The organism is Streptomyces sp. 4N124, from assembly GCF_052245395.1.
Taxonomy (GTDB): domain Bacteria; phylum Actinomycetota; class Actinomycetes; order Streptomycetales; family Streptomycetaceae; genus Streptomyces.
In genome coordinates this window covers 57289-113494 of record NZ_JBQQBS010000020.1, presented here as the reverse complement: position 1 = coordinate 113494, position 56206 = coordinate 57289, and the positions used below count along the sequence as shown (strand labels likewise).

54 protein-coding genes and 1 pseudogene (2 of these 55 running past the window's edge) are annotated in these 56206 nt (G+C 69.1%); 13 read left to right on the top strand and 42 right to left on the bottom strand.

Annotated features, from left to right (window positions below):
• Positions 1-669: the 3' portion of a helix-turn-helix domain-containing protein gene (locus ACTWQO_RS21715; protein WP_443238989.1), read on the top strand. The gene continues 318 nt to the left of window position 1, outside the view; the window shows 669 of its 987 coding nt (coding positions 319-987); the start codon falls outside the window, past its left edge; its stop codon occupies positions 667-669.
• A gap of 423 nt (positions 670-1092) precedes the next feature.
• Here the strand turns inward: ACTWQO_RS21715 and ACTWQO_RS21710 are convergent.
• Together ACTWQO_RS21710 and ACTWQO_RS21705 are read right to left on the bottom strand one after the other, a co-directional pair.
• A protein-coding gene (locus ACTWQO_RS21710) for an IS630 family transposase (protein ID WP_443238988.1) occupies positions 1093-2156 on the bottom strand; the annotation gives its coding sequence in 2 pieces (ribosomal slippage) (positions 1093-1710 and positions 1713-2156; 1062 coding nt in all).
• A 1471-nt stretch (positions 2157-3627) separates the two neighbouring features.
• Positions 3628-5160, bottom strand: a complete 1533-nt coding sequence (locus tag ACTWQO_RS21705; RefSeq protein WP_443238987.1) for an alpha/beta hydrolase — start codon at positions 5158-5160, stop codon at positions 3628-3630.
• A 544-nt stretch (positions 5161-5704) separates the two neighbouring features.
• Between ACTWQO_RS21705 and ACTWQO_RS21700 the strand changes: the two are divergent.
• From ACTWQO_RS21700 to ACTWQO_RS21670, 7 genes and pseudogenes are all read left to right on the top strand, one after another.
• Positions 5705-6364, top strand: a pseudogene (locus tag ACTWQO_RS21700) (telomere-associated protein Tap); the annotation flags it as partial.
• A gap of 307 nt (positions 6365-6671) precedes the next feature.
• The gene (locus tag ACTWQO_RS21695) at positions 6672-7616 is read left to right on the top strand and encodes an NADP-dependent oxidoreductase (protein ID WP_443238986.1); all 945 of its coding nucleotides are present in this window, start codon (positions 6672-6674) and stop codon (positions 7614-7616) included.
• A gap of 32 nt (positions 7617-7648) precedes the next feature.
• Positions 7649-8599 (top strand): alpha/beta hydrolase, encoded by a 951-nt coding sequence (locus ACTWQO_RS21690; protein WP_443238985.1) that lies wholly within the window; start codon positions 7649-7651, stop codon positions 8597-8599.
• Between the two features lie 298 nt (positions 8600-8897).
• Positions 8898-9839 (top strand): alpha/beta hydrolase, encoded by a 942-nt coding sequence (locus tag ACTWQO_RS21685; RefSeq protein WP_443238984.1) that lies wholly within the window; start codon positions 8898-8900, stop codon positions 9837-9839.
• A 216-nt stretch (positions 9840-10055) separates the two neighbouring features.
• Entirely contained in the window at positions 10056-10631 is a 576-nt protein-coding gene (locus tag ACTWQO_RS21680; protein WP_443238983.1) for an SRPBCC family protein, read from the top strand.
• 95 nt (positions 10632-10726) lie between these two features.
• Positions 10727-11047 carry a transposase gene (locus tag ACTWQO_RS21675; protein ID WP_443238982.1) on the top strand — a complete coding sequence of 107 codons (321 nt, stop codon included), beginning with the start codon at positions 10727-10729 and terminating at the stop codon, positions 11045-11047.
• A 284-nt stretch (positions 11048-11331) separates the two neighbouring features.
• Positions 11332-12336 (top strand): ISAs1 family transposase, encoded by a 1005-nt coding sequence (locus tag ACTWQO_RS21670; RefSeq protein WP_443238981.1) that lies wholly within the window; start codon positions 11332-11334, stop codon positions 12334-12336.
• A 52-nt stretch (positions 12337-12388) separates the two neighbouring features.
• Here the strand turns inward: ACTWQO_RS21670 and ACTWQO_RS21665 are convergent, their stop codons facing one another.
• The 8 genes from ACTWQO_RS21665 to ACTWQO_RS21630 form a co-directional block, all read right to left on the bottom strand.
• Entirely contained in the window at positions 12389-12649 is a 261-nt protein-coding gene (locus ACTWQO_RS21665) for a hypothetical protein (RefSeq protein WP_443238980.1), read from the bottom strand.
• Positions 12650-13233: 584 nt separating this feature from the next.
• On the bottom strand, positions 13234-14208 hold the full coding sequence (locus tag ACTWQO_RS21660; RefSeq protein WP_443238979.1) for a serine hydrolase domain-containing protein: 975 nt from the start codon (positions 14206-14208) through the stop codon (positions 13234-13236).
• Positions 14209-14673: 465 nt separating this feature from the next.
• Positions 14674-15162 carry an alpha/beta fold hydrolase gene (locus ACTWQO_RS21655; RefSeq protein ID WP_443238978.1) on the bottom strand — a complete coding sequence of 163 codons (489 nt, stop codon included), beginning with the start codon at positions 15160-15162 and terminating at the stop codon, positions 14674-14676.
• The gene (locus tag ACTWQO_RS21650; RefSeq protein ID WP_443238977.1) at positions 15149-15340 is read right to left on the bottom strand and encodes a hypothetical protein; all 192 of its coding nucleotides are present in this window, start codon (positions 15338-15340) and stop codon (positions 15149-15151) included. Before ACTWQO_RS21650 ends, ACTWQO_RS21655 begins: the two co-directional genes overlap by 14 nt.
• 87 nt (positions 15341-15427) lie before the next feature.
• Complete coding sequence (locus ACTWQO_RS21645; RefSeq protein WP_443238976.1) at positions 15428-16306, bottom strand: LLM class flavin-dependent oxidoreductase; 879 nt, start codon at positions 16304-16306, stop codon at positions 15428-15430.
• Between the two features lie 90 nt (positions 16307-16396).
• Complete coding sequence (locus ACTWQO_RS21640; RefSeq protein ID WP_443238975.1) at positions 16397-16864, bottom strand: cupin domain-containing protein; 468 nt, start codon at positions 16862-16864, stop codon at positions 16397-16399.
• The gene (locus tag ACTWQO_RS21635; RefSeq protein WP_443238974.1) at positions 16861-17016 is read right to left on the bottom strand and encodes a hypothetical protein; all 156 of its coding nucleotides are present in this window, start codon (positions 17014-17016) and stop codon (positions 16861-16863) included. The genes ACTWQO_RS21640 and ACTWQO_RS21635 overlap by 4 nt, the downstream gene beginning before the upstream one ends.
• A 101-nt stretch (positions 17017-17117) precedes the next feature.
• Positions 17118-17942 (bottom strand): helix-turn-helix transcriptional regulator, encoded by an 825-nt coding sequence (locus ACTWQO_RS21630; RefSeq protein WP_443239015.1) that lies wholly within the window; start codon positions 17940-17942, stop codon positions 17118-17120.
• Positions 17943-18025: 83 nt separating this feature from the next.
• Here ACTWQO_RS21630 and ACTWQO_RS21625 point away from each other — a divergent pair, with 83 nt between their 5' ends.
• Positions 18026-18340, top strand: coding sequence for a hypothetical protein (locus tag ACTWQO_RS21625; protein WP_443238973.1), 315 nt, complete (start codon positions 18026-18028; stop codon positions 18338-18340).
• Between the two features lie 175 nt (positions 18341-18515).
• Here ACTWQO_RS21625 and catC read toward each other — a convergent pair whose 3' ends face one another.
• From catC to ACTWQO_RS21505, 24 genes are all read right to left on the bottom strand, one after another.
• Entirely contained in the window at positions 18516-18794 is a 279-nt protein-coding gene (gene catC, locus ACTWQO_RS21620; protein ID WP_443238972.1) for a muconolactone Delta-isomerase, read from the bottom strand.
• Between the two features lie 28 nt (positions 18795-18822).
• Complete coding sequence (catA, locus tag ACTWQO_RS21615) at positions 18823-19686, bottom strand: catechol 1,2-dioxygenase (RefSeq protein WP_443238971.1); 864 nt, start codon at positions 19684-19686, stop codon at positions 18823-18825.
• Positions 19687-19721: 35 nt separating this feature from the next.
• The gene (locus tag ACTWQO_RS21610) at positions 19722-20825 is read right to left on the bottom strand and encodes a mandelate racemase/muconate lactonizing enzyme family protein (protein ID WP_443238970.1); all 1104 of its coding nucleotides are present in this window, start codon (positions 20823-20825) and stop codon (positions 19722-19724) included.
• Complete coding sequence (locus tag ACTWQO_RS21605; RefSeq protein WP_443238969.1) at positions 20825-22054, bottom strand: amidase; 1230 nt, start codon at positions 22052-22054, stop codon at positions 20825-20827. The genes ACTWQO_RS21610 and ACTWQO_RS21605 overlap by 1 nt, the downstream gene beginning before the upstream one ends.
• Positions 22051-22608, bottom strand: coding sequence for a flavin reductase (locus ACTWQO_RS21600; protein ID WP_338145850.1), 558 nt, complete (start codon positions 22606-22608; stop codon positions 22051-22053). The genes ACTWQO_RS21605 and ACTWQO_RS21600 overlap by 4 nt, the downstream gene beginning before the upstream one ends.
• Positions 22605-23558 (bottom strand): PDR/VanB family oxidoreductase, encoded by a 954-nt coding sequence (locus ACTWQO_RS21595; RefSeq protein WP_443238968.1) that lies wholly within the window; start codon positions 23556-23558, stop codon positions 22605-22607. Before ACTWQO_RS21595 ends, ACTWQO_RS21600 begins: the two co-directional genes overlap by 4 nt.
• 73 nt (positions 23559-23631) lie before the next feature.
• A complete protein-coding gene (locus tag ACTWQO_RS21590; RefSeq protein ID WP_443238967.1) occupies positions 23632-24393 on the bottom strand; it encodes an SDR family NAD(P)-dependent oxidoreductase in 762 nt (253 codons plus the stop codon).
• The gene (locus tag ACTWQO_RS21585) at positions 24390-24914 is read right to left on the bottom strand and encodes an aromatic-ring-hydroxylating dioxygenase subunit beta (protein ID WP_443238966.1); all 525 of its coding nucleotides are present in this window, start codon (positions 24912-24914) and stop codon (positions 24390-24392) included. Before ACTWQO_RS21585 ends, ACTWQO_RS21590 begins: the two co-directional genes overlap by 4 nt.
• Positions 24904-26163 (bottom strand): aromatic ring-hydroxylating oxygenase subunit alpha, encoded by a 1260-nt coding sequence (locus ACTWQO_RS21580; protein ID WP_443238965.1) that lies wholly within the window; start codon positions 26161-26163, stop codon positions 24904-24906. The genes ACTWQO_RS21585 and ACTWQO_RS21580 overlap by 11 nt, the downstream gene beginning before the upstream one ends.
• Entirely contained in the window at positions 26160-26528 is a 369-nt protein-coding gene (locus ACTWQO_RS21575) for a hypothetical protein (RefSeq protein ID WP_443238964.1), read from the bottom strand. Before ACTWQO_RS21575 ends, ACTWQO_RS21580 begins: the two co-directional genes overlap by 4 nt.
• A gap of 35 nt (positions 26529-26563) precedes the next feature.
• The gene (locus tag ACTWQO_RS21570) at positions 26564-27673 is read right to left on the bottom strand and encodes an acyl-CoA dehydrogenase family protein (protein WP_443238963.1); all 1110 of its coding nucleotides are present in this window, start codon (positions 27671-27673) and stop codon (positions 26564-26566) included.
• A gap of 127 nt (positions 27674-27800) precedes the next feature.
• On the bottom strand, positions 27801-29018 hold the full coding sequence (locus ACTWQO_RS21565) for a metal-dependent hydrolase family protein (protein ID WP_443238962.1): 1218 nt from the start codon (positions 29016-29018) through the stop codon (positions 27801-27803).
• Positions 29015-30466, bottom strand: a complete 1452-nt coding sequence (locus ACTWQO_RS21560) for a PAS domain-containing sensor histidine kinase (RefSeq protein WP_443238961.1) — start codon at positions 30464-30466, stop codon at positions 29015-29017. Before ACTWQO_RS21560 ends, ACTWQO_RS21565 begins: the two co-directional genes overlap by 4 nt.
• A 14-nt stretch (positions 30467-30480) precedes the next feature.
• Positions 30481-31083, bottom strand: coding sequence for a response regulator transcription factor (locus ACTWQO_RS21555; RefSeq protein WP_443238960.1), 603 nt, complete (start codon positions 31081-31083; stop codon positions 30481-30483).
• 1 nt (position 31084) lies between these two features.
• A complete protein-coding gene (locus ACTWQO_RS21550) occupies positions 31085-31345 on the bottom strand; it encodes a hypothetical protein (RefSeq protein ID WP_443238959.1) in 261 nt (86 codons plus the stop codon).
• Positions 31342-31767 carry a nuclear transport factor 2 family protein gene (locus ACTWQO_RS21545; RefSeq protein WP_443238958.1) on the bottom strand — a complete coding sequence of 142 codons (426 nt, stop codon included), beginning with the start codon at positions 31765-31767 and terminating at the stop codon, positions 31342-31344. The genes ACTWQO_RS21550 and ACTWQO_RS21545 overlap by 4 nt, the downstream gene beginning before the upstream one ends.
• A gap of 8 nt (positions 31768-31775) precedes the next feature.
• Positions 31776-32603, bottom strand: a complete 828-nt coding sequence (locus ACTWQO_RS21540) for an ATP-binding cassette domain-containing protein (RefSeq protein WP_443238957.1) — start codon at positions 32601-32603, stop codon at positions 31776-31778.
• Positions 32600-34342: an ATP-binding cassette domain-containing protein gene (locus tag ACTWQO_RS21535; protein ID WP_443238956.1), complete on the bottom strand. Its 1743-nt coding sequence runs from the start codon at positions 34340-34342 to the stop codon at positions 32600-32602. Before ACTWQO_RS21535 ends, ACTWQO_RS21540 begins: the two co-directional genes overlap by 4 nt.
• Positions 34339-35280, bottom strand: a complete 942-nt coding sequence (locus ACTWQO_RS21530; RefSeq protein WP_443238955.1) for an ABC transporter permease — start codon at positions 35278-35280, stop codon at positions 34339-34341. Before ACTWQO_RS21530 ends, ACTWQO_RS21535 begins: the two co-directional genes overlap by 4 nt.
• Positions 35281-35313: 33 nt before the next feature.
• Positions 35314-36825 carry an ABC transporter substrate-binding protein gene (locus ACTWQO_RS21525; RefSeq protein ID WP_443238954.1) on the bottom strand — a complete coding sequence of 504 codons (1512 nt, stop codon included), beginning with the start codon at positions 36823-36825 and terminating at the stop codon, positions 35314-35316.
• A 108-nt stretch (positions 36826-36933) separates the two neighbouring features.
• On the bottom strand, positions 36934-37821 hold the full coding sequence (locus ACTWQO_RS21520; RefSeq protein WP_443238953.1) for a sugar phosphate isomerase/epimerase family protein: 888 nt from the start codon (positions 37819-37821) through the stop codon (positions 36934-36936).
• Positions 37822-37835: 14 nt separating this feature from the next.
• Entirely contained in the window at positions 37836-38957 is a 1122-nt protein-coding gene (locus ACTWQO_RS21515; protein ID WP_443238952.1) for a Gfo/Idh/MocA family protein, read from the bottom strand.
• Positions 38958-38991: 34 nt separating this feature from the next.
• Positions 38992-39912: a sugar phosphate isomerase/epimerase family protein gene (locus ACTWQO_RS21510; RefSeq protein WP_443238951.1), complete on the bottom strand. Its 921-nt coding sequence runs from the start codon at positions 39910-39912 to the stop codon at positions 38992-38994.
• Positions 39909-41060 carry a Gfo/Idh/MocA family protein gene (locus ACTWQO_RS21505; RefSeq protein ID WP_443238950.1) on the bottom strand — a complete coding sequence of 384 codons (1152 nt, stop codon included), beginning with the start codon at positions 41058-41060 and terminating at the stop codon, positions 39909-39911. The genes ACTWQO_RS21510 and ACTWQO_RS21505 overlap by 4 nt, the downstream gene beginning before the upstream one ends.
• A gap of 218 nt (positions 41061-41278) precedes the next feature.
• On the opposite strand from ACTWQO_RS21505, the gene ACTWQO_RS21500 reads away from it, so the two are divergent.
• On the top strand, positions 41279-42544 hold the full coding sequence (locus ACTWQO_RS21500; RefSeq protein ID WP_443238949.1) for an ROK family protein: 1266 nt from the start codon (positions 41279-41281) through the stop codon (positions 42542-42544).
• A gap of 1297 nt (positions 42545-43841) precedes the next feature.
• On the opposite strand, the gene ACTWQO_RS21495 is transcribed toward ACTWQO_RS21500, so the two are convergent.
• The 8 genes from ACTWQO_RS21495 to ACTWQO_RS21460 all read right to left on the bottom strand — a co-directional run bounded on the left by ACTWQO_RS21495 (position 43842) and on the right by ACTWQO_RS21460 (position 53413).
• On the bottom strand, positions 43842-44873 hold the full coding sequence (locus tag ACTWQO_RS21495; RefSeq protein WP_443238948.1) for a GNAT family N-acetyltransferase: 1032 nt from the start codon (positions 44871-44873) through the stop codon (positions 43842-43844).
• Positions 44870-46855, bottom strand: a complete 1986-nt coding sequence (locus ACTWQO_RS21490; protein WP_443238947.1) for a DUF4910 domain-containing protein — start codon at positions 46853-46855, stop codon at positions 44870-44872. Before ACTWQO_RS21490 ends, ACTWQO_RS21495 begins: the two co-directional genes overlap by 4 nt.
• 1 nt (position 46856) lies before the next feature.
• Complete coding sequence (locus ACTWQO_RS21485; protein WP_443238946.1) at positions 46857-48803, bottom strand: aminotransferase class I/II-fold pyridoxal phosphate-dependent enzyme; 1947 nt, start codon at positions 48801-48803, stop codon at positions 46857-46859.
• Positions 48800-50020 carry a hypothetical protein gene (locus ACTWQO_RS21480; RefSeq protein ID WP_443238945.1) on the bottom strand — a complete coding sequence of 407 codons (1221 nt, stop codon included), beginning with the start codon at positions 50018-50020 and terminating at the stop codon, positions 48800-48802. Before ACTWQO_RS21480 ends, ACTWQO_RS21485 begins: the two co-directional genes overlap by 4 nt.
• A 33-nt stretch (positions 50021-50053) precedes the next feature.
• Positions 50054-51121 (bottom strand): alkaline phosphatase family protein, encoded by a 1068-nt coding sequence (locus ACTWQO_RS21475; RefSeq protein ID WP_443238944.1) that lies wholly within the window; start codon positions 51119-51121, stop codon positions 50054-50056.
• 53 nt (positions 51122-51174) lie between these two features.
• Entirely contained in the window at positions 51175-51336 is a 162-nt protein-coding gene (locus ACTWQO_RS21470; RefSeq protein ID WP_443238943.1) for a hypothetical protein, read from the bottom strand.
• Positions 51337-51533: 197 nt separating this feature from the next.
• Positions 51534-52355 carry a metallophosphoesterase family protein gene (locus ACTWQO_RS21465; protein WP_443238942.1) on the bottom strand — a complete coding sequence of 274 codons (822 nt, stop codon included), beginning with the start codon at positions 52353-52355 and terminating at the stop codon, positions 51534-51536.
• A gap of 56 nt (positions 52356-52411) precedes the next feature.
• The gene (locus ACTWQO_RS21460) at positions 52412-53413 is read right to left on the bottom strand and encodes a hypothetical protein (RefSeq protein ID WP_443238941.1); all 1002 of its coding nucleotides are present in this window, start codon (positions 53411-53413) and stop codon (positions 52412-52414) included.
• Between the two features lie 357 nt (positions 53414-53770).
• Between ACTWQO_RS21460 and ACTWQO_RS21455 the strand changes: the two genes are divergently transcribed.
• The 3 genes in view from ACTWQO_RS21455 to ACTWQO_RS21445 are tightly spaced (each overlapping or abutting the next) and all read left to right on the top strand, a layout consistent with a single transcriptional unit that may run on beyond the window.
• On the top strand, positions 53771-55066 hold the full coding sequence (locus ACTWQO_RS21455) for a nucleotidyltransferase family protein (RefSeq protein ID WP_443238940.1): 1296 nt from the start codon (positions 53771-53773) through the stop codon (positions 55064-55066).
• Positions 55066-56052, top strand: a complete 987-nt coding sequence (locus ACTWQO_RS21450) for an ABC transporter ATP-binding protein (RefSeq protein WP_443238939.1) — start codon at positions 55066-55068, stop codon at positions 56050-56052. Before ACTWQO_RS21455 ends, ACTWQO_RS21450 begins: the two co-directional genes overlap by 1 nt.
• A protein-coding gene (locus ACTWQO_RS21445; RefSeq protein ID WP_443238938.1) for an ABC transporter permease crosses the window boundary here: on the top strand, positions 56049-56206 show its 5' end (the start). 610 nt of this gene lie beyond the right edge of the window; the window shows 158 of its 768 coding nt (coding positions 1-158); its start codon is at positions 56049-56051; its stop codon lies off the right edge, out of view. Before ACTWQO_RS21450 ends, ACTWQO_RS21445 begins: the two co-directional genes overlap by 4 nt.

Below are 56206 nucleotides of genomic sequence, written 5' to 3'. Positions count from 1 at the left end.
CGCCCGCACGATCGTGGCGAGCACACCGTATCGGCCGGGCAGTTCCTTCTCCGGCACTTCGAGCGCCATTATCCCTTCGACATGGCGCCGCACACCACGGCGCAATTCCTTTTCCTGCCCTCCGCGACGCTCAGACCCCTGCTCGGGAACCGGATCATTACCGGGTCGGCGGACTCGGCCGAGGTGCGCCTGCTGACGGCCCACACGAACATGGTCCACGCAACCATGGGTGACCTCGGTCCGGCCGGTGTGCACGCCGCCCACAGCACCCTGATCGAACTGGCCAAGGCGGTGGCGCTGCGTCGCTTCGACGACGTGGAACCACAGCTGGCCCCCGCACTCACCCGGGCCGCGAAGGACCTCGCCAACAGCCACCTCGCCGATCCCGAGCTGTCCTCGACGATGCTGGCGCGCGAGCTCAACGTCTCTGTACGCACCCTGCAGCGGGCATTCGCCACGGTAGGAGAGTCGGTGACCGCCTACATCCGCCACCGGCGGCTGGAAGAAGCCCGACTCGCCCTCACCGCCCCGTCCGGCCGGTGGAGCATCTCCGAACTCGCCGCCCACTGGCACTTCACCGACAGCAGCCACTTCATCCGCGCCTTCAAGAAGCACTACGGCCAAACGCCGACCGAATACGCCCGCTCGACCGGATCGGCCGCACGCTGAACCGACCTGAAGCAGGGTCCGACGCATGAACTGGCTGATGACGCGGGGAAGTTGACCGTAGGACCAGTTCGAGCCGGTCATGTTCTGGTTCCGCACCGGCCGCCCGTGGCGAGACCTGCCTGAGCAGGACGGGCCCTGGCAGACCGTTTGCTACCACATCTGTGGTGGGGCGCGCGGCACTGGGTTCACCCCTCGCGAAAGCCCGAGGCTAGAGGATGGGCCACAGGTGAGTGGCCGGTCCCCGCTACCGGCGGGGTCTGGTAGCGGGGACCTGGGGAACCTCGCCGACCGAGGGGGGTCGGTGGCGGGGATTTAGCGAAGTCGCTCCCGCGCCAGTGACGAGCACAGTGCGGGTAGCGGACCTGGGATTAGGGCATGCAAAAGGCGCCAATTATTGTTACCGACCTTGAATGCGTGATGTCGTCATGGCGGGGTGGGGCGAAGTCCGGTGCCGGTGAGGCAGCCGTCGAGTGCGTCGCTGCGGTACTGGAGTAGGCGTAGGCCCTGCCGGACAGCCGCGATGAGGTCCTCCGGGTCGGCGAACGCGCGGTTGGCCAGTGTCGTCCGGCGGAGGATGGACCAGATTCCTTCGACTGGGTTGAGGTCAGGCGCGTAGGCAGGCAGCTGGTAGACGGTGAGCCAGTCGCGCTCGGCAATGTAGCGGCGCATTCCCGCTGTCAGGTGCGTGTTGAGGTTGTCCCACACCAGCACGATCGGGCCACCGAGCTGGTGGTGAGCGGCCTGGACGAGATCGCGGTAGTCGGTCCAGGCGAAGCTCTTGCGTCCGTCCGGCCGGGTGTCGGGGCGGGGCCGGTAGATCAGCCGGGACGGCCGCCCGGGTTTGTAGCAGGCCAGGGCGGCGACCGATAAGCGGCGGCGGGAACGGCCACGGACCCGCACGATCGGCGTGTGCCCGCGTCGGGACCAGGTGCGGGTGGTGGGCGGCGTCATCGAGAAGCCGGCCTCGTCCTCGAACACGAGCCAGGCGTCGAGCGCCGCCGCGGTCATTCCACGCGCGGCCAGGTCTCTTTCACCCAGCCGACCACCGCTTCCTCGTCCCGCTCAAGCGCCCGGCGGGCGGGGACCTGGCAGGTCCAGCCGTGCCGCTTGAGCAGGGCCGCGACGCCCTGGACCGTGTAGCTCTTGTGGAACCGGCGCCCGATCAGGGTCTTGATGCGCGACAGAGTCCAGGTCTGGTCCGGCCAGCCATGCGCGACCGGTCCCTTGTCCAACTCACGTTCCAGCACCGCGAACAGTTCGTCGCTCAACAGTGGCAGCGACGCCGGGCCCTTCGACGCCAGTGCTCGCGGACCTTCTTCAGCCCACGCCTTCCGCCAGCGTTGCACCGAGCGGACGGTGACCCGCAGGTCACGGGCGACGACGGCGGTGTCGTCACCCCGGACGAAGCGCTCGGCGGCCTCTCTCCGCAACCGCTCACGAAACGCCCGACGTTCAGCGGTCAGCCCGCCACCCTGCGCGTACCTCATAAAGACGGCATACCGCTGGGATCACCAGCCGCCAGCCCTCACGACACCACACTTTGAAGGTCAGTAGGCAGGGATGGCTCCTACCTAATTGGTGGCCGAATTATCCATTCCGGAACTGAGTGCGATACTGCTGTGGTCGCAGCCGTCGAAGTGCTCAACGGGTCTCCCAACGTATCGATTCCGCTCTCGGCGTCGACACGCGCAAATATCGCGAGCTCTAGTAAATTTCATGCGTGCCGGGCCCCACAAAGTGCTTTATCTATCTTTCCCTCGGAGTTTAGGGCAGTCCGCGCAGTAAAGGATTGAACAACAGCGACACCCGGTAGAACGTCAGCGGCACAAGTTGAGGGCTGCCACACGCGAGACGAAACGTGCGCCCTGGGAGCAGCGGGAATGGGCGTCAGCCAGAGCGAGCTTGAGTGGTAGCCCGGTTCCGGCTCGGCATCCGTCGATGAGGTGGCTGCGGTTCTGGATCGTTCGGAGGCCCGTGCGGGATCTGCTGGAACAGGTAACGTATTTCCGCTGGCGGCAAGGGGGCTGGGTAGCCTCTTGGGCTGGCGTCGGTTGCCGGGCCGGTCTTGGTGATGAGTCCTTGTTCGGCCCATCTGTCGAGTCGGCGGTACATGGTGCCGTGGGTGACGTCGCCGAGGTGGCGGGTGAGGTCGCGAGTGTGCCAGTGGGGGTGCTGACGCGATTCTCGTACTCGCGGCGGTGGCGACCTGGATGCTGCTGCCGCCCGGCACACCGGCGGGCACCTGGACGGCCCTGCTCCTATGGGCCGCCGGCACCACGGCCGACGCCCTCGCGGGACCGAGGCGGTAGCCGGGCCGGGGCACGCCGCGCAGCTCGGCCAGCAGCTCGCCCAACGCCGACGTTCGCGTTCGACCCCCATCTTGAGCAGGCCCCGGAAACGCCAAGATCCCGCCCGATCAATCCGATCGGACGGGATCTCATCAACGAGTCACACCTGGCCTCGTGAACGGTTCTGGCGGTCGGCCAGGTCGGACCCAGCCGCGTTGGTTCAGTGCTCTGGTCAGGTCCCGGTTGGCCGCCCTCGCGGCATCGAGATCGGATCGGGCCTCCTCCAACGCGGAGGTGAGTTCGACGTTGTGCTGCTCCAGCCTTGTGATCTTCCGGTGGAACTCGTCGATACTTGTAGCGCCTGGCGGCTGCAGGTCAGCCGCCGCCGGGTGCCGAACTGTCGTCGCCGAGCCCTCGCCGCAGCAGCCGCAGTGCGGAAGTGGACAGATGCAGGCCGGATGGGTGGGCAAGGACTCGGGACTCTGGGCGGAGAAGGCTGCTGTTGGTCGACAACTCATCTACCTGGGGCTTCGTTGCCCCGTCACCGTGTGACCGAAGTGGACTCCGTCTACCCGGTGGCATAGAGCTGCAACAGGGCCTCCTGACAGGTGAGTTGGCGTAGACACCCTCCGAGCCACCAAGAGGCCCTGATCGAAAAGACAACAGCTTCTTACGTGCAGGACGTGTCGCCACGCGGCAGTTCACTCGAGACAAGGAAGGCGTCCAAGGCGCCTATAGCGCAGGCATTCGGCTCAGGATGAACCAGCACTCCGTGGCCCCCGGCATCGACGTCTACCAAGACTGCGTCGCCACCCATTGCCTGGCGCATGCCACGAGCGGTACTGAGCGGAGTGGCCGGGTCGCGTCGATTCTGCAGAATCAGTACATTGCGCTTTCCAATGGGTTTGACCTTCGGCTCCGGGCCGGTTGGTTGCGAGACCCAGGCCGAACAGGGCGTGATGTTGGCCGGAGCACCCGCCGTGAGTGGGAACTTCGCCCGGTCGACAGCGGTGTTGTGAGCATAAGTCCTGATATTGCGCGGCCAGGCCTTGTCCCCACAGCTGATCGCCCAGCCCGCAGAATAGAGATTGTCTTGCGGAACTCCCGCCATCGTGCCGTCGGCGACGAAGTCGTTGGTCAGTTCCGTGAGGAAGGTACGGTCGGCGTCGCTGGGATTTCCTGCTGCGACGCCGGCTGCGGCCTGCCACAGCCGGGCCAGCATGGGCACCGGCGACTCTTTCGTCGCGATCATGCTCGCGTCGTTGTACGAGAGCTGCCAGGTGAAGAACCGTATGAGATTGCCGTTGATCGGGGCTTTGGTGCCCGGCAGCGAGACGGGACGACGATCGAGCTCGGCCGCCAGGACAAGGTAGTTTCGCCGCACGTCACGGGGCGTGCTGCCGAGACCGACCGTGTCCTTGTGGGCGACCGCGAATCGGGCAAGATCGGGCCAGCGGTCCTCCATGGCTTCACTGAATGTACGGAAGTCGTCGTAGCCGCGCTTGTTGGGGTCGACCGAACTGTCGAGCACCACTCGGTCGACACTCTCGGGAAACAGCGCTCGGTAGATCGAACCCAGGTAGGTGCCCCAGGAAATGCCGTAGTAGGAAACGGAGCGCTCTTCGAGCGCGCTGCGGATCCGGTCCATGTCCCTGGCGACGTTCGCAGTGGTCAAGTGCGGCAACAGGTCAGCTGAGTTGGCTGCGCACTGGTGGGCCATCCGCTTTGCGTATGCCACGTTGGCGTTGATCGAACCGTCCGCGCCTGGGAAGGACAGTACCTCCAGCTGCTCATCGCGGACGAGTTCATCGGCGTCCCGGCCGCAGTTCATCGGAGTGCTGTGCCCGATGCCGCGAGGGTCGAAAGCGACCAGGTCGTAGCTGTCTCGCACTGCCTCAGGCAGGAGACTGCCCATGGCGGTAGGAACGTCCAGGCTGGAGCTTGGGCCCCCGCCGTTGAGCATCAGGACGCCCTTGCGCTTCTTCGGGTCGGCTGCAGGGATCCGGGACACTTCGATCGCGATCGCTTGTCCCTCCGGATCCTTGTAGTCCAGCGGCACCTTGAGCCTGGCGCATTGCTGCGGGGCCGGGGCGTCCGTGGGGCACGCGCCCCACTTGAGCGTGGATGGATGCGTGGCTGTGGCCTCGGCCGACTGGATCATGATGGTTACAGCGCCGGCACCGAGCGCGGCGGCGGCAACCAAGGCAGGCAGTGTGCGCACACGGTGGCCTCGGTGCCGACCGCTGCGAGGGGGATTGTTTGATGACACACGTCGACCATAAAAATCATGGTCAGGACAAGCTAACCCCCTGGCTACCGGGATGTGGGGCAGGCAGCGGTATGGACAACAAATCATCGTTGGTGTAGTGGCGGCAGTCATGAACCACTCCGGGTCTGATGGAGGCTCCAGACTGCCCTGACTTGGGTGGAGTCATGGCACGTCCGTCCCCCTGACCTCCCAAGCTTCGTGAGCGCGCGGTGCAGGCTGTGTGCGGCCCGGCGCTGGGCGGTCGGCGGGCGGATGTGGAGTACCGGCCGCCGTGGCGGCGGCTGTGCGCTCTGCGACCGTGGCTGCCCGCTCCGGGCAGGTCTGATCCGCGTCGGAGTGCGGGAGCAGCGCCATCAGGTTGCACACCGTCGGGGCTGGTAGGTGAACTTGCCCGACAGGGGCACCGGCGAGCGGGCTGCAGGTGGTCCGGTCGTCGTACGACGGGGTGCGTCGGGTCGCTGATGTTCTGTAGCCGTTGGCGCTCGTCGACTGGACACTGAAGGAGGCGAAGCGGGGCAGCCGAAGCTGTCCGGGCCGGGCAACGACGCCGACCCGCTGCTCGTGCTCGGAACGTGCCTGCGTCCAGCTGTGCATCCCCTCCTGGCACGCGCTTGACACCCGCCACTGGGGCGAGGCCGGGCAGCTTCCGCCGGCTGAACTCGCCCGCATCCTCGGCACGTTCGCGCCCCAGGTGATGACGCCGCGCGGCTCCACCGCCGTCACCGGCCTGGAGCTGATGACCGCCTTCCACCCGCCGACCCGCGCCCCCGAGACCGATGGGACGGGGAAGCGACACTCCGAGCCCAACCTCGGCTCACTGGGCAAGGACCCGGTCGACTGCGCGCCGTGCGAGGCCCCCGACGGGCACCCGCTGCTCAGGGACCTGCCCCGGTTCCACGTACGGGGACCTGCGGAGAAGCTGTTCGAGGAGGCGTACGACTGGGCGCGGCCGATGACGGATGCCGAGTGCACCCTGCGTCATACGGTGGGCATCGATGTGAACATGGCCTTCGCCGTCGGCGCCAACGGCCTGGTCGTCGGGCTGGGCGGGCCGACGCAGGTCAAGCAGCCGGTGTTCGACCCGAAGCTGCCCGGCCGGTGGCTGGTCGGCCTGTCCCACGTCGACCACGACGTCCGCCACTTGCCCATGACGTGGAATGAACATCTGGTGCTCTGTGACGACAAGCGGATCATCTCCCCCGCATCGCATGCTTTGCCACGGACAACTTGTCCGTGGATAAGTACGGCCTTCATCCGGGTTCTGGATCACGCGATGCTTGATCAGTCGAGCACGGTAGGACGAAGTCGGCAGTCGTAGGCGATTAAGTCCCGTCGGCTGTCAGTCAGCTCACATATCGAAGTTGCTGCATCGAAAGCGAAGCAAAGCATGGCCCGAGTGCTTCGAAAGCGAAGCACCTCGCATATGTCGAAAGACGAGGTTTCCCATGAAGGCAGTGCGTTTCCATGAGTATGGCGACCCTGGCGTCCTGCGTTACGAGGACGTCGAGCCGCCCGTCCCCGGTGCCGGACAGGTTCTGGTCCGGGTCGCCGCGACATCGTTCAACGGCGTCGACGGCAACATCCGCGGGGGCTTCATGCAGGGTCCCATCCCGGTGACGCTGCCGCACACTCCCGGCATCGACGTCTCCGGTACGGTCGAAGCGCTGGGTGAGGGCGTGGTCGACCGCCAAGTCGGCGACCGGGTCGTCGGCTTCCTGCCGATGGCAGGCGATGGCGCGGCCGCGGAGTACGTGGTGGCTCCGGCCGGAATTCTGACACCGGCGCCCACGAGCGTCCCGCTTCCCGATGCCGCCGCGCTGCCGTTGGTGGGTCTCACCGCCTGGCAGGCGCTGTTCGATCACGCCAAGCTGGCGGCGGGTCAGCGCGTGCTGATCAACGGCGCGGGCGGAGCGGTCGGCGGCTACGCCGTACAGCTGGCCAAGAACGCCGGCGCGTACGTGATTGCCACCGCCGGCCCGCACAGCAGCCAGCAGGTCAAGACGGCGGGCGCCGACGAGGTCATCGACCACACCACCGCCGAGGTGACCGAGGCCGTGATCGAGCCGGTCGACGTCGTGCTCAACCTCGCGCCGATCGACCCGGCGCAGCTGGCCGCGCTGCCCGCCTTGATCCGGTCCGGTGGGGTGCTGGTGAACACCACGGTGTGGATGCCCGCGCCCAGCGACGAACAGCGCGGCGTACGCGGCATCGACCTGTTCGTCCGCAGCGACGCCGACCAGCTGTCGCGGCTGGTGGCGCTGATCGACTCCGGCCGGCTGCGCGTCGACGTCGCGCAGCGAGTGCCGCTGGCGGAGTTGTCGGCAGTCCACGCCCAGGCCGCCGCGGGCGAGCTGCACGGCAAGGTCGTCATCGTCGCGCCCGCCGCCTGACACCGACCGACCCGCCTCGAAAGGAAACGACCATGACACTGTCCCTGGATCCCGAGATCGCCGAGGCGCTGGCCCCGATGGCCGGCGCGATGGCCGAGGTCAAGCCGCCGGCGGTGGGCGACATCGCGGGCCGCCGCGCCATGTGGGAACCGATCATCGGCGCCGCGGGTGCCGCGCAGCCGATTCCTGCCGACGTGACGACTCGCGAGCACTACGCGACCGCGGACGACGGCGCACAGATCAAAATGCGCTGGTACGTCAAGGACGGCGCGACGCCCGGCCCGGCCGTGCTGTTCTTCCACGGCGGCGGATACATCTTCGGCCACATCGACCTGTTCGACGGCCCGGTCTCCCGCTACGTGTCCTCCAGCGGCGTGCCGATGCTGTCGGTCGAGTACCGCCGCGCCCCCGAGCACCCCTTCCCGACACCGCTCGAAGACGCCTACGCCGCACTGCGCTGGTTGCACGAACACGCCGCCCAGCTGAACGTCGACGCCAACCGCATCGGTGTGATGGGCGACAGCGCCGGAGGCGGCATGGCAGCGGCCCTGACCATCCTCGTCCGCGAGCGTGGCGGCCCGCGGATAGCCCGGCAGATCCTGCTCATGCCGATGCTCGACGACCGCACCACCACGGCCGACCCGCACATCGAGCCCTACCTGCTGTGGTCCTACGACGACAGCCGCACCGCATGGCCGGCACTGCTCGGCAAGGCCGCCGGCGGCCCCGATGTCCCGCCCACGGCGGCTCCCGCCCGCCTCGAGGACGCTACCGGCCTGCCGCCGGCCTACATCGAGGTCGGCCAACTCGACGTGTTCCGCGACGAGGACACCGCCTACGCGACCAAACTCAGCCGAGCCGGCGTGCCCGTGGAGTTCCACCTTCACCCCGGCGCCCCCCACGAGTTCGACTCCATCGCCTTCGGCTCCGACGTCGCGCGACGTGCCATCGCCGATCGGGTCCGGGTCCTCAAGTCGATCTGAACCTACGCCCAGCGTGTTCACCTGTCCCGCAGGAGGCAGCGGGAGGCCCTGGCGTGCGGTGGGATCGATCTGTTCGTCAACGGGGGCGTGGCGCAATTTGTCCGAACCCCTCACCTGGATCGCCCTCGACGTCACTCAACGCGTTCCCCGGTGAACTGCCAGGGATCCACGCCGCGCAGCCGCCGGCTCATGCCAGGTCGTCGTCTTCCCAGATGTCGGCTGAACTCAGCCGCCCTCCTGCTCGACCTGGCCATCAACCCGTTCTACCACTCACACCACGCAGCGAAAGACCGAGATCATGACACTCAATTTCGACCCCGAAGTAGCCGAGGTCATAGCTCAGATGGGCGGGACCAAAGCATTCCAGCCATCGCGCGACGACGTCGAAGGTCGTCGAGCCTTCTGGGAGCCGATCCTCGCAGCCTCGGGCGCCGCCCAGCCCTTCCCTGAAGAAGTCCAGACGCGCGACAGCTACGTCATCGCAGACGACGGCACACAGATCCAGATGCGCTGGTACACCAAGAAGGGCATCACACCGGGTCCCGCAGTGGTGTACTTCCATGGCGGCGGCTATTTCTTCGGCCACATCGACCACTTCGACGGTCCCGTCGCCCGCTACGTCTCCGCCAGCGGCGTACCCATGCTCTCCGTCGAATACCGCCGCGCCCCCGAATACCCCTTTCCCACCCCGGTGGAAGACGGCTACGCAGCGCTGAACTGGCTGCACGACCACGCCGTAGAACTCGGCGTCGACCCCGGCCGGATCGGAGTCATGGGCGACAGCGCCGGCGGCGGTATGGCCGCAGCCGTGTCGATCCTCGCGCGAGAGCGAGGTGGGCCGCAGATCGCCCACCAGATCCTCATCATGCCGATGCTCGACGACCGCACCGGTGCCCCTGACCCCCACCTCGCGCCCTTCGTCAACAACTCCGGTGACCTTGTCGCGGGGTGGCAAACGTATCTCGGCGACGCCGTCGGAGGGTCCAACGTCCCCGCCGCGGCTGCGCCGGCACGGCTCGAGGATGCAACTGACCTTCCCGCGGCCTACATCGAGGTCGGCCAACTCGACCTGTTCCGCGACGAGGACACCGCCTACGCGACCAAGCTCAGCCGAGCCGGCGTGCCGGTGGAGTTCCACCTTCACCCCGGCGTCCCGCACGAGTTCGACTCCATCGCCTTCGACTCCGACGTCGCGCGGCGTGCCATCGCCGATCGGGTCCGGGTGCTCAGGTCGATCTGAGCCGTGACCAGCGACCTGCTGTCACTTACCAACCCACGTCTGGGTGATGAGGAGACGCCTCCGTTTCAGATGGCGGCGACAAGGCACGCAATCCGGAACTTGAACCGTTCGTCGAACGGTCCCTGGCTCAGCAAGGAAAGGGCCCGCCGGAATGCCGGGCTGCATGTTCGTTAATGCTTCACAGTTGATGCACATCACCATGGCAGGAGAACATCGATGTCCGACAAGAAACCGATCGCCGCGAAGAAAACGACCGAGCCCCAGGGGGCCGCAGCGGTCCAGGCGATACCCCTCCTTATCGGCTCAGCGGACAACACTGTTCCGATCACAGTTCAGCGGCGAACTTCGGTGGCGCCTGCAAGCGCGTTCCGGCTGATCGTTCCCATCGATCTGTCTAGCGTTTTCCACCGGGTAGCACCGTTTCCCGGTGTCAAAGGTGTGGCAAACCAGACCGAAGCATGGGATCACGTCGGTCCTACCAGGAACCCGCAGTTCGACGACGGGTCGCAGGCCGACGAACAGTTGATCGAGTACATGGAAGGCTCGAGTTTTGCGTATCAGCTGACGGGATTCACGAACATCCTCTCCCGACTCGCGGTCGGCGTTCGAGGCGAATGGAACTTCAATCCCGACGGCGATGGCACCCTCATTCGGTGGACCTACGAATTCAAGCCGCTTCCGGGTCGTCGCTGGATCCTCGCTGGTCCATTCGCTCCCCTCTGGCGCCGATACATGGTGGCCGCCCTCGCGAGGTGCCTGCAAGTCATCGAATCGGAAGAAAACAACTCGTAGAGCTCGTAACACGATCTTGTTGAGATGGCCTGGTCGGGCGTGACCGGCCAGGCGATTCGGCCGTTCGTCATGGCGTGAGTACTCGGCCGTGAATCGTGGACGACGACTTGTGGGTCCTGATCGAACCGCTGCTGCCACCGTGGCCAGAGCATTCGCCGGGGCCACGGCTGGTGGCAGACCGACTCTGCCTCCTGGGCATCCTGTACGTGCACTACAACGACATTGCCTGGCAACTGCTGCCGCTGGAGTTGGGGTACGGCTCCGGACAGACTTGCTGGCGTCGCCTGGAGCGATGGCAGCAGGCCAGCCGCTTCGACCAACTGCACCGAACCCTGCTCTCTGAGCTGAACGCGGCCGGCGAACTCGACTGGTCACGGGCACAGGGCGCGTGCGTTGTCATGCGGCGAGATGAGTAACTCGTGCGTGGACGTGCTCTGATGGCCTGCTTGTCCGTACTTGGATGCGACGAACGCGACCCCTGATGATCAAGGTTCTCGAAGCCTTTGATCACGAACAGGGGTCGCGTTCGCGTGCCATCCTCCCTGATCGACGTTCTCCAGCGCCACCGCAAGGACGCCGACCTGCTGCACCTGTCTGCCGAGCTGTCCGAACTCGCCGCGCTGTCGGAGGTGTTGGACCGGCTTCCCGATCCACGACGGGTGCGGGGGCGCCGCTACCGGCTGGGGTCACTGCTCGCCCTGTGCCTGCTCGCGGTGCTCGGCGGCGCCACCACGTTGCCGGCATCGCCCGCTATGCCATCGATACCTCTCCCGAGGCGCGGGCGAGGATCGGGCTGCGCCGTCCGCCACGCGCCACCACGCTCGGTCGCCTGCTGTCTCGTCTGGACGGCGACGCCCTCGATGACGCCGCGGGCGCCTGGCTGGCCCGGCACGCGAGTGACCCGGCCGACGAAGGCGCCGTGGAGCTGGTGGGTGTGGCCGTCGACGGCAAAAGCAGTACGCGGCAGCCGCACCGGCGAGAAGACGGCCGTCCACCTCCTCGCCGCCTCCTGCACGAGGGCCAGGCCGTGGTCTGCCAGCGGCAGATCGCCGCGAAGAGTACTGAAATCCCTGCCTTCGCCCCACTGTCGGAACGGCTCGACCTGCGCGGATGCGTCATCACCGCCGACGCGATGCACACCCAGATCGGCCATGCCGAGCACGTCATCGCCGGGGGGCAGTACATCCTGGTCGTCAAGGGCAACCAGAAGAAGCTCCGCCGACAGCTGCGACATCTGCCCTGGCGCGAGGTCCTGCTGCAGGACCGCGCCCGCGAACAGGGCCATGGTCGACGCGAGATCCGCCGGCTCAAGGTCTGCACCGTCCAGCCCGGCCTCCTCTTCCCTCACGCCGTGCAGGCCATCGATGTCAAGCGCCGCCGCACCAGCCGCACGACGAACCAGACCACCGTCAAGACGATCTTCGCGGTCACCAGCCCCACTCCCGAGCAGGCCACCCCGGACCGGATCGCCGAACTGATCCGCGGGCACTGGCAGGTCGAGGCCCTGCACCACGTGAGAGACGTGACATTCGCCGAGGACGCTTCCCGCGTCCGCACCGGCACCGCACCCCGCGCGATGGCAACGCTCCGCAACCTCGCCATCGGCCTCATCCGCCAGGTCGGCTGGGCGAACATCGCCGCCGCGACCGACCACTACCGGTCACGAACCGACCACGCCCTCCAACTACTCGATCTTGAAGCCTGAGAATGAATCAACCCTGCATGAGCGGGCACTTGCCGATCGCTATTGCTGGCGGCTAGGAGGAGAACAGCTTCCAGTGCCCCTCGGACACGACGTCGACGATGCCGTCGGTCACTGTGATGGCGGTCTCGTCGTCGATCGCGTACGCCGGACCCGGGATCTCGGCCGCCCATCTCTCGGCGTCGGCCATGGTGTTCTGCGGAAGGAGCTCGTGATCCAGGTGCGGGAAGATCGAGAAGTCGACGATGCCCAGTGTGCTGTCGCCACCGGTGGGCGGCTTCCACTCGACGAAGTACTCCCCGATACGGGGGGTCATCACCATGCTCCCCGCGCTCAGCCCCACCCAGACGGTCTCGCGCAGCGACGGCAGGAGATCCCGCCAGCCCGGACTGCCGCATCCAGTGGCACAGGTACAGGGCGTCGCCGCCATCCACCAGCAGGACGTCTGCCTCTCGGACCCAGGAGACCCAGCGTGCTTCGTCGATGCTGGGCAACGCGGTGAGCTCCAGCACTCCCAAGGACTTCCAACCCAGCTCACACATGGGCGTGGAGGACTGGCCGGCGATAAATCGCCATACCCCGGCAGGACTGCCCTGGGGGTGCCCGTACCCCGCAGTGGGGATACAGAGGGCGTTAGAATCGGCGATCGGTTTGCCCAGTAGGTCGACCAGCGCGTCGTGGATGCTCGCGTTCTTGATGCCGGCGGAAGTAAGTAGAAGCCGCACGCTGCCCCCAGGTGTCATTGGCGGGGCCAGACTACCTGCGACGGCCACTCTTGGAGGGCTTGCGCTCGCTCACGGTGTTCAGCCCAGCACGCCCGAGCCCGCCGACTGACTTGGATGCAGCAGTCCCATACGTTCAGGTGACGGCAAATCAGCTACCAACTCACATACTGCCTTCTCAGGCAGCGAAGCGCTCAATCGCCGCTGCGAGGTCATTTCGAGTCAGAGGCTGCTGCATGTCGCTGAGGACTCTTGCCGCCGAGGGGAGAGCCCTCTGCTGGTTGGTGACGAGAACGCTCACGTAGTCCTTGTCGGGAACCAGAACCATCGCGGCCAGGTATCCGGGCAGACGCCCATTGAGATACATCTGGCCTGAAGGACCAAGCGCCCATCCGAGGCCGTACGCCATGGGGTCGTCCGGCGTAGTGCGCGGCCGGCGGATCTCCTCCAGAAGGGCCCGATCAGCGAGCAGTCCTTCACCAAGTGCCAGGAGATCCGAGACAGACGACCACAAACCTCCGCTGGGTCGGCGCGAGCGTGGGTAACCGAGTGGTGGGAGTTCGGTCGGTCCGTCCCAACCGGTGACCGAATCGCGCGGTGTGTCGAAACTCGTTCGAGAGAGATGCCAAGGTTCGAGCAGCTTCTTCTTCAATGCCCTCTCGTACGAAACGCCGCTGAGGGCCGCGAGGATCGCACCGGCCAGGAAGTAGTTGCCGTTGTAGTAGGACCAGGTCGTCCCGGGCTCCAGATCGGACCCAGCGCGTACTACGAGTCGGGCTGCCTCGTTGAGCGCGTGACGTCCGTCGCCCAAAGCGGACACGGTGGTCAAGTCCACAGACTCGCGCAGCCCCGAGACCTGCCCGAGGATCTGCTCGATGGTGAGGCTCACATCGGCTCGCCAGTCAGGCGCGAGGCCTGGAAGCAGCTCGATGGCGGGTGTGCTCAGCGGGACATCGTTCTCCCGCAGTGTCTGCACGAGCGCAGTAGAGGTGAAGATCTTCGTCAACGACGCGATTCGAAAGCACGGATCCGAGGTCGCCCGAATCGCCCCACGCATGGCCACGCTTCTTGCCCCCGCTGCGGAAAGCCCGGCTACCACGGCCGGGGCACCGCGAAGATCGACCTGCTTGTCGAGTAACTCCTGGAGATTCACAGCAGGCACCCTACGACGTCAACGAGCTGCGATGCCTCGTCGAGAGGACCTGATGAGGCCCTGCACCACCTAGGAGATGTCACGTTCGCCGAGGATGCATCCCGCGTCCGCACCGGAAACGCGCCCCGCGTCATGGCGACCCTGCGCAACCTCGCCATCGGCCTCATGCGCCAAGCAGGCTGGGCGCACCTCGCCGCTACCACCGACCACTATCGGTCACGGCGCGAGCACGCGCTCGACCTGCTCCACCTCGCAGCCTGAGAACGCATCAGCCCTGCCCTCACACCCAACGCCGCTTTCCTCATTTGGCTCAGGCAAAGGCATCGGGACGTTCCTCGGGCACAAAGTGACCACTGCCCTCAATCACCGCACCGGTCAGGTGCGGCGCGGCCGTGTTCAGACTGTCGGCGAGTCGGGCGCCTGTGCTGTGCTCGCCGCCAACGGCGAGTACGGGCATAGGAAGAGTTACTGCGGTTCCTGCCAGGCCCGATTGACGCTGCCGTCGTCAAGGAGGGTGCGGTAGTGCGCGAAGCCGGCGCGCAGTGCCTCGCATCCGCGGTAGGAGGAGGCGATGGTGTCGACCTCTTCCGGCGGGAAGGTTCCGGGCACCGCGGACAACCAGTCGAACCACCAGGTAAGGAAGTCGCTCTCCCTGCCTTCGCGGAGCAGCTCGGGCAGTTCTTCGGTCATGAAGAAGCCGAAGTGGAACAGTCCGCCGGAGGCCACGTCCATCGCCTGCTCCAAGCCGAAGCCGGGTAGGGCGAGTTCGACGAGGACGAGGTGTTCGACCTCCTCGGGGTGGCGGCGGGCGTAGGCGAAGGCCACCATGCCCCCGATGTCGTGCCCGACGATGCGCACGCCGCCGTGGATGCCGAGCTGTGCGAGGAGTTCGCGCATGTCCTCTGCTTGTGTGTCCTTGTCGTATCCGCTCGGGGGACGGTCAGAGGCACCCATGCCGCGCAGGTCGGGTGCCGTGCGCCGTGACGGTGATGCTCTCGAATCCGGGGAGGGGTGTTTCGTCGCTCATGGGATCACCTGGGGCTGGGTCGAAGAGAAAGACCAGGAATCTCTGTACGTGAGGGCCGGCGGAGCCGGTGGCGAGCTTGGCCAGTACCTGGTCGGTGGAGGTCATGCGGGCAGCGTTGGAAGGAAGGACTCTGACGGGTACGGCCGGTGCCGTTGTGTCAGAGGTGCTGCCCGGCCCGAGGACACGGGGTGGTCAGGTCTTCCGTGCGAGCGCTTCGCGGACTGCGGGTACGACTTCGGCGGCGAACGCCCTGATCTGTCGGATGTGGTCTCGTTCGGGCCAGATGACGAAACCGTTCATGCCGCCGGTGCACACGAGCGCGACAAGGTGCTCGGCCCACTGGGCGGCGGGCCCCTGGAACGGGCCGGCCGACGCCGGTTGGATGACACCGGCGATGTTGTAGACCCGGCGGATCGTGTCCGGATCGCGGCCCGCCAGCAGGGCGGCGTCGTCGATGCGGCGGACAGCCGTGGGCAGTGCGTCGAGTCCGAGGTAGGCGTGCGAGGGAAGCCAGCCGTCCGCCTTCGCACCGGTCAGAGCCAGCATGCGGGGCCCGTACGAGCCCAGCCACAGCCCCAGACCGGGGGTCGGCGCCGGACCGGGATGGACACCGGCGAGCGCGTAGTGCTCGCCGTGCGTCCGCACACTGCGCTCGCCACTCCACATGGCCCGGATGACGGTCATCGCCTCTTCAAGTGCGTCGACGGCCTCTCTCGGCGTACGACGGGAGCCGCCCATCGCCTCGATGGCTTCCCAGAAAGCGCCGGCACCCAGGCCGAGCTGGACCCGGGAGCCGGTCAGTCTGTCCAGGGTCGCCGCAGCCTTCGCCAGCACCGCCGGCGGACGCAACGGCAGAGAACTGACCGTCGGAACGAGCGTGACGTGTCGCGTCCGCGCGGCCAGGAAGGTGAGCAGTGTCCAGGTGTCGTCGAACGCCGCCTGGTACGGGTGGTCCTGGATGGTGAGAAGGTCAAGGCCGAGGCTGTCGATGAGTAGTGCCTGCTCACTGGAGCGGCCGACGGGGAGGGCGTATGGCTCTACGTTCGCGCCGAACAGGACAGGAAGGGACATGAAACTCTCCTGAGCAACCGGCGCTTGCTTGACGTCGGCCGCGGTGGTCGGGAGCGGGAACCGGCACGGGCACTCGGGTCCGTGAGCGGTTCAGCGCGGTGGGCCGAGGATGACGCCGCCGTAGAGTTCGGATGCTTCCGCCAGGAGGGCTTGGGGGATCTCGAAGCCGTCGGGACGCGGGGTGGAGCGGTCGCGTCCGGCGTGCCGGAACATGCCCTCGATGCCACCGGGCGTGGTGATCATCAGGAGGTCGGCGCGGTCGGAGGTGATGCGGTAGGCGTGCGGGACGTTGCGGGGCAGGTACACGATCCCGCCTTCGCGCAGTTCGTGCTCCTCCTCCCCCGACCAGACCAGGGCGCTGCCCTTGATCAGCATGAACACCTCGTCCTCGCGGGTGTGCAGGTGGAACGGCGGGGCTTCGCCCTTGGCGACGTCGAAGCGGCCCACGGTCAGTTTGCCCTCGGTGGCTTCCTTGTCGAGCAGCACGGAGAACGTTCCCCCGTCGAGCCATTCGAGCTTCTGCTGCTGCTCGGGCTGCGCCAGATAGGCCATCGTCATGACTCGGCCCTGCGTACGCCGACGAGGGCGGCTTTGGGCACGATGACCTCGGGAGCTGCGCCGTCGAGAACGTGGAAGCCGTCAGGCCATTTGCGCAGTCCGGCCTGGATGCCGGCCGCAGCACCGAAAGCAGTCGGGGTCCAGAGCGTCATGTGATCATCCTCATTTCTGTTCGAAGCACTCTTAGGCCGCGCTTTGCCGCCCACGCGAAGCGTCAACTTCGGTGTGTGAACCGAACGACAACTGACGAGGCCTAATCCCCTACGGCTGCCAGGAGTTGGAGTTTTTCGTAGTTCGGTGAGCCGGGCACGGCGGAGAAGACCAGCAGTTCCTGGGCCTGGTCGGGGTCCACCAGCCGCTGGCAGTACAGCTCCATCTCGCCCAACTCCCCATGCCGGTAACGCTTGAGGTCCTGATGGTGGGTGACGTCGACCTCGTGCAACCGCCAGAGGTCGGCGAACTCGGGGCTGATCTCCAGCAGTGCTGCGACGATCTCGCCGGCCTTGCCCGTAGGGTCCGCCGTGTGCGCCGCCCGGATGTCCACGGTGAAGACCCTGCCCCGCAGGGCGTGATCCTCGACGGGATACAGATCGCGTTGCGCCGGGTCGGTGAACCAGCGATAGACCAGGTAGCGGGACAGTCCGCTGAACCGGGTGTAATCGCCCAGCAGAGCAACCGCCGGGCGGGTCTGCAGCAGCGTCTCACCGAACCGGGACATCACCAACGCGGGCGTGTCCGAAAGCCGCTCCACGATGCGCAGCATGGTCGGGCTCACGTGATCCTCACGCAGCACCCGCCGCGGCGCAGAGTGCCCGGCGAGGTCGAAAAGGAAATCCCGCTCACTCAGGCTGAGATGCAGCCCTCGGGCGAGCGCGGCGAGCACCTGCTCGGACGGCATCGGGCCACGCTGCTGCTCGATCCGACTGTAGTAATCGACCGACATACCAGCCAGCGCGGCCACCTCCTCACGCCTCAGCCCACCGGTACGACGCCGAGAACCGCGGGGAAGCCCGACATCCTCCGGCTGCAACACCTCCCGACGCGCCCGAAGAAAGTCGGCCAACAATGCCCGATCCATCTCAACCTCCCGTGTCGACTGATCGAGCATCGCGTGAACCACAACCCGGATGAAGGCCGTACTTATCCACGGACAAGGTGTCCGTGGCAAACCACGCGATGGGGAGGGCTCTTCGCGGCCTGGACGCCTCGGCCCGGCTGCAACAGGATGTCCTGTCACTCCACGGAGTCAAAGGCGTCCTCTACTACTACGACACAAACGATCTCGCGGCCGGATGCGATGCCACCCAGATCCCGCACAGCTGCGGGGGCGCCTGCGACGGCTTTCTCCCCTTCGACCACGTTCTCAAGGACCCAGTGAAACCGAACATCATGAATGCTGTGGTGCAGCGGTTCTCGCAGGTCAGAGGGCTGCCGACCGAGAGGGGGTCAGCAAAGAGTCAGCATCGGTGCCAGTGAACGCCCTGCGCCACGTGGTGAATCGGCGGCGGTCGACGGCACAGGGGGTTCAGGCGGTCGGGTCGCCGATACTGGGCCTGCAACAGCGCCCCACAGGAACAGTGGCAGACCGTCGCGATGTGATGCCGGTCAATACCGCGCCGTGCGCCGCCGTCCGACGATACGCCCCTGCGCGTCAGCCGATCGCCGAGGGGTGTCGGGTGAGTGGTGTGACGGTGATGTCCATATAGGGGAAGAGCGGTAGTCCCCAGAGGAGTTCGTTGAGGCGGTCGTTGTCGGTGACGTCGAAGATGCTGAGGTTGGCGTACTGACCGACGCACCGCCACAGGTGGAGCCACTCTCCCGTGTGCTGCAACTTCCGCGCGTACTCCTTCTCCGCCGCGAGCGTCGACGCGCGGACGTCGGGGGCCATGTCGGGCGGCAGGCTGACGGTCATACGGACTGCGAAGAACACGGTCGCTCGCCTCCTTCCGGCCGCCGGCTCAGGACGCCGGGTCGAGGACGAAGTCGTACACGACCTCGCTTCCGCCACCCGGCGCGGGCTGCGGGTCGAGGACGAGTTCGGGTTTGACCGCCGAGGCCACGTCGTCCTGGATGTGGTCGCCGCCCTTGAAGTACAGCTGCGTGGTCAGCGGCTCGTGACCGGGCGCGGACACCTTCAGGTGCAGGTGGGCGGGGCGCCAGGCGTGCCAGCCGGCTGCGGCGATGAGCCTGCCGCAGGAGCCGTCGGTGGGTATCTGGTACGGGGCGGGCTGAACGGTGGTCACAGCGAACCGGCCCTCGGCGTCGGCGACGACACTGCCGCGCAGGTTCCACTCCGGGATACCGGGCGCGAACTGCGCGTACAGGCCGTCGTCGTCGGCCTGCCACATCTCCAGCAGGGCGCCGCCGAGCGGCTCGCCCGACACGCCGGTGACCTGTCCCTGGAAGAGGAGGGGGGTGCCGGTTTCGTTCTCGCGCATGGGCAGGGTCGAGGTTGCGGGCAGTGCGGGAGCTCCCGGTGCGTAATACGGGCCTTCAATGGTGCCCTTGCTTCCGTTGCGGCCGGCGGCCGCGACCTCCTCGACGACGTGTTCGACCCACACGTCCAGGAACAGCGGCCATTCGCCGTCCTGTCCGACCGCGATGAGCCACGACTTGAGGGCGTTGTACTCGTCGTAGGTCACCTGATGGCGGCGGATCACATCGTGCACGGCAGTGAGGACTTCCGTGGCGAGGGTGTCGACACGGGCCGCGTCGGTGCCCGCTTCGGTCCGGGGGGTCTTGTCGGTGAGGAAGCGTTCGGTCGCGGAGGCGCCGGATGCGGCGGCTGTGGCGGCTGTGGCCTTGAGGGCGGCGTCGGACATGGGTGCGGCTCCTTCAGGTGCGTGAGGGCGGGGTTTCAGTGGTCCTGGCGGTATCGGGCTAGCTTGTCCTCGTCGATCGCGACGCCCAGACCGGGCCCGCCAGGGACGGCGAGCGTGCCGCCGGTGAGCGCGAGCGGCTCGGTGAGCAGGTCGTCGCTCATGTCCAGGAAGTTGGACAGTTCGCCGGCGTGCCGGGACGAGGCGGCGTGCGCGGCGCCGAAGGCCACCGTGCACACGGTGCCCAGCTGCCCGTCGATCTGATTGCCCATCACTACTTCGGCGCCCAGCCCCTCGCACTGGAACAGCACACGCTGGGAGCCGGTGAAGCCGGTGCGGGCGGTCTTGATGCTGATGGCGGTGGCGTCGCCGTCCAGCAGGGAACGGGTCACCTCGGCGGGTGTGGTGGCGGACTCGTCCGCGATGAACGGGACGCGGCAGTGCCGCACGAGCCGGCGGCGGCCGAGCACGTCGTCGGCGGGGCACAGCTCCTCGGCCAGGGTCAGGCCCAGGTCGTCGAGTTCGCGCAGTGCCGCGGCGGCCTCGGAGGCGGTCCAGCCGCGGTTGCCGTCGACGTACAACTCGACGTCGTCACCCAGGGTTTCGCGCAGGGCCCGGCACACGTCGAGGTCGAGGCGGACCGGTCGGCGGCCGACCTTCACCTTGAAGACGGTGATGCCGTACGTGGCACGGACACGTTCTGCTTCCTCGGCCACCCGCCGGGGTGTGCCGAAGCCGAGCATGTGGCTGACCCGCATCCGGTCGGTGTGGCCGCCGAGCAGTTCGGTGACGGACCGTCCGCAGGACCGGCCCGCGATGTCCCACAGGGCCAGGTCGAGGGCGGACTTCGCGGCGGGGTTGCCGACTGTGCGGTGCAGCAGGGCGTGGGCCTGCTCACGGGCGAACACGTCGAGGCCCAGGAGCTGCGGAGTGAAGAGGTCCTCGATCACGGCGGTGACGGATTTCTGCGTCTCGCCATAGGTGAAGGGGCGGGGCGGCGCGTCGGCCACCCCGGTCACGCCTTCGTCGGTGTGCACCCGGACCAGCACGTGCTCGGCGGTGTGCACCTCCCCGCTCGCGAACCTCAAGGGCTTGGTGTACGGGATGGCGTACGGGATCGCCTCGATCTCGGTGATCTTCATCAGTGGCCCCCGCCGATGTCCCGGACGAGGGTCTCCATGTGCCGGGCGATGCCGAGCAGTCGGCCCACGCGGTCGGGGTGGCCGACGAGTTGCAGGCCGAGGGGCATGCCGTTCGGGTCGCGGTGACCGGGGACGGTGACCACGGGCAGGCCGAGCAGCTGCCAGGGGCGGCTGAGGACCGGCGTGCCCGTGGCGCCAAGACCGCGGGGGGCGGGGCCGGGAGCGGCCGGGCCGAGGATCGCATCGGCCTCGTCGTGGAGGAGTTCGAGGATCCGGACGCGGGCGCTGTCCCTGACGGCGAGCGCGGCCTCGTAGTCGGCGGTGGGGGTGCTCCGTCCACGGTCCAGGAGTTCGTTGAGGTGGGCGCTCAGCGACTCGGGGTGCCGCGCCTCGGCGGCGAGCGCGCGGGCGGCTTCGTAGGCCATGACCGTGGCATGGGTCTCGGCGAGTTCCGGCGTGCGCATGCGGTCCCCGAGCGCGGTTGTCTCCGTGCCGGCAGTGGTCAGGGCGGCACCGGTGCGCTCCAGTGCGTCGAGCATCGCGGGATCGATGTCCGCCAGTTCGGTGCCGGGCCAGAGCAGCACTCTCATGGCCTGGGACTCCTCGACCCGGGCGCCGTCGACGGCCTCGACCGCGGTGGCGAGACCGGCGACATCGGCCGCGAGAAGGCCCGGTGCGTCGAGAGTCGGGCTGAGCCCGGTGAAGCCCGTCGTCGGCCAGGCGCCCACCGGGGCCACATACCCGGCGGTACCGCAGAAGGACGCGGGCCGGGTCAGCGAGCCCGCGGTCTGCGAGCCCAGCGCCAGCGGCACCACGCCGGCCGCCACCGCGGCGGCCGAGCCGCTGGAGGAGCCACCCGGGGTGTGGGCCGGGTTGTGGGGGTTGCGGGTGGGGCCGGGCTGGAAGTACGCAAACTCTGTGGTCACAGTCTTGCCCAGGGGCACGGCACCGGCCGAGCGCAGCCGGTCGACCAGCCAGGCGTCGGCCTCGGCGATCCGGCCCCGGCGCAGCGGGGAACCGCACTCGGTGGGCAGCCCGGCCACGTCGATGATGTCCTTGACGCCGAACGGCACACCGCTCAGTGGTCCGACCGGTGCACGCTCTGCCTGCGCGCGGGCGCCGTCGGCGTCGACCCGGACCCAGGCACGGAGGTCGGGCTCGGTCTTTCGCAGCCGGCGCAGCGCTTCCTCGACGGCGGCCGCGTGCGTGGGTGTGCGGGCGGGCGTCATGACGGGGCGCCTTCCGGGACCAGGGGTGTGGCGTCGAGGCGGTGGAAGGCCCGGTTGAAGTAGACGAGGCTCTGGCCGCCCGATTGGGTGCGGATGTGCTCGATGTCGACGAAGAGGACGCTGTGGGAGCCCATCGGGACGGCGTGCTTGACGGTACCGACCGCGGTCACCAGGGCGTCCTTGAGGACCGGCACGTCGTGGCCGCGATCCCAGATGTCCCAGGTGAAGCGCTCGGCCATGGGCACCTTGGTGGCCCCGGCGAAGTGCAGTGCCAGCTCCTGCTGGTCACCGCCGAGAACGTTGACGCAGACGCGTCCGTTGGCTTGGAAGACGTCGTGCATGGCGCTGGCCCGGTTGACGCAGACCAGAAGGGTCGGCGGGTCGTCGGTGACCGAGCAGACGGCGCTGAGGGTGATACCGCAGCGGCCGCTCGGGCCGTTCGTGGTCAGGATGTTGACTGCTGCCGGGAGATGCGCCATGGCTTCCCGGAACTCGCTCTGGTCGGGGGTCACGGCGATGCCGCTCCTCTCCTGCTTCGGTCGGTTCTCGCTCACCACAGTTCGACCACCAGCCGCGGCGACCTCGCCCGCGACACACAAGCGGCGATCTGGTCCCCGGCCGCCTTCTCCTTGGTGGAAAGGCAGTGGTCACGGTGATCGGGATCGCCTTGGAGGACCCGCAGGACACAGGTCCCGCAGATGCCTTCGCGGCACGAGGTGTCGAGGGGGACGCCGTTGTCCTCCAGCACCTCGGCGATGGTCTTGTCCGGCGGCACCGTGTACACCTCGCCGGTGTCCAGCTCGACCTCGAAGGCGACGGCGGTCCCGGCGTCCGGCAGGTCGCCGGCCTGGAACAGCTCACGGTGGACGCGGTCCTCGGGCAGGCTGCGGGCCGCGAGCACGGTCACGTGGTCCATGAAGCCCTCAGGACCGCAGGTGTAGACGTGTGTTCCCGCGTCGGGAGTGGCCAGCGCGGCCGCCAGGGTCCTGGCCGTCGCCTCGCGCCCGAGGCCGAAGTGGAAGTCGACGCGGTCGGCGAAGGCGCTGCGTTCGAGCAGGTCGGCGAATGCGGCCTCGGCCCGGTCGCGGGCCACGTAGTGCAGCCTGAACTCGGCCCCGGCGGCGTGCAGTTCGTACGCCATCGCCAGCAGAGGCGTGATGCCGATCCCGGCCGCCACCAGATGGTGCCGCGCCGCGTCCGGGGCCAGGCCGAACAGCCGGCGGGGTGTGCCGACGGTCAGCTCCGTGCCCACCGCGGCCTTGTCGTGCAGGGCTTGGGAGCCGCCCCGCGAGTTCTCTTCGCGCTTGACCGCGATGGTGTACGCGCCGGTGTCGTCGGGGGGCCCGCACAGGGAGTACGGGCGGGTGACCCCGGTGGGTCCGGTGACGTCGACGTGCGCGCCGGCCGGGTACGCGGGGAGGGCTCCCCCGTCGGAGCGGACGAGCCGCAGAACTCTGATCGAGTCGGTCTCGTCGAGGGTCTCGGTGACGGTGACAGTGAACATCCGTCCGCCTCAGCGTTCTTCATCAGGGATGCTTCATGAGGAGTGCTCATGAGGGATGGTGCCGACGACGCTGTCAGCGCATGTACAGGCCGCCGTTGGCGTCCCAGCAGGCTCCCGTGACCGCGTCCGCGTGCTCGGCTGCGAGCAGGACGGCCATGTCGGCGACGAAGCGGGGTCTGCCGAGTCGGCCTACCGGGATCGACGCCTCGATCTGGGCGAGCCGTTCCGGGGCGACGGTCTCGCGGACCACCGGAAGGTCCTGTGGTCCCGGGGAGATGGCGTTGACCGTCACCCCGTGCGGGCCGAGTTCGCGGGCGAACACCTTGGTCAGGGTCGCTACTCCGCCTTTGGCCGCCGCGTAGTGCGCGCCGGTCGCCGTCCCGCCGTTCTGTCCCGCGAGGGAGGCGATGTTGACGATGCGTCCGTAGCCGCGTTCGGCGAAGTACGCGCCGAAGACCTGGCAGCCGAAGAAGGTGCCGTTGAGGTTGGTGGCCACGACGGACTCGAAACTCTCCGGGCCGATCTCCATCAGTGGTTCGACCTTGGAGTGTCCGGCGTTGTTGACCAGGACGTGCACGGCGCCCCAGCGTTCGGTCAGCCGGTCCCGGACCCCGACGAAGGCCTCCTTGTCGCGCACATCCAGGCAGAGCCCGACGGCGTAGCGCCCCTCGGGGTCGAGTTCCGCCGCTGCCTTGACCGCGGCCTCCTCGTCCAGATCGGTGAGTGCTACGCAGTAGCCCCGGTCGTACAGCCGCCCGGCGATGCAGGCGCCCAGGCCACCGGCAGCCCCTGTCACCACTGCGACGCGGCGTGCGCCGTCCTCGTTCGGGCTCACAGCAGGAACCCCGATGCGGTGACGGAGTCCTCCGAGTTGGCCAGGCGCACGATCTTCTGGAGGATGCGCGGGCCGTCCGGTCCGAACACGAGCCGGTGGGTGACGTCCGCGGCGAGGACGAAGGTCTCCTCACGCTTGTACCCGACGAGGATCTGCGCCGAGCAGATCCCGATCGTGTCGGCATCACGTCGGGTGACGACGAAACGGGAGACCGAGCGGACCGTCCGCGCCGCCGCGGCGGCGGAGATGGACAGTCCTCCGGTGAGGCGTTCGATGCGCATCCGGCGCATCCGGTCGTCGTCGTAGACCAGGTTGAGACGGGAGGCGAAGTCGGTGGCCTCGCGGTCGATCGGGACGACGTACTCGCCGCCCTCGGCCCACAGTTGGTCCCACTCCTCGTAGCGCCGGGCATCCAGCAGGTGGGCCTCGCGCCAGATCAGGGAGACGGCGGCCAGAGCCCTGGGGTCGTCGAGAGGCAGTCCGGTCTCCACAACAGCTTCGCTGAGGGCTTCACTCGGCATCGGTCATCATCCTCTTCCACATTGCGTACGCCTCCCGCATGCCGGTTTCGTCGGTCGCGTGCGAAGTGGGCTGCCCGAGGTCGTCGGGCTTCTCGCGGCTTAGGCCACGGTTGACGAGGATCGGCATCTCGGCGCCGCCGGCCACACCCCGCTGGACGCGGTTCCAGGCCTCGGCGTCGTCGGGGCTGCCGAATCCGAACGGGCCCTGGAAGTGCTCGTGGATCCGCAGCCGTTCGCGGTTGACGATCTCCGGGCCGCCGTCGAGGCCGAGCGCCACATGCCGGACCTCCGTCTGCGCGACCGAGAGCGGTCGCAGGACGCGGAAGAACGCCATCGACATGGCCACGTTCGGGAACAGGTTGAGGTTGAACCCGGCGCCGTGCAGGGAGCGGACGATGCGCCGCACCTTCTCGGGCGGCATGTCCTTGGACAGTTCCTCGACGATGTGGGCGAAGCGGTCCTGGAGCTTCTCGGTACCGTCGTCCACGTCGAGGTCGGCGTGTTCCGCGACGGAGACCGAGACGCTGTGACCGTTGCCGAGGGCGTGGGTGACCGCCGTCTCGTCGGTCATGATCGACAGCATGCTCGCGGTCTCGGCGTCGACCGACGACATCCAGGAACGGTGCACGATCGGGAAGTGGTACCAGTCGGTGGTGTTCTCCAGCTGGATCTTCCAGTTGCCGTTGAAGCGGAACCTGTGTTCGCCCTGCACCTTGATCGGATAGCCCGCGCCCTGCTTCATGAAGCGGTCGATCCACAGCCGGGCCCCGCCCAGGAAGTCCTCCAGCGGCTCGATGTCCTGGTCGAAGCTCGCGAAGATCATGCCCGCGTAGGTGCCGACCTTGAGCCACTGCAGAGGCAGGTCCTTCTTCTCCACGACGTCCTCGTAGCCCTCGGGGTACGGGATGCCGCGCAGGGTGCCGTCCAGGGCATACGACCAGGCGTGGTAGGGGCAGGTGAAGCCGTTGCCGTTGCCCTTGGGGGTCTCGCAGACGCTGGCGCCGCGGTGACGGCAGCGGTTGAGCAGGACGTTGACGCCGCCGCGGCGGTCACGGGTGACAATGACGGGGCGGCGGCCCACCCAGGCCATCTTGAAATCGCCGGCCTTGGCGACCTCGCTCTCGTGTGCCACCCACACCCAGGTGCGGTGGAAGATGCGGTCCATCTCCCGTTCGAAGAGCGCCGGGTCGCTGTAGAGGGTCCCCGCGACGCGGTCGGACTCGACCAAGGAGGCGACATCGGGGGTCATCGGGCCACCTCCGGCTCCGGGAGCGGGCGGCCCAGGCGCGCCTCGATCTTCATGTAGTGCCAGAGGGCGTGCTCGCCCACCTGGACGGTGCGGAAGAGGTTGCAGGCCGCGGCGACGGTCTGCTGGTCCACGACGTCGGCGAGGACGTAGCAGGTCCACGGCCAGGAGTCGGAAGGACCGACCATGTGCTGGTCGTCGTCCACGGTGCCGAGGACGCTGACACCGGGCAGCTCGTAGAGCTGGGAGAGCATGGTCGTGAAGCCGTCCCAGACCGTCTTGCCCTGTCCGATGGGCAGGTCGAAGAAGTTCTGGTTGACGCCGATACAGAAGAGCACGCGCAGGGGTGTGCCGGAAGAAGCGGCCATGGGGGCCCTCCTTGGGTGTCTGGGTGTCTGGGGGTCTAGAGGTAGCCGGGGAAGGGCGGGACGCCCATGAGGACCGCGCCCGCACCGTCGTACATGCCTTCCTGGAGGAAGGCGTGCTGCGGTGCGACCGAGGCGTCGCGCAGATGGCGTTCCAAGGGGCTGCCGGTGGCGATGGCCGCGATGCCGCCGAGCTGGTAGGCGGCCCGCGTGACTTCGAAGGAGGTCTTGGCCAGGTGCGCGGAGGCCAGGCGCAGCAGGCTGGCCTGCTCGGCCGTGGCGGGGTCTCCGACCTCGACGGTCGCCCAGGCCTCGTCGGTGGTCTCATAGAAAAAGGCACGCGCGGACCGGAGTCGGGCCTCGGCCTGTCCGACGGTGATGCGGTAGGTGGCGCGCTCTGCGGGCTTCGGGGCGCCTGTGTAGCCGGCTCGGCCGCCCTGGGCGATGACGTGGTCGAGCGCCGCGCGGGCCACGCCGAGACCGACGACGGCCAGAACCTGGGCGGCGTAGGGGACGGTCGGGTAGTGGTAGAGCGGTTCGTCCACGGTGGGCGTGCCCCCGCGGACGAACGTCCACTCCTCGGGGACCACAGCCGCGTCGACCACCAGGTCGTGGCTGCCGGTGCCCCGCATCCCAATGACATCCCAGTTCTCGGCGACCTCCACCTGCTCGGGCCGCAGCACGGCCGTCAGGGGCCGGCCGGCCCTGTCCTCGCCGGCCTTGATGCCGACGCCGAGGACATCCGCACCCTTACAGCCGCTCGCGAACTTCCATCGGCCCGAAACGCGGTAGCCGCCCTCGACACGTTCCGCCGGCTGTACCGGGAAGAGGCCGCCGGCGAAGGCGACGTCGGGCCCGTCCGCGTACAACTCGGCCTGTGTCTCCAGGGGAAGCGCGGCCAGGTAGATCGCGGACGAACCGAAGCTCGCGACCCAGCCGGCCGAACCGTCGACCGCCGATATCCGCTCGACGAGGCGCAGGAATGCGGCGGGTGGCAGGGCGTCTCCACCGAAACGGCGTGGAACACCCGCCCGGTAGATTCCGGCATTCTTGAACTCGCCGATCACGTCCGTCGGGACGTGCCTCTTCTCCTCGAATTCAGCCCGTCGCTCCGCGACCACTGCCAGCATTCGTTCGAACTGAGTCATGAGGCTGTCCCCTCGCGCTGCCGGACGGTTCTCATCCGCTCCATGCCATCACGCTATGGGCGACAACCAAGCTGCCACAATTGGAACTTGACCCCATGCCATAAGAGTTTTCCCCTATGTCAAGCCGTCACAGAAGGTTCTTCCGCACAACTCCCGACTGTGCGACGAGGAGAATGTTCTCCGGTCGGCCGAGCAGGGCGATGTCCTGCAACGGATCCCCCTCGACAACCACGAAGTCGGCCGTTTTCCCGGATTCCAGAGAGCCCAGCCGGTCATCAAGTCGCAGCAGGCGTGCGGCATTCAGCGTGCCGGCCGTGATCGCGGCCAGCGGGTCCATGCCCAGTTCCACCAGATACGACAACTCGAGCAGATTACGGGCGTGCGGGACGACGCCCGCATCCGTCCCCAGAGCGATGGGCACGCCTCGCTCGATCGCGTGCGCGATGTTCTCCTTGCTGATCCCGGACCACCGGGTCTTCTTGCGGTAGTGGTACTCGGGCATCGCCGACGGGTCGAGTGGAGCGAACACCGTGGACAGGGTGGGGACGAGGAACGTGCCCTGTTCCAGGGCCAGTTTGCACAGCTCGTCGGTCATGCCGTAACCGTGCTCGATGCTGGTGACGCCGGCCCGCAGGGCGTTGCGGATGCCCGCGCCGCCCTGGGCGTGCACCGCGACGGGCTTGCCACGGTGTCGTGCCGCCTCGTCGACGACGGCTCGCAGCTCCTCGTACGTCAGGCCTTCGTCGTCGGGGTCGTCGTGCGGGCTGCCCATGCCTCCGGTGGCGCACACCTTGACGACGTCGGCTCCGGCGCGCAGCACGCACCGGGCCGCGAGCCGGGCTTCGTCGGCCGTGTCGGCGATCATGCCCAGGTGCGGGGCCGCGTCGACTCCGCCCGGCAGCGAGCAGTCGGCGTGTCCGCCGGTGTGGCTGATCACCTTCACCGCGACCTGAAGGCGCGGTCCGTCGATCAGGCCGCGTTCCAGGGCGGTCCGGTACCCGGAAGGGATGCCCCCCAGGTCGCGTACGGTCGTCACACCCGCGTGCAGGGTGGCGCGCAGCCGTTCGGCGATCTCGAAGGTGTCCACCGTCGGGTCGGCGGCGAGTCCCGCGACCAGGCCGCGTTCCGGGGTCATGCACAGGTGCGCGTGACTGTCGAAGAAGCCGGGCAGCACCGTGCGCCCGCCCAGATCGACCGTTGTCGCGCCCGGTGTCGGGGGCGGTGCGGTGGCCGCCGGGCCCGCGTGGACGATGAGTCCGTCGTCGTCCACGACGAGGACGGCGTCGGCCAGCGGGGGCGCTCCGGTGCCATCGACAAGGACCGCGTGCTGGTACCGGGTGGTCATGGGAGTTCCGTTCGTCTCGGGTCTTGCGGGGGTCGGGTCGTGGGCAGCGTGAACCGGAAGACGGCGCCGCGCGGCTCGTTGGCGTGCACGTGCAGGTGTCCGCCGTGCCGGGTGATGATGCGGTGGCTGAGGGCGAGGCCGATGCCGCTGCCGTTCGCCTTCGAGGTGAAGACGCCGTCGAAGATGCTCTCGTCGGGGGGCGGCCCTGGCCCCCGGTCCCGGACGGCGAGTTCCGCGCCGCCGTCCGCTGCGCGCCGGGTGACGACCTCCACCCGGCGCTCCGGCCGCGGGCAACGGGCCATTTCGTCGACCGCGTTGAAGGCCAGGTTCATGACGACCTGGCCGATGAGCACGTTCTCGCACAGGACGGGCAGCGGTTCGGTGGTGAGGTCGAAGGCGACGTCCACCGCGTGCTCCTGGGCGCGTAGGTCGATGAAGTACGCGCAGTCACTCACGATCGTGTTGAGATCCGTGAGCTGGGCGGACTCCTCGAGGCGGCCGACGTATCCGCGCAGGCTGCCCAGGATGCGCCGGGCCCGCTCGATCTGCCGTACCGCGTTGTCCAGGCCCCAGGCCACGGACGGGTCGCCGGAGCCCTGGCCGAGCCGGCCGCGGACACCTTCGACGAAGTTGTACGCGGCCGCCAGCGGCTGGCTCACCTCGTGGGCGATCGCCATCGCCATGTCGCCCATGGCGTTGTAGCGGGCGAGATGGTCGAGGTGCTGGGTGTCGCGGCGGTGCTGTTCCTCGGCACGGACGCGGTCGGTGATGTCGTAGAAGAGGACCATCCGGCCGTGCAGGTCGCTCTCGATCTCGATGTGCTGACAGGTCGCGGCGTACCAGCGGGGCTCGCGTCCGGGAGCGGCGAAACGGTAGCGGCCCTCGCGCTCGGGTACAGCCCCGTCGCAGCAGTAGGCGGTGAAGTCCGCTCCCTGAAGTCCCCCGCCGAGCAGCCTGCCGGCCGACTCGCTGGCGAAGAGCACCCGGTGCCCCTCGTCGAGGACGACGATGCCCTCGGCCAGGCCTCCGAGGAAGGCGCGCAGTCTGCTCTCCGTGCGGAACAGGTCCCGCTGCACCGCCTTCTCCTCGGCGATGTCCCGGAACTGGACCATCACCACGGCCCGCGCGGAGAGTTCGACGCGGATCGCGATCGCCTCGGTGAGGATCTCCTCTCCGTCCTTTGAGCGGTAGCACCACTCGGTGGCGCTGACGCCGTGCTCGACGGCCTGGCGCAGCCAACGGTGTCCGAGTTCCCGGCTGTACTGGCGGGCGTTCTTGCTCATGTCGGGGGCTTTGAGGGGCTTGAGTTCGTCGACTGTCCAGCCGAGCAGCCGGCAGGCCGCCCGGTTGGCCCAGAGGATCTCGAAGGTCCGGGCGTCGTGGAGCAGGACGCAGTACTTGAGGGCCTGGGCCAGTTCGCGGAAGTCTGCGGGGGCGAGGTCGTCCACGGGCGTGCTCCTCCTCACCCGGCATCCAGCCTGAGGACGTCCCGGACCAGGGTGGCGATACTCTCGGCCCCGGTCTTCTCCCGGATGCGGGCCCGGTGCACGTCGACGGTCTTGGCGCTGATTCCCAGCCGCCCGGCGATCACCTTGTTCGGCACGCCCTCGACGGAGAGCTCCAGAACTTCCCTCTCCCGTACGGTCAGCGCGTCCAACTTCGCGCGGAGGTCCGCTTGTTGTGCCTCCCGTGCGAAACGCTTGCGAGCCGTGCGCTGGGCGTGCTGGACGACGTCGAGCATGTGCTGGGGGTCGTACGGCTTCTCCAGGAAGTCGACGGCGCCCTTCTGCATCGCGCGTACGGACATCCGGATGTCGCCGTGCGCGGAGACGAACACGACCGGCAGCGACGACCCTGTCTCGTTCAGTACTTCCTGGACGCCGAAGCCGCTGAGCTCGGGCATACGGACGTCCAGGACCAGACAGGCCGGACGGCCGCGGTCGTACGAGCGCAAAAAGGTCCGGGCGTCCCGGAAGCGCTCCGAGGGGATGCCGACCGACTCCAGGAGCCAGGCGAGGGACTCGCTCAGCTCCTCGTCGTCGTCCAGGATGTAGACGAGGCACATCTCAGTCGCCCCAGGATGCCTGCGCGGTCCAGTACTCGCTCCCGTCGGCGCTGATCCCGTGCTGCCAGTCGCTGATGCGGCGCAGGGTGGGTTCGACGCGGGCGGTCGCCTCGTCGGCACCGTCGGGACCGTCCTCGTCGACCGTCCAGTGGACCCAGTTGATCTCGCGGCCCGTGCGGTCGTGCACGAACAGGTCCACGTGGTGCCAGCCGTAGCGGTGGGTGTCGGCGTAGCAGGTCAACAGCATCGTGCGGTGGTTCATCGCTCCCCCATCAGCGGTGCGCTGAACAGTCGTTCGGTACGGAAGGCGGAGATACGGGCGCGGTCCGGGTCCAGCCGGAAGGTCACGTCGAGCCGGGCGACCATGACCTCCGTGTCGCCCGACTCGTAGCGCGAGAACTGCTGCATCGGCCAACTCCCTTGCGCAATCCGGCTCTTGGTGTCCACGGTTCCGGGAAGGAGCAGGTGCACATTCGTACGGAAGTGGGGGTTAGGCGGCAGATACGCCGACAGCATCGCGACGATCGCCTCCCGGCCCTCGGTGCGTCCGAACCGCTCGGCGTACTCGCTGCCGCCGCCCTCCCAGACGGCGTCCTCGGTGAACAGCTCCCCCAGCTCCCCCAGCTCGCCCTCCGCGCTCGCGGGGACATCGCACAGGGCGAGGTAGCGGGTGATGGTGTCCATGACCCCGGTCACGAGGCGGCCAGCTTCAGGCGCTCGGCCCGGCGCCCAGCCTGCCGCTCCGGGTCCGGGACCGGGGCGGCCAGCAACAGCCGCTTGGTGTAGTCGTGTTCAGGGCGCTCGGTGACCTGGGCGGCATCGCCCGTCTCCACGATGGCACCCCGGTACAGCACGGCCACCCGGTGGCTGATGTGCCGCACGACGGACAGGTCGTGGGTGACGAAGAGGTACGCCACGCCCGTCGCCTCCTGGATCTCGATGAACAGGTCCAGCACCCGGGCCTGGGTCGTCAGGTCGAGGGCACTGACCGGTTCGTCGCAGACGATCAGCCTGGGATCGCGGCACAGGGCGCGGGCGATGGCGATGCGCTGACGCTGGCCTCCGGAGAACTCACGGGGCAGTCGGCGGGCCGCGTCCTGCGGGAGGTACACGTGGTCCAGCAGCTTCTGCACCCGGCGTTCCGCGTCGGCGCGCGCGACGCCGGTCACGAGCAGGGGCTCGGTGAGGATGTCCATGACCGTCATCGCCGGGTTCAGCGAGGTGTAGGGGTCCTGGAAGACGACCTGGATGTCCTTGCTGAGTGTCCGCCGTTCCCGTTTGCCGAGCCGTGAGACGGGGCGTCCGTCGTAGCGGATCTCACCGCCGGTGACGGGGGCGAGGCCGAGGACCGCACGGCCCAGGGTGGTCTTGCCGGAACCGGACTCGCCGACCAGGCCGAGTGTCTCGCCAGGCGCGACACTCAGGGAGACGCCGTGCAGGACGCGGAAGGGCTCCTTGCCGCGGCCCTTGGCGGGATACTCCACGACGACGTCGTCGAGTTCGAGGAGCGGCGAGGTCATGGCGTCACTTCCTTGAGGGGCTGGTCGGGGCGGTGCAGTTGACCGCGCGCGGGTCCGCCTTCGAGGGTCGAGTCGAGCAGCATCCGCGTGTAGTCGTGGCCTGGCGCCGCGAAGATCTGCCGGGCCGGCGCGGTCTCCACGATGCGGCCCTTCTGCATCACCGCGACCCGGTCGCAGATGTCGGCCACGACGCCGAAGTCGTGGGTGACGAGGATCATCCCCATCTCGCGCTCCTGCTGGAGCGAGCGCATCAGGTCGAGCACCTCGGCCTGGACCGTGACATCGAGCGCGGTGGTCGGCTCATCGGCGATCAGCAGCTTCGGGTCGCAGGAGACAGCGCCGGCGATCAGGACGCGCTGGGCCATGCCGCCGGAGATCTGGTGCGGGTACGACCTGAACACCCGTTCCGGGTCCGGGATGTTGACCCGGGCGAGGAGTTCCAGTGCCTTGGTGCGGGCTGCGGTCCGGGACAGCCCCAGGTGCCGCCGCATGGGCTCCACGAGCTGGAAGCCGATGCGGAAGCAGGGGTCCAGGTTGGACATGGGTTCCTGCGGGATGTAGCCGATGCCGCACCCGCGCAGGGCGTTGAGTTGGTTGAGGTCCAGGCTCAGCAACGCCTGTCCGTCGAAGACGAGTTGATCGGCCGTCACTTCGGCCTCGTACGGCAGCAGTCCGAGGACGGAGAACGCGGTCTGGCTCTTGCCGGAGCCGGACTCGCCCACCAGGCCGAGCACTTCACCGCGTTCCACGGTGATGCTCACTCCGTCCACGACCGTCTTCTCGCCGTAGGCGACGCGCAGGCCCTCCACCGTCAGCAGACGGTCCGCGGTGGGAGCGGCCGCCGGTCGGGGCACGGTCCGCGTGACGGGCACGGGGCGTTTGGTCACCCGGCGCTCGGTGGTGCCCAGCGCGTCCCGCACCGCGTTGCCCAGCATGCTGGACGCGAGGATGGTCAGGCCCATGGCCACGCCGGGCCAGACCAGCAGCGAGGGCGAGGTGTAGACGTTCGTGAAGGCGTCGTTGAGCATCGCACCCCAGCTGGCCTGGGACGCCTTGCCGAGGCCGAGGAAGGCGAGGCCCGCCTGGATGCCGATCGCCACGGCGAACACCTGCGTGGCCTGAATGACGGAGGGCGCGATCACCACGGGCAGGACGTGCCGCCGCATGATGCGCGCGTCGCCGAGTCCGGAGACACGCGCGGCGTCGACGTACAGCTCCTCGCGCACGGCGAGCACCGATGCGCGGATGAGGCGGAAGACCATCGGGGCCATGATCACGCCGAGGACGATCATGGCGACGTTGAGGTCCTGCGAGACGACCACCATGACCACCAGCATCACGATGATGGCGGGCACGGCCATGATGATGTTGGAGATCCAGCCGGCCACCGCGTCGAACCAGCCGCGGTAGAACCCGCTGACCAGGCCGAGCGGTCCGCCGACCGCGAAGGCGACGAGGACGGCGAGTGTGCCGCCCACCAGACTGGTGCGGCCGCCGTACAGCAGCCGGGAGAGGACATCCCGGCCGACGCCGTCACCGCCGAGCGGGTGGCTGCCCGACAGGGGCGCGAGGGTGTCGGCGATGACACTGCGGTCGGGGGCCTGACTGGTGAGCAGGGGTGCCGCGAGGCTCGCCAGGATCACCAGGGCCAGGACGGCCAGGCACACGACGGCCAGCGGGTCGCGCAGCGTGCGGCGCAGGAGGCGGTCCCGTTCGGCCGCCGCGGGAGCCTCGGTCATGAGACACGCACCTTGGGGTTGAGCCAGCCGTACGCGATGTCCAGCAGGAGGTTGACGGCGACGACGATGACGACGGTGACCACGACCGTGCCGAGCAGCACGGGGGCGTCACCACGGACGGCGGCCGAGTTGGCGAGGGTACCGATGCCGGGCAGGCCGAACACCTTCTCCACGACGACGGCGCCGCCGATCAGGCCGATGAACTGGAGGGCCAGCACGGTCAGGGCGGGCGGCGCCGCGTTGCGCAGCGCGTGCCGGAACACGACGCTGCGGGTGCCGAGGCCGCGGCTGCGCAGGGTACGGACGAAGTCGGCGCGCAGGACGTCGATCAGGGCACCGCGTACCTGCATCGCGGTGGCCGCGGTCGCGCCGACGGCCAGGGACAGGGCGGGCAGGGTGATGGAACGCAGCCAGCCGCCGGGCGAGGCCGCGAGGTCGACGTAGCCGGTGGCCGGCATCCAGCCCAGCTGGACCGCCAGTGTGACGGCGAGGACCAGGGCGATCAGGAAGCTGGGCACCGCGGTGCCGAGCACCGCGGCGACCTGCACGAGACGATCCACCCAGCCGCCGCGCAGGGCGGCCGCGGTGCCCAGCACCACGCTGAGAACCGCCGCGACCAGCATTCCGGCCAGCACCACGGAGAGGGTGACCGGCAGGGTGTCGGTCAGGGACTGGTTCACCGAGTCGCCGGTGAACCAGGAGCTGCCCAGGTTTCCCTGCGCTGCCTGTTCGGCCCACTGCCAGTAGCGCTCCACCAGGGGCTGGTCCAGGCCGAGTTCGTGGCTCTTGGCGGCCACCGCGGACCGCGAGGCCGTCTCGCCCAGGACGTTGCGGGCGACATCGGTGCCTGTGAGGCTGAGCAGCAGGAATGTCGCGGTGGCCACGACGACCACCAGGACGACGCCGGCGGCGATGCGCCGGAACAGGAAGACGAGCACGGTCGGTTCCTCCTTCCACGTGCGGGAACGGACCTACGGCTGGTTCGCCGGCGCGTAGTTGTAGATCGGCGGGTACTGGGTGCCGGGCTGCGGCGTCACCTTGACGTCCTTCGCGGTCGCGTACGCGTTGGCGATGACGCTCCAGGGGGCGTTCCAGACCTGGTCGACGACGTAGGTGTTCAGCTCCTCGAAGAGCGCTTCACGCTTGGCCCCGGTGGCGTTCCCGATGCGGGTGATGAGGTCGTCGGCCTTCGGGTCGTCGTACTTGAAGGGGTTCCAGGTCGACTTCTTCGTCAGCTCCAGCTGGACCTTGTCCCAGGCGGTGGGCGCGCCCAGCTTGAAGTACGACATCGCGTACTTGCCCGAGAGCATGGCACTGAAGATCTGGTCGGTGGGCAGGGTGTCCAGCTTGACCTTGATGCCGATGTCCTTGAGGGACTGATTGAGCGCGGCCTGCTCCTGCGGGAAGTTCGCGGAGAGATCCGGGAGGGTCACGGAGAAGCCGTTCGGGTATCCGGCCTCCGCCAACAGCTTCTTCGCCTTCGCCGGGTCGTACGGGTACGTGTCGTCCAGCTCGGCCTTGTAGCCGTCCTCGGTCTTGGCGAACAGCTGGGTGGTGGGCGTACCGAGGCCTGTCTTGGCCGACTTGATGATGGCGTCCTTGTCGAAGGCGTGGTTCAGCGCCTGCCGGACCTTCAGCTCGCCGAGGGCGGGCACCTTCTTGCCGGCCCGGTCCCAGATGTAGAGGCCCTCGATGTCGCCGGGCTGGTAGGTGACGACGTTCAGGCCCCGGCCCTTGACGGTCTTGACACGGTTGAGGTTGAGGGTGGCTCCGTCGAGCTGGCCGGACAGCAGGGCGTTGGTGCGTGCCGTCGGGTCGGCGAGGAACTTGATGACGACCTTGTCGTAGGGGAAGGCCTTGGCGTTCCAGTAGTCGGCGTTGCGGACGTAGGTGTACGTCTGCCCGGCGGTGGTGGCGGCCGTGTCCAGTTTGTACGGGCCCGAGCCGACGGGGGTCCTGGGGTTCTCCAGCGCCTTCGGGCTGACGATCATGCCGGAGACCTGACCGAGCGCGGGCAGCAGGGCCGCGGTGGGGTGGCTCAGCCTGATGGCGACGGTCTGCGCGTCGACAACATCGACTCCGGAGATGTCCTGGATCTCACCGGCGGCGCTGGCCGTGCCGCTCTTGGTGTGCAGCAGACTCTGCTTGACCGCGTCGGCGTCGAGGGGGGTGCCGTCGGTGAACTTGACTCCCTGACGCAGCTTCAGCGTCAGTGTGGTCTGCGGCTTGTCGTACGACCAGGACGTGGCCAGGTTGGGGGTGGGTTCCCCCTTGGTGTTCAGCCGGATCAGGGTGTCGTACACCGGCTGGTAGTACTGGGCCTCGGGCCCCATGCTCGCCTTGGCCAGATCCCACGGCGTGGCCGTGACCGACTCGGCGAGGGTCAGGGTCTTGTCGCCGCCGGCGGCCTGGGTGCCGCCGCCACAGGCCGCGACCGTCGCTGTCAGGATTCCGGCGCCGACGAATGCCACTGTCTTGCGCATGTTCTCTCCACTTGTCTCAGTCCTTCGGCTCCTGTGTGTCCCCCGGGTCGCCCCGCTGCCGGCCGTGCACTGCCGGTACTGCCTGCGTGTCGCGTAAGCCGGTCATGGCTACGCCTGCCGCGCCGCCCACTCCCCGCAGAGCCGCACGCTCTCGTCCGGCGTCGGCTGGGCGCCCCGGTCGACCTCGACGATCAGCCACCCGTCGAAGTCGTCGGGCAGCGCGCCGACGAAGCCCTCGATGTCGGCGTTTCCGTGCCCCGGCTCCGACCACAGACCCGCCAGGACCGTCTTGCGGTAGTCCCAGCCGGCGTCCCGGGCCTGCGCGGCGAGGCCCAGGTCCAGGTCCTTGATGTGCACGCTCGCCACCCGGTCCGCGTAGTCCCGTACGAGCTGTGCCGGATCAGCGCCCGCCCAGGCCAGGTGGCCCATGTCGGGTCCGAACCCGAGGACGGAGGCGTCGACGGTGTCGAGGACGAAGCGGGTCTCCAGTTCGGTCTCGGCCCAGGTGCCCACGTGCGGGTGGAAGGCCGGGGTGATGCCTTCGGCGCGGATGATCCCGGCGATCTCGGCCAGCAGGTCCCGCACGCGTTCCAGCCGTCCCTGCTCGGCCAGGTGGCCGACGGCGGGCCGGGCCACGCGCTCGGCGTCCTTGGCCATCCCCATGGCGAGGAAGACGGTGGGTACGCCGAGTGCCGCGTGCTGTGCGGCGACGCGGGCCGCGGTGTCGCGGAAGGTCTGTCGCTCGGTCGCGTCGTCGGTGAGGCGGACGGGGATGTAGCCGGGTGCCGGGCTGATGCCGTACTCGGCGAGCCGGGCGGCGTATTCCTTGGGGGTCATGTCCCCGGGGACGGCGCTGTGGAGGGCGGTGATGCCGGCGTCGCGGATGACCGAGAGCTGCCGGCCGAGCGGCGGGGCGAGCGTGGGGTCGATCCAGCCGTCGGCACTCGCGACCCACTGCAGGGGGTTGATGGCGAGGCGGTCCTGCCTGATCTTCATGGTCTGTGGTCCTCTCAGTGTGCGGCGGAGACGACGGGGCGGGGCGCGGGGCGCTCGCAGGCGCTCTCCAGGTCGACGAAACGTTTCTCTCGCTGGGAGATCTCGAAGCTCGCCAGCACCTCGAGCGCGTGGAAGGCGAACTCGGGATTCGCGCGGTGCGGCCCGCCGTCGAGTGCGCCGGCGAGGTCCCGTACGCCCAGTCCGCGGCGGTGCTGCTCGGGGGTGCCCACGGCGCCGAAGAGCTCGGTGACCGGGGTGAGCACCCGCCACTGGTCGTCGCCGTGCCGTTTGAGGCGTACGTCGCCGTCGAAGAAGTTGGGGTTCGGCAGGGCGAGGGTGCCCTCGGTGCCGTAGATCTCGATGCGCGGGAGCTCGGTGTCCCAGACGTCGAAGCTCATCACGGTGGTGGCGATGGCGCCGGAGGCGAAGGTCAGAGTGGCGGAGGCGTGGGTGGGGACCTCGACGGTGACCTCGTCGACCACGCGCTCGGGGCTGGTGACCGTGCGGGTCGTCGCGCCGATGCGGGTGGCGGCGGACACCTGGACGACCGGGCCGAGGCAGTTGACGAGCGCGGCGACGTAGTAGGGGCCCATGTCCAGGACCGGGCCGCCGCCGGGGCCGTAGAAGGCGCGCGGGTCGGGGTGCCAGGTCTCGGCACGGCTGGAGCGCACGAAGGCGGTGGCGCCGACGACCTCGCCGATCCGGCCGGAGTCGAGCGCGTGCCGGGCGGTCTGCACGGCGCTGCCCAGGAAGGTGTCTGGGGCGGACCCCAGCAGCGCCGTGCTGCTCGCGGCGGCGTCGAGGACCTCGCGGGCCTCCTCCACCGTGGCCGCGAGCGGCTTCTCGACGTAGACGTTCCTGCCTGCCTCCAGCGCCGCGATGACGGTCTTCGCGTGGAACCGCGGCGGGGTGATGTTGACGACGATCTCGACCGTGTCGTCGTCGAGGAGTTCGTCGGCGTCGCTCCATGCCGGTATGCCGTACTCGGCCGCGGCCTGTCGGGCGCGGGCCGTGTCGACGTCGGCCACACGGACCACTTCGAGCTCCGGGAAGGTGCGCAGGCCCTCGACGTAGCGGCCGAAGATGTTGCCGGCGCCCAGGATCCCGATGCGGTGCCGTGTTCGTTGCCGGTCCATGTATCTCCTGTGGTTGTGGTGGGTTGACGAAGGGTCAGGCGACGATGAGCGGGCGCAGCGTCCGGTGGGCGATCTCCAGGCCGGTCTTGATCTTTTCCTCGGTGCCGGACCAGAGCGGGTCCTCGTGCTCGACGGAGAGGGTGCCGGTGAAGCCGTTCTCGTACAGGGCGTCCACGACGGCGTTCCAGTCGACCTGGCCGCGGCCCGGGACGCGGTAGCGCCACCAGCCGGTGTCCCAGGGGTCGTCGCGCTGGACGGCCTTGCCGAACACGCCGTAGCGGTCGACGGCGCCGGGCAGGATCTCGAGGTCCTTGGCCTGGGCGTGCACGATGCGGTCGGCGTACGGCGCGATGGTCTTCACCGGGTCGACGCCGATCCACGTCAGATGGGACGGGTCCCAGTTGAGGTGGAGGTCGAGGCCGAACATCCACTCCCACAGCTCGGGCGAGTAGGCGAGGTTGCCCGGGTAGCCGTCCGGGTGCCAGCCCTCCATCACACAGTTCTCGATGATGATCCGTACGCCGTTCTGCCCCGCGTACTCGACGAGTTCGGGGAAGACCTTCTCGGCCTCGTCGAGGTTGGCCGCCACCGGCCGGGTCCAGTCCCGGCCGATGAACGTGCCCACGTACGGGACCTCCAGGGCCGCCGCGGCGTCCACGACCGCCTTGAGATGCTGGTGGATCGCGGCGCGCCGCTCGGGATCGGGATGCAGGTTGTTCTCGTAGTAGGCGAGCGCGGAGATGCCAAGGCCGTGGCGCTCCAGCAGCGCCCGTGTCTCGTCGGCCTCGCGTGCGCCGAAGCCGGTCACTGGGAGGTGGGCCGCCTCGAAGTCCCGGCCTCCGGTGCGCGGCCAGGCCGCGACCTCCAGGGCCTCGTATCCCGCCTCGCTCGCCCACGCGGCGATCTCGGCCAGGGACAGACGGGGCAGGCAGGCGGTGAGCATGCCGAGTTTCATGCGGGGGCCTCCAGGGTTACGGGGGTGTCGTCGACGTCAGTCCAGGTGAGCGACGCCGACGACTTCAGTACGGCCTCGACGATCCGGGCCGAGCGGACGCCGTCCACGCCGGTCGGCAGTCCCTCGGGTTTCTCGCCCCTGATCGCGGCGTAGGCGTCGGCGACGAAGGAGGTGAAGCAGTCCGCGTAGCCCTGCGGGTGCCCGGCGGGCAGCCGGGACAGCCGTCGCTGTTCGGGCGAGCCGTGGTTCGGGTCGCGGACGATCACGCGTGCTCCGTCCTCGGCGCCCAGCCAGGCCGTCTCGGGGTTCTCCTGGTCGAAGACCGCACTGCCGTCCACGCCGTCGAGCTCGAACCACAGCCGGTTCTTCCGGCCCGCCGACACCTGGGAGACCGTCAGCGTGCCCAGGACACCGTCGCCGGTACGCAGGAGCACGGCCGCGACGTCCTCGGTACGGACCTCGACTCGCGGCCCCCTGGTGGCGGTCGTGAAACTCGTGCCGGTACCGGCGGGCCGGGTGGGGACCGTTGTACCGAGCCGCGCGGACAGCTCAGTGAAGCGGACTCCGGCGACCCACTCGACGAGGTCGCACCAGTGCGAGCCGATGTCCGCGAACGCCCGCGAGGGACCTCCGTCGGCCGGGTCGACCCGCCAGGACATGGCGTCCTCGGACAGCATCCAGTCCTGCAGATAGCTGCCGTGGATCAGCTGCCAGGCCCCGAACTCTCCGCGCAACCGGCGGTCGCGTATCTCCCGTACGAGCGGGTGATAGCGATAGACGAAGGGAACTGCGAGCAGCAGGTCCGCCTCCTCGGCCAGCCGTGTCAGGCGTTCCGCCTCGGCGGCCGACGTGGCGAGCGGCTTCTCGCAGATCACGTGCTTGCCTGCGGCGAGGGCTGCCTCCGCCTGCTCCACGTGCAGGGCGTTCGGCGTGCAGACGTGCACGACGCGGACGCTGTCGTCGGCGAGCACGGACTCGAAGTCCTGGTGGCGGGCAGGCGCCTGCCAGGCCTTTGCGACCCGGGCGCTGCGCTCGGGGGTCGAGGCGACCACACCTGCCAGTTCGCCGCCGGCGGCGCGGATCGCGGCGGCGTGCACGGCGCCGATCATGCCGGCCCCGATCACCACGGCCTGCATCGAACTGTTCATCGGCGCACCTCCGTCGTCCAGCGACCGACCGCGGCCGGAGAGCCGCGCTGCGCATCACCTTCGTTTAATTCGAGTGAAGAGCACAAGAGGGGCTATTTAATTTTCTTTCAGGCCTAAAAAACGCAGATAACTGCCGGACATGTCGGCTTGGACCCATCTATCCAGGGAAACCCACCCGTCGTTGACGGCTATGAGGGGATGCCATTATGTTCACCAGAATGCATAAAGATGACGGCTACACCGAAGAGGCGGTGGGGCCCGCGTCGGTGCCCCTGGCCCTGCGCCGGGTGCTGGGACTCGTGGTGTCCGGAGCGGCGACCAACCGGGCGGAGATCGCCCGGCGCAGCGGCCTGGCCCGCTCGACCGTGGGACAGCAGGTCGACCATCTCGTTGAGACAGGCATCCTGGAGGAGGTCGAGTCCAGACGGTCCGTCCGGGGCCGACCGCCACGCGTGCTGACGATCAGCGCGCAGGCCGGGACCGTCGCCGCCGTTGACGTCGACACGGCGGAGTCACAGGTCGTCATCGCCGACCTGACCCGGCGGGTCATCGCGCGGGAGACCGTGGGCGTCCGGATCGACGCCGGCCCCCGGACGGTACTGGACGCGGTGACCGAACGGCTTCAGAGCCTGCTGGAGATGAACCGCTGTGACCCCGGCCGTGTGCGTGAGATCGTCGTCGGTCTGCCCGGACCGGTGGACTTCCAGCAGGGGTGCGCGGTCCAGCCGACCGGCATGCCCGGCTGGGACGGCTACCCGGTGGCCGAACACCTTCAGGAACGCTTCCACGCTCCTGTCGTGGTGGACAACGACGTCAACCTGATGGCCCTGGGCGAGGCCGTCCAGGCCCGGATGGAGACCCCGCTTCTGTGCATCAAGATCGCGACCGGCATCGGCTCGGGCCTCATCACCGCGAGCCGCGACGTGTACCGCGGCGCTGACGGAGCGGCCGGCGACATCGGGCACATCAGGGCCGTCGGCGGCGGCAACGTCCTGTGCGCCTGCGGCAACGTCGGCTGCGTCGGCGCGCTGGCCTCACACCGTGCGGTTCTGCGCGGCCTCGGCATTCCCGAGTCGACCGAGGACGATCCGCTGTACGGCACCCACGAACTCGCCCGGCGCATCGCCGCAGGCGATCCGACCGCACTCCACGCCGTACGCCAGGCGGCCACCGAGATCGGCGAGGTGGTGGCCATGCTGGTCCACATGTTCAACCCACGTACCGTGGTGCTGGCGGGCCCGCTCAGCCAGCTCCGCGACGACCTGGTGTCCGCGGTACGCGCCGCCGTGTACCAGCGCGCCCTGCCCCTGGCCACCCGCAAACTGACCATCACCGCGACCCAGCTCAAGGGCGGTTCCGGACTGCATGGCGGTATCGCCCTCGGTACGCGGGACGTGTTCAGTCCGGCAGGGCTCGCACGGCTGCTGGCCGACGAGCCGGTACCGGACCACCAGGACCGGGAACCAGTGCTTGGTCCGGAGTAGGCGACCAGGTACCCCACATGCCGCACCTGCTTCACAAGCGCGAGCACCAGGGCACACTGGGCCTTTCCCGTCGACTGCCCTGGGGAGGATCCGGGGAGTACGGGCGGCCCTGGGGAGTCGCGCACATGCCGGAGTTGCACTGGGTGTTCGGATATCCCTTCGCGAGCGCTGGCCTACCGGGCTCAGCGGCGCGAGCATGGCTGCCACAGGCACCGTTCAGACCGCTGGGGAGAATCTGGGGAGAATGAAACGCGCCCCGCATCGGCCGACCTTCCCCATCGCGAGCACGACGCCTTGATCATCCCGTCCGCCCCATTGCCCACCGGGAGCGTCGGCCTACACGGAGAGTGAGCAACCGGCTGGGCAACGAAACGCCGAGGACGGTGTCGATGGCACCGCGCCCCTTCCGCCGGCCTCGGGCATGAAGTGGGCGTAGAAGTCCAAGGTGATGGTCGGGCTGGAATGCCCGAGCCACCGCGCAAGGGTGACGACCGATTCTCCCGCTTCGAGGATGACCGAGGCGTACATGTGCCTCAGTACATGGAAGCCGTCTTTGCGGGACGCCCTCGGTTGCGATCCCGCACAGGGGCGTTCTCGGACAGTTCCCAACGGACCAGCTGGTGCGACCGGAGCCCGGGGCCGCGCCGTCTGTCACGAGCGCCAGGAGCCCATCGGCAGTGAGCCGGTCGAGGCTGCGTGCGACGATGCGCTCGAGCACACCGACGGCTCGGGCGATGTGTCGGGGTCGACTCCAGGGCGTGTCGCGATGTGAGCGAGGACCACTCGGTCCCGGCGGTAGCCGCGTTGCACACGTCCTCGCCGAACAGCCTGGCTCCGCAGAAGCAGGGACACAGCGCCGATGAGACGGCGCCGAAGCCCTCTCACTCCTTGTGCGGTCCACGCGTTCAAGGGCGCCAAGCGGATGGGAGCGGTGAAACGAGCGGATCGGAGAGCGGCGTTCGACAGGTAGTGCCTCCTTGGGGCGGGGCCTCACGAGGAGGCCGAGCAGCATCAGGTACCTGCTGCCGTCATGGTCGAACTGTCCGCAGGTCGACCCGAGAGCTCGAATCCCCTCACTGACCTGGCGTTTCCAGGGATGATGTACGTTGACGTGGTCCCGGAGCAGGTTCCAGTCCTCTAGGGCTCTTTCTCGTCTGCCCTGGGCGAATGCTGTCCTTTGACTGAGGAAGAGCTGTTCGCGTCGTCGACGCTCTATTGACGAGCTGGCCACTTCGGAGCCCCTGAAGCAGGCTGTGCGCGGGGTCCGGGGCCCGGCCCACCGTGTTCCAAGGGCTCGCTAGCCGGGGGCGACGCAGGCGTACAGCGGCAGTGGCCTCATGCCGTGACGTTCCTTCATCGGCCGGTTGCTCCGGCCACCCTCAACCCACTGCTTGCCTGCCTCGATGGCGGCGCGTATCTCGGTGGCCCACAGAAGGTAGTTGGGGCTGAAGCTGTGGACGGTGGCGTCGCTGGTTCCGCCCACCCACATGTGCAGGCGCAGGTCGTCCAGCAGGACCACCGCGGCCGCCAGCGTCCGCTCGCGCACGTCGACGCGCACGACACGGGCGCGGTCGCCGAGGGCCATGACGAAGTCGATGAAGGCACTCTCGGGATACATGTCCGCGCTGCCGTACTTGGCGGCCGTGCGGCGGGTGAGGTCGCACACGACGCGCAGGAAGTCCGGCCGGGGGGCTTCGAGGGACGTCGTGACACCGACGTCCGCCGCGCGGCGCAGATACTGGCGGATCGTGCGGCGCGTCTTCGGGCCCAGCGTCGCCAGATAGTCGTCGTAGGTCGTCACGCCCTGGAGCGGGAGCTGGAAGCGGGTGACGATCGGGGCCACGCGCCACCCCTTGCGACGAGCCGCGCCAAGCAACGGGTCACCCTCCGCGACGTTGACGAGACCCGTGGCCCGCGCGTCGTCGCGGGCGCCCAGCTCCACCAGGGCGTCCAGCATCGCCGCGAGCACCCGGTCGCGGTGCTCCGCGTTTGTCGCCAGCACGGGGACACAGGTGTCGTAGCAGTACCAGTTGTGCCCGAGGAGCGCCGTGCCGTCCGCCTCCGGGATGCCGACGGCTCGCAGGAAGCCGTACGGGTCGCCCTGTTTGTCGAGGTAGCACGGCAGCACGGCGACGATTCGCCCGGCGTCGACGGCCGTGAGATAGCGGACGGCGGCGTACGGGCTGAGCGGGCTGTCCTGGTAGGCCCGCAGATACGCCGGGGAGTAGTGGACGGGGGCGCCGGCCGAGGCGGCCACCCGCTGCCACTGAGCGGTGTCGAGGCCGTCGATGGACTCGGCGACCCTGACCTGAACTTGCTGGATGCTCATGCCGTGCCCCCTTCGTGTATCCGTCTCGCCCCGGCCGCCGCCACGTCGTCCGCCCCGAGCTCGGGTACGTCGTCCGCCGCGACTTCCTCGATCCACCCCGCCCCGGCCATCGCCGCCAGGAAACGCTCCCCGAAGTCCGCTGTCGCCGGTCGGATCCCGGAGTCCAACTCAGCGATGCGGATGACGGCCGCCGCGTCGGCGCTGCCGTCGATGCTCTGCGCGAGGGCCATCGCGGCGGCATAGCAGCCGCCCCGGTCCACGGTCAGCTCTTCCAGGAACCACTGGCGGTCCTTCTCTGCCATGGCTCCCATCAGCGCCCGGAGGTTGAAGGGACCGGGCCAGTCCCTGCGCAGGCCCGGGCCACGCGGTGACGGCGGCCGCTGCTCCGCAAGGCCGTCGTCCCAGGCGGACGACAGTGTGCTGTGCAGCCCGGCGAGGAATTCCGCCTGCCGGTCGAGCAGGCGCGGGCTCGCACCGAGCGGGCGCAGGGTGTGCAGGGCGACCCGGCCGTAGTGCCAGCGCCGCGTGAGCCGGGCGACGGCCAACCCTTCAGAGGGCGGCCCGTCGGCGGACGGCAGGCAGGCGGTCATCCGCCGGGCCGTCCAGCGGGTCAGGAGCTGGGTGATGCGGTCGGCGTCCCGTCCGTCGGCCGTCGCTGCGACGGCGGCAGCGGACGCCGCGATGGCGGCGGACCTGCGCAGCTCCTGCGGATCGACCTTGTCGAGCGTGTCGGCACTGGAGTGGTTGAACCGGTCGGGCCAGTGCCCCAGCTGCACGGCGGGGCAGCCGATCGCTCGGTCGGCGAGGATCGCGTGGTCGGAGGCGCCGACGAACGGTGTCGTACGCCAGGCCCAGGTGTCGCAGCCGACGGCACCGCTGTAGGAGCGCGCGGCGGGCGGAAGGGCTCGTACGCAGGCTTCGACCAGGGCATTGGCGTAGTGCGGGAGATACTCCGGGCCGTACTCGACGATCAGCGGGCCGCCGCAGCGGCGCTGGTCCTCGCCCACCATGTCAAGGTTGACCGCCATCGAGGGGAGTGGTCGGATGCCCTCCTCGACCACCTGGTGGACGTAGGCGGCCAGGCCCACGAACTCGGGTGCCCACACGAACCGGACGGGACGGCGCAGCGACCGTCCCGCCAGCACACGTCCGGCCGCCAGTGCCGCTGCGACACCCGAGGCGTTGTCGTTCGCCCCGGGCGCCGGATGGCACAGGTGGGCGCCGAGCAGACACGCGTCGCCCTCCTCCGCCGGGCACGACGGGGTACGGGCGACCACGACAGGCATCCGCCGGGGGCCGGTGTCGACGTCGACGACCACCCGGGCCCGCTCCCCCCGCCGGTGTGCACGCAGCAGCTCGTCCAGCTGGGCCGGGAACACGCTGAAGCCGAACAAGGAGCTGCCGCCGGGCAGTTCAACGCGTCCCGCCTGCTCGGTCCGGTCGGGACGGGCCGTCACACAGAACCCGCTCGCCTTCTCGGCCTCCATCCGGGTGAACAGACCGGGGCCGAGGCCGGCCGCCGACCCGACGAGGACCAGCGCGCCCGGCGGCCAGCGGGAATCCCGCGGCACCGCGAGCGGCATCTCGCCGTCCGTGGCCGCCGAGTTCGCCGCGAGGGCATAGGGCTGCGCAGGGTAACTGACCATCGAGGGAAGGCCGTTGAGCGACAAATGCGCGGCGCGCGGTGTCCAGGAGCAGGGCGCCGTGTACGTCCACCACGCGGTCCTGCCGTCCGCGGGGAGACTCAGCACCTCGACGTCGGCCAGCCCCACGCGTTCGGCCTCGCCCGCGACGAAGTCGGCTGCATCGGCGATCCCCGCCGATCCCTGGTAGCGGTCCCATTCGGCCAGCCGGGCGACCCAGCCCATCGCTTCGTCGGCGTCGATTCTCTGGTGGATGCCACCGACCAGGCCGTTGAGGCCACTTGGACCACTGAGGCCGTCCCAAAGGCCCGGGCCGCTCGCACCACTGAAGCCGCTCAAGCTACCCACCCCGGGTGAAGGCCGCACGGAAGGCCGTTAACCGGGCGTCCGACAGCGGGACGGCGATCTTGAAAAGCCTGCCACCACTCTCCGCGCCTGACAGCCCCCGCTCCACAGCCCCTGTATCCGACAGCCCGCGACCCCCAACCCTCGTCCCCGTGCCCCAAATCCCCTGCCCCTCCACCTCTTTGACCCGCAACCCGAGCTTCTCGATCAAGGCCCCGGCCGTGTCGTCCACCGGTGCGGTCACCCATGGCAGACAGACGGCCCCCTCCGTCACCGCGAGCCCCGCCTCCCGCAGCAGCGCTGCCATCTCCGGCTTCACCTCGGCGATTCTGGCCCGCAGCGCGGCGAAGACGTCGCCCTGCGCCAGCAGGCCGAGCGAGACGGCCAGACCGAAGCCGTTCGCACCCAGCGGTGGCACGGCTTCCCGCAGCCGCCGGGTCAGCACGGGCGCGGCGACCGCGAAACCGACCCTGAGTCCGCCGCAGCAGTAGCCCTTGGACATGCTGCGCACGACGATCAGGTTGTCGTGCTCGGCGACCGCGGGTACGCAACTGGCGTCCGGCCCGGCGTAGACGGCGTACGCCTCGTCGAGGACCAGCGTCGTGCCGTGTGCGCGGGCGGCCCGGGCGATCTCGTCCAGCGCCCCTCTGCCGTACAGGTCACCGGTGATCGTCGGGCGGTCGAGCACGAGGACCGAGGGAGCGTGCCGATCAAGGTCAGCCGCCAAGTTCTCGACCCTGGTCGCGATCGCCTCACTGCCCAAGCGCGCGGCCCACCGTGGCAGGTCGGGGTGACCACCGCGCAGGTACAGCACAGGGCCCGGCTGCGCCAGTACCGCGCACGCGTGCAGCAGACCAGTGGCACCGGTCCCGGCCGTCACCGTGTCCGGGGGCAGCTCGAGGCCGAAGTGCTCGGACAGCACCGGCGCGGCCTGTGCGGCGGCATAGGGGTCGGTCACGTGATAGCCGCGTGCCACGTCGGCGGTGATCCCCTGGAAGGCGCGGTCGACCGAGAACCGTACGAAGTCGATCTCGTCGGGCGACCACCGCAGGTCCACGACATCCCCCGGAGCGACCGGGTCCCTGGGTCCCGGGGCCGCAGATCCCGCGAGCCCTTCGGCGGTGGGCCGTTCCCACACCGTGATCGCGGTGCTGTCCCCGGCCCTCGGGTTGCGGGCCACGAACTGCACGTATCGCGTCGCCAGCGCGGCTTCCCGGCCGACGGTGAATTCGGCGTCGGCACGCTCGACCTCGAAGCCGGCGCGGATCAGCAGATCCCGTACCTCGGCGGGCTGGTAGAGCCGTATGTCGTCATGGACGACCACCGGCTCCGCCTCACCCCGCCGGACCTCGATCGAACCGGTACTGCGGCCGCACACCACGCGGTAGTTACGGCGAAAGACGGCCCGCAGCCCGTCGGTCTCGAAGGTCGCCTCGGGCACATAGCGGCCCGCGATCGTCAGGACGTTGGAATGGTCGAGCACGAGGAGCCCACCGGGGACGAGCGCCCGGCGGGCCTCCCGCAGCAGCCGCAGTTGCTGGGCATCACTGCCCCAGCCGAAGGACTGCACACAGACGATCGCGTCGAACTCGCCGACCGGCCACGCGAGTTCACGCAGCAGATCGAGGTGCAGCCACTCCACCTCCACCCCGGCCGCGGCCGCCGACACCGCGGCCTGCCGCAGAGCCCACGCACCGACGTCGACACCGGTGACACGGAAACCACGCCCGGCCAACGCCACCGCGTGCCGCCCCGTACCGCAGCCCAGGTCGAGGACGCGCCGGCCCGGGGCCGAGGCATCGAGGACCGAGGCCAGGTAGTCGGCCTCCGCCGCGGTGCGCTCGGCGGTGTACTCGTAGGCCGCCACCGCCCAGAACTCCTCGCCGAAGAAGTCCTGGTACCAGGGGCGGTCCGCACCGCTGTCGGCCGCGTCATCGGTCATACGGCGTCCGCCCGCAGCGCCTCCTGCCGGTGGAGGAAGCCGCACACGTCGCACAGTCCGGCGGGGTTGGGCACGCCCTCCATCAGGAGATACCGGCCGTCGCACACCCGGCACACGTCGTCGACCACCGGCAGCAGACTGCGCTGCACGTTCTCGAAGGCGTTGAACAGGTAGTAGTCGATGCCCGGCCACAGGTCGTACAGGTGGTCGGCCATCGCGTAGGCCAGGGAGCGTTCGTCGGAGCCGGTGGTGAAACGGCCCGGGGCGCCCTGCCGGTTGAGGTCCGGCGCGACGATTTCGAGGTAGAGAGTCAGTTCCTTCTTGGTGATGCGATAGAGCGGGAAGACGTACCGCAGATCGCCCAGTTGCCGGACGGGGATGCCGCCCATCCGGTATCCGGTGGTGAACCAGGTGACCATGCTGGCCACCAGGTCGTCGGCGTTGAAGCCGAACGCCACGACCGAGGCGCCGGCGCGCCCGGCCTCCCGCTCCAGCATGCGGCGCAGCACCTGGTGGCCGATCACCATGTTCATGTTGCGGTGCTCGCCGGCGACGACCTTGTTCATCACGTCGACGAACGGCTCGCGCAGCTTGAACAGTTCGGCCACGTCGTCGGCGGTCACGATCGTGTGGTCCAGGCCGAGACCCTCGCAGGCGTCCAGCGCGATCTGGAATGTCGCCGGCTCGTCCCAGTCGGGCAGCCCGGTGATGGTGACGGCGGTCATGTCCATCTCGGGCCAGCGGCCCCGGGTGCGTTCGAGCAGCTTGAGATAGGCGACGCTGTCCCGGCCGCCCGACAGTCCGATGACGGCGCGGTCCCCGGCGCGCATCGTAGCGCCGGATTTGATGCTCTGGACGAAGGTCTCCTCGACGTACTGCACGAAGGTGTCAGCGGTGAACTGCTCGGTGCGGCGTTCCAGGGTCCCGCCGTGATCGAACAGCACGGACTTGGAGTACACGGGGTCCGGCGCGGCGTAGACGTGCTCCTTGGGCTTGCGCAGCACGTCGAGGTCGTAATGGCGTACCTGACGGACCTCGATGACCTCGTCGGCCTCGAAGACGGCCGACGATTCGGGGATCACCGCCCCGTTCCGGTACGCGAGCACCGCGTTGGCCGGGATGCCGTGCAGGCGCAGGACATCGAGGAGGTTCTGGCCCGGTACTGCATACAAGGTCTCCGAACCACCGGTCTTGTTGCGGAACACGACCATGCTCACGGTCTCTCCTGTTCGTCTGGGGCGTGCTGGGGACTACGAGTCCTGGGAGAGCGGTGCGTTCCAGGCTGCGAGGGGTACGAGCATCTCGTCGTCGCTGAGGGACCCGTGCTCCCAGGCGACGGTGGGATCGGGCACGGGGAAGGCCGCGGAGGTGGCGACGGCGACCACCGCGCCGATGCGCTCGCGGACGACGGGGGTCGCGGCGAGCAGTCCGCGTTCGGCCAGGTCATCGGGGGTCAGGACGAGCGCGTGGTCACCGAGTGCGTCGCTCAGGGCGGCCGCGAGGTCCCGTTCGTGCCCGGGCAGCGGATACATCCACCGGACGCGGCCCGCGCCGCCGCCGGGCATCCGGCAGTGCGCTGGGGAGTCCAATCGGCCCCAGGCGTCGAGGAGTTGGGACTTCGGTGCAACCGGGACCTGGCCGTGATCGGCGTGGGCGAGGACGCTCCATCCGGCGTCGGCCCAGCGGCTCGCCGCCGTGTCCAGCAGCCGCAGGGACGCGTGCAGGCGGTCGTCGTAACCGTGCAGGTGGATGTGGTCGTCGAGGTTCACGTAGGCCCAGACCAGAGGCGGTACGTCGTGCGGATCCGCGAGGACGGCCTCGACTTCGCGCACCGTGCGCTCGACGACCGTGACGGGATCGGCGTGGAGTTCCATGGCCGGTGACGGGACGACCTGGGCGCCGTGCAGCAGCGCCGCGGCCCACTCCCCGGTCAGCCTCTCGAGTTCGGCGCCGACCACGAAGGCGGCACCGCCCGCCGCGACGGCGCGGTCGAAGAGGGTCGGACCACCGTGCAGCAACGGGTTCTTGGGCGGCGGGCAGGGGCCGAAGGCGTACGTCTCCCCCGTGATGAGGTGGGTGACGCAGTCGGCGCCCGGTGCCCGGTACACCATGCCGAGGGCGCCGTGCCAGGAGGGGTCGGCGCCGGTGACGGCGGTAAGCCAGGCAGTGGTCGAGGTGCTGGGGAATGTGGAGCGCAGGGAGCGTGTCCGGGCGTGGGCGAGTGCTGCTTCCGCGACGCCGTACGACAGGCCGTCGATCGCCAGGACGCACAGTCCGCGGGGCGCGGTGCTCAGACACCGTTCGACGACTTCGGGCACCACTCGCAGGTCGGCGGACGCTGTCGTACGTCCGCCGACACGTGACGCCGTGCTCAGAAGTTCGGCACGCAGTCGGTGCAGGTGGTGCGGAACTTGGCGATGTGCGCGGCCTGACGGTCCGTGATCATGCGCTCGACGAGGTGCGGCAGCAGCATCACCGGCGCGGGCGTCGAGGTGGTGGTGGTCTTCGGGGTGGGGTGTGGAGCTGTCTGCATGGATTCCTCCTGCTTGCTGGATAGCGCGAGAGAAAAGTGCCGAACAACCTTCAACTTTTGCGTGAACAGGTCAACATATGGCTAGTTGGCCTGTCAACACTGGGCGGTCCACGACCGTCTCCCCAACTCCCCCGGCTTTCAAGGCAGTTGACGAAACGGAAACAAAGGCCGCGGCGCGGCGGAAGCGGCAGTGGCTGTCAATTGACGAAGATCAGGGATTCCGCTTCCTCGACGATCTTCTCCGGGACGGGCGGACTCATCAGGGTGCCCGCGTAGCGCTCGGCGTCCGGGTCCGCTGCCCGGTGGGCACGGGCGACGGCGTCCCGGACGTCGTAACGCGCGGCCCTCAGGCGGACGTCGGGGCCCAGCAGCGCCCAGTACGCGGTCCCCGGCTCACCCGAGTGGTACGGCAGCCCGACGCTTCCCGGGTTGACGCTGCGCAGGCCCGCCACCACGCGGTCGAACTGGAGGTGCGAGTGCCCGGTGACCAGGACGCGCGCGTCGAGGGCCGCGGACAGCCGTGCGAACCGCTCCGACGGCGTGCCCGGCGTGACCAGTTCATGGTCGCTGCGGGGAGAGCCATGGCAGAAGTGCACCGGCCCGAGACCATCGATCTCGACTACGACTCCGAAGGGCACCCGGGTGAGGAAGTCGATGGCCTCGGGCGAGTGCTGGGCCGCGATCCACGACTGACGGGGCGTGTCGGCGACGCGCGCGGCGGTGCCGATCTCGGCGGCGTACCGGTCGGCGTTGCCCCGCACGCACAGGGCGCGCTCGCCCAGCGCGAGGATCCGCTCGTACGTCTCCTGCGGCTGCGGGCCCCACGTCAGGTCGCCGCAGAGGACGACGAGGTCGGCCGCGGCGACGTCCGGCTCGGCGAGCACGGCTTCGAAGGCAGGGATGTTCGCGTGGATGTCGGAGAGCACGGCGACCCGAGCCACCGGCCCGTACCGGTGCACCGGCCCTTCCCAGCTCGCCGGACCGTGCAGCGTGACGTCGTCCGTCGTGGAGTCGTCCATCAGAGTTGGGGCCTTTCGGATGGAGTCCCGGGCGCGCGATCGGCGTGAAGGGGCGGTCACTGGTCCGGGGCGATGACGGACGGCGCGGGCACGCGAGCGGGCAGCGTGGTGGCCGTGGGGACCTTCGTGACCGCCGCAGCTGTCGCGGCCTTCGTGGACTTGGAGGGTTGGGGATGGTTCAGGCGCGTACCGGGAGGCGGTCCGATCAACGCCGTGCCCTCGGACGGCAGGCCGTCGACCAGATGCGCGGCGATCACTATGCGGTCCCACAGCGGAAGCCCGCCGTGGTCCTCGGCCAGCTCGCCCACCCGGGCGAGGAGCCCGGAGGAGTCGGCCACCGCCGGCGGCGTCGAGCCGGGTGCCGGGGCCAGGGAGTGGGCCGGATGGGCGGCGCAGAGCCGACGTGCGGCAGCGACCACCTCGGAGGTCCGCCCGGACGAGGGCTCGCCCGCCAGCATCGCCAATGCCTCGTCCCGGCGCCTCCCGGACAGCAGGACGCCCACCTCCCGGATCAGATCGGCTGCATCGTCCGGCGCGTGCAGAAAATTGAGGCACATCAGCTCGCAGCCGAGTGCGCCGCGCAGTGAACGGCCGCCCGTGTCCCGGTTCTTGGACGATCCCTTCAACTCACCGAGCCGTGCGGCCGCCGTCATCCCCGTCCGCTCCGGACCGTGGGTGTCGCGCAGCGCGACGAAGAGACAGGGCGGCCCCGACTCCAGGATCATGTCCACGGCCCGGATGACGGCCAGCGGCGCGGCGTTGATCTGGTAGCGCCACAGCTCACGGCAGACCCGTGCGTCGACCCGGACCTCCAGCGCGCCGAGCGGTTCGAAACCATGGCCGGCCAGCAGGTCGAGGGCGGGCTCGATACGGCGTCCGACGACGGCGTCGGGCTTGAACATGACGAAGGTGGTACGGCCAAGTCTCCGCTCGGTCTCGCCCGCGTCCCGCCCGTCCAGCAAAGCGGCCATCTCGCGGAAGTAGACGTCGTCCGGATAGGTTCGGCGCCGTACGGGGTCGTGTGTGAAGGGGGCCCGCAACCACTGCTGGACGGCCATGATCCTCCGACTCTCCGCTCGGTCGCGGCTTGTGTGCCTACCCGGCGATTCACGCCAACTGGGCTGTATGCAAAGCGAGTTGCACCGTTGTCAGGCAGCATTCAGGGCCATACGCTGAGGCTAACTTCCAGGACTGAACACATCAAGGAGGGTCCCATGAGCGTCGCCTTCAAGAAGGTTACGGTCCGCCCGAAGCCGGGCAAGTAAGCGACCGGTGTCGATGCGATCAGGATCCGGTCGTCCGGCTTTCCGGAGATCCTGATCGCGTCTTCCGTCGCTCGCCTTCGTGTGCCCCTGTTCGATTCGCGTCGCCCTTTCGACCACAACAAAAACTCGCTCACCGGGGCGGAGTCTGCGTTGACTGAAGTAACGACCGGGATCGCGGTCACGACTGACACGGTTCTCGCCCTGCTGGAGGCCGGGCCCCGGTCCGCTCGCGACACCGTGCTGCGTACGGCCCGCGACGGTCGGCACAAGCTCGCCGGTACCCTGCTGAGCCTGTGGGCCGCTGGCGACGAGGAGCTCACGGACGACCAGGCCGCCGAGCTACGGCTGGCCCAGGAGCGCGTTGAGCGTTACCGCCAGGTCTGGGAACGGCTCCAGGTACACGCTCCCGGCGCCTTCCTCCTGAAGGGGATGACGATCGCCGCCCTCTACCCGCCGGGGGTACTCCGCTCGGCCGGCGACCTCGACGTCATCTGCCCCCGCCACGCCGACCTGTGGGCCTGTGCCCGCCATCTGGCCGCCACGGGCTGGGAGTTGGAGGCCTTCACCGTGGGGCCCGCCCACCCCGGCGACACCGTCTGGCCGCACCTGGGCGCGGAGTTCCGCAAGCCGGCACCCGACCCGTCCCAGGACCCCTACGCCGTCGGCCTGTTCACCGCCGAGATCGTGACGGACGTCCACGGACCTGCCCAGCAGCTCGCGCGCCCGCCGGGTTCCCCGCTGGCCGCGAGCGCGGTCGCCCTGGTGGCGGAACGGTGGGAACGCCACTTCCGCTCCCGTGACCTGCTCGACCTGGTCCTACTGCTTCGGGCCATGGACGAGCAGGGCGTACGACAGCTGCGCGCCGACCTCGACAAGGCCGGCCTGTGGCCGGAGTGGCGGGAGGCGATGCGCGGGATCGGCCGCCTCGGCTGGCGGCCCGCGGTGGTGCTGCCGCACACCCGGGCGGCGACTGTACGCGTACGGCTGCTGCGGTCGGCGCGCATGGCGTTGCGCTGGAGCAACCCAGTGCGCGCGGCGGCCTTCGCCGCCCAGTCCGGCATCGAGGGCGGCGGGGGACGCCTCGCCGCCCTCGCCTCTGACCTCGTACACCGCCGGCCCGGTGCACGGCGGCTGCTCACCTGGGGGGTGCCGCTGTTCGGGGTGCCGCTGGACGCACGCGTCGACGCGGCTTCAAACGCGCCCGCCAGTGAGCGTCCGGATGTCCTCATGGGCGGATCGCCGGACGCCGAGCCGGTCGAGCGGCTGCGGCTCGACGACGTCGGCCGCCATCTGGTCGCGCGGACCCCGCTGGGTTCCTTCCTGCTGGTGTCCGGGGCCGCCCGGCAGGAATGGCTCGACGAGGCGGGCGGTCCGGCATCCGTCCCCTCCACCGCATCCGGACCATCCGACACCAGGCCTTCTTCGTCCGTGCGAACGGGAGCGTGATGCGCGACAGCGGCAATCGGCCGGACGGTACGCAGCTGGCCGTCGACACCCGCCGGCTGAAGCGCGAGTACCGCGTGCAGCGCGGCCCGGCGGTCACCGCCCTGGACGATGTATCGATCCAGGTGGAGCAGGGCGAGGTGCACGGACTGCTCGGCCCGAACGGGGCCGGCAAGAGCACCCTGATGAAGATCCTCTCGACGGTGCTGCTGCCGACCTCCGGAAGCGCGTATGTGCTCGGCCACGACCTGGTGACCGAGCACCGGCGGATCCGGCCGCTGCTCGGCATCGTCTTCGGGGGCGAACGCGGCCTCTATCCACGCCTGACCGCCCGTCAGAACCTGCGCTACTGGGCAGCGCTGTATGGCCTGTCCACGAAGAAGGGCCTGGCCAGGACCAACGCACTGCTCGACGAACTCGGCCTGGCCGAGCGGGCCGACGACCGCGTGGAGACCTTCTCGGTCGGCATGCGCCAGCGTCTGCACCTGGCCCGCGGGATCATCGGAGACCCGCGCGTTCTGCTGCTCGACGAGCCCACCAACGGCCTGGACCCGCTGGCCGCCCGCCAGTTGCGCGAGCTGATCCAGCGGCTCGCCGGGGAGGGCCGCACCATCCTCCTTGCCACGCACGATCTAGGCGAGGCGGAAGTGCTCTGCGACCGCGTCACGATGATCAATCACGGCCGGGTGATCGCGACGGAGGCGCCGAAGACCCTGTCGCGGCTGATGTCGCGGCAGGAACGCGTCCGCGTCCGTGCCGATGCCGGGCTGCTCGACCGGGTGCGCGCCCTCGCCGGTGTCCTCGGCGTGGACCCGGACGACGACGGCACGGCGGTCATCTCCGTCGACAGCCAGGAGGCCGTCGGCGCCGTGCTGGCCTTCGTGGTCGCCGAGGGTGTCACCGACGTACGCACGGAGCTGCCCGGCCTCGAAGAGGTCTACCTCCGGCTCGTCCACCGCAACGAGCAGCGCAGCGTGGTGAACCGGTGAGTCTGCTCGCCGCGACCGGGCGCTTCCAGGGCCGTCTGGTGCTGACCCACCGCGACTACCTCATCGACCTGGTGCGCACCCCGCTGCTCGCCGCCGTGTTCCTGCTGCTGATCCGGCACAACGACAGGCCTGACCTCCTGGCGTACGGACTGCT

What these genes read in the sequence shown, in the direction of transcription:
- ACTWQO_RS21695 (WP_443238986.1), top strand. Translation starts at nt 6,672, where the DNA reads ATGAAGGCAGTGCGTTTCCATGAGTATGGCGACCCTGGCGTCCTGCGT.
- ACTWQO_RS21690 (WP_443238985.1), top strand. Translation starts at nt 7,649, where the DNA reads ATGACACTGTCCCTGGATCCCGAGATCGCCGAGGCGCTGGCCCCGATG.
- ACTWQO_RS21685 (WP_443238984.1), top strand. Translation starts at nt 8,898, where the DNA reads ATGACACTCAATTTCGACCCCGAAGTAGCCGAGGTCATAGCTCAGATG.
- ACTWQO_RS21680 (WP_443238983.1), top strand. Translation starts at nt 10,056, where the DNA reads ATGTCCGACAAGAAACCGATCGCCGCGAAGAAAACGACCGAGCCCCAG.
- ACTWQO_RS21665 (WP_443238980.1), bottom strand. Translation starts at nt 12,649, where the DNA reads ATGACCCCCCGTATCGGGGAGTACTTCGTCGAGTGGAAGCCGCCCACC.
- ACTWQO_RS21655 (WP_443238978.1), bottom strand. Translation starts at nt 15,162, where the DNA reads ATGGGTGCCTCTGACCGTCCCCCGAGCGGATACGACAAGGACACACAA.
- ACTWQO_RS21650 (WP_443238977.1), bottom strand. Translation starts at nt 15,340, where the DNA reads ATGACCTCCACCGACCAGGTACTGGCCAAGCTCGCCACCGGCTCCGCC.
- ACTWQO_RS21645 (WP_443238976.1), bottom strand. Translation starts at nt 16,306, where the DNA reads ATGTCCCTTCCTGTCCTGTTCGGCGCGAACGTAGAGCCATACGCCCTC.
- ACTWQO_RS21640 (WP_443238975.1), bottom strand. Translation starts at nt 16,864, where the DNA reads ATGACGATGGCCTATCTGGCGCAGCCCGAGCAGCAGCAGAAGCTCGAA.
- ACTWQO_RS21635 (WP_443238974.1), bottom strand. Translation starts at nt 17,016, where the DNA reads ATGACGCTCTGGACCCCGACTGCTTTCGGTGCTGCGGCCGGCATCCAG.
- ACTWQO_RS21630 (WP_443239015.1), bottom strand. Translation starts at nt 17,942, where the DNA reads ATGGATCGGGCATTGTTGGCCGACTTTCTTCGGGCGCGTCGGGAGGTG.
- catA (WP_443238971.1), bottom strand. Translation starts at nt 19,686, where the DNA reads ATGTCCGACGCCGCCCTCAAGGCCACAGCCGCCACAGCCGCCGCATCC.
- ACTWQO_RS21610 (WP_443238970.1), bottom strand. Translation starts at nt 20,825, where the DNA reads ATGAAGATCACCGAGATCGAGGCGATCCCGTACGCCATCCCGTACACC.
- ACTWQO_RS21605 (WP_443238969.1), bottom strand. Translation starts at nt 22,054, where the DNA reads ATGACGCCCGCCCGCACACCCACGCACGCGGCCGCCGTCGAGGAAGCG.
- ACTWQO_RS21595 (WP_443238968.1), bottom strand. Translation starts at nt 23,558, where the DNA reads ATGTTCACTGTCACCGTCACCGAGACCCTCGACGAGACCGACTCGATC.
- ACTWQO_RS21585 (WP_443238966.1), bottom strand. Translation starts at nt 24,914, where the DNA reads ATGCCGAGTGAAGCCCTCAGCGAAGCTGTTGTGGAGACCGGACTGCCT.
- ACTWQO_RS21580 (WP_443238965.1), bottom strand. Translation starts at nt 26,163, where the DNA reads ATGACCCCCGATGTCGCCTCCTTGGTCGAGTCCGACCGCGTCGCGGGG.
- ACTWQO_RS21575 (WP_443238964.1), bottom strand. Translation starts at nt 26,528, where the DNA reads ATGGCCGCTTCTTCCGGCACACCCCTGCGCGTGCTCTTCTGTATCGGC.
- ACTWQO_RS21570 (WP_443238963.1), bottom strand. Translation starts at nt 27,673, where the DNA reads ATGACTCAGTTCGAACGAATGCTGGCAGTGGTCGCGGAGCGACGGGCT.
- ACTWQO_RS21565 (WP_443238962.1), bottom strand. Translation starts at nt 29,018, where the DNA reads ATGACCACCCGGTACCAGCACGCGGTCCTTGTCGATGGCACCGGAGCG.
- ACTWQO_RS21555 (WP_443238960.1), bottom strand. Translation starts at nt 31,083, where the DNA reads ATGTGCCTCGTCTACATCCTGGACGACGACGAGGAGCTGAGCGAGTCC.
- ACTWQO_RS21550 (WP_443238959.1), bottom strand. Translation starts at nt 31,345, where the DNA reads ATGAACCACCGCACGATGCTGTTGACCTGCTACGCCGACACCCACCGC.
- ACTWQO_RS21545 (WP_443238958.1), bottom strand. Translation starts at nt 31,767, where the DNA reads ATGGACACCATCACCCGCTACCTCGCCCTGTGCGATGTCCCCGCGAGC.
- ACTWQO_RS21540 (WP_443238957.1), bottom strand. Translation starts at nt 32,603, where the DNA reads ATGACCTCGCCGCTCCTCGAACTCGACGACGTCGTCGTGGAGTATCCC.
- ACTWQO_RS21535 (WP_443238956.1), bottom strand. Translation starts at nt 34,342, where the DNA reads ATGACCGAGGCTCCCGCGGCGGCCGAACGGGACCGCCTCCTGCGCCGC.
- ACTWQO_RS21525 (WP_443238954.1), bottom strand. Translation starts at nt 36,825, where the DNA reads ATGCGCAAGACAGTGGCATTCGTCGGCGCCGGAATCCTGACAGCGACG.
- ACTWQO_RS21520 (WP_443238953.1), bottom strand. Translation starts at nt 37,821, where the DNA reads ATGAAGATCAGGCAGGACCGCCTCGCCATCAACCCCCTGCAGTGGGTC.
- ACTWQO_RS21515 (WP_443238952.1), bottom strand. Translation starts at nt 38,957, where the DNA reads ATGGACCGGCAACGAACACGGCACCGCATCGGGATCCTGGGCGCCGGC.
- ACTWQO_RS21510 (WP_443238951.1), bottom strand. Translation starts at nt 39,912, where the DNA reads ATGAAACTCGGCATGCTCACCGCCTGCCTGCCCCGTCTGTCCCTGGCC.
- ACTWQO_RS21505 (WP_443238950.1), bottom strand. Translation starts at nt 41,060, where the DNA reads ATGAACAGTTCGATGCAGGCCGTGGTGATCGGGGCCGGCATGATCGGC.
- ACTWQO_RS21500 (WP_443238949.1), top strand. Translation starts at nt 41,279, where the DNA reads ATGCATAAAGATGACGGCTACACCGAAGAGGCGGTGGGGCCCGCGTCG.
- ACTWQO_RS21495 (WP_443238948.1), bottom strand. Translation starts at nt 44,873, where the DNA reads ATGAGCATCCAGCAAGTTCAGGTCAGGGTCGCCGAGTCCATCGACGGC.
- ACTWQO_RS21485 (WP_443238946.1), bottom strand. Translation starts at nt 48,803, where the DNA reads ATGACCGATGACGCGGCCGACAGCGGTGCGGACCGCCCCTGGTACCAG.
- ACTWQO_RS21470 (WP_443238943.1), bottom strand. Translation starts at nt 51,336, where the DNA reads ATGCAGACAGCTCCACACCCCACCCCGAAGACCACCACCACCTCGACG.
- ACTWQO_RS21465 (WP_443238942.1), bottom strand. Translation starts at nt 52,355, where the DNA reads ATGGACGACTCCACGACGGACGACGTCACGCTGCACGGTCCGGCGAGC.
- ACTWQO_RS21460 (WP_443238941.1), bottom strand. Translation starts at nt 53,413, where the DNA reads ATGGCCGTCCAGCAGTGGTTGCGGGCCCCCTTCACACACGACCCCGTA.
- ACTWQO_RS21450 (WP_443238939.1), top strand. Translation starts at nt 55,066, where the DNA reads ATGCGCGACAGCGGCAATCGGCCGGACGGTACGCAGCTGGCCGTCGAC.